Genomic DNA, 53,426 nt, shown 5'->3' on the forward strand with positions numbered 1-53,426 from the left:
ACAGCGAGTTTCCCGACGAGAGTTCCGTGGTGCGTTGGCACGTCCTCGTCGAGCGTGACCTCCAGGTGAGCGTCGGCTGTCAGTTCCTGGCGGAGGAGTGGGAGTCGATCGAGAACGTGTGCGAAGAGGTCGTGCGGTCGCTGGTGATCGTTCGGTGACCCCGTCCTGTTCGCCGGAGAATCTTCCACCGTGGTGGAACCGATTGGGCGGTTGATGCGTCCAATCTTGTGTAGGGGTGATTTCGGGCAGTCCAGAGGGGGCCGCCGCACCGAGAACAGAAGGAGTCACAATGGCGGGAGTTGTTACCGATGTCGGCCAGATGGAGGTCGCGGCCAACCACGTGCAGACGGTGAACAGCCAGCTGCAGGGCACGATCAACAGTCTCAAGGCACGTTGCGAGGAGTCTTCTTCGGCCTGGCAGGGTGGCGCTCAGGCGGCGTTCATGGAGCTGATGGCTCGGTACGGAGATGCTGCGCGCCGTATGCAGGACTCGCTGGACGAGATTGCGGTGAAGATCCGCGAGAACGGCAAGGGATACGACGCCGCCGAGCAGGCCAACCAGGACGCGATTCATGCGGCCGGAGCCTCGGGATCGCTCGACATCTGACGCCGGCGCCGAGAACAATTACCAAGCTCGAGGGGAGCACCGAATGTCTTCATTGAAGTACGGATTTGCCGAGTTGCAGGCGCTGGCGAGCGACATCAAGTCGAACGAAGCGAAGCTGCGCGAGACGCACGACGAGCTCCGGGGCTACGTCAACGGGCTCGTGGCGCAGTGGGAGAGCGGTGCGCGGGAGAACTACCAAGCTGTGCAGGCGAAGTGGGACAGCTCGCACGAGGATTTGCTGCAGGTTCTGCAGACGATCTCGAAGGTCGTCCAGGACGGTGCCGTCGACATGCAAACTGCGGAAGACCGGAACGCCACGGCGTGGCTCTGACCGTCGCGTGACACGTCGAGTGCCCCAGCAATCCACGGTTGCTGGGGCACTGTCGTCTCCGACAGTGAATCGGGTGGATCAGTCGGCGGGCGGTATCAGCCGGCTGAGGACGACACTGCTCTTGGTCTGAAGTACGGCCGGCTCCGACCGCAGGTTCTCCAGCGTGCGTTCGAGGTGTGCCGTGTCGGTGGTGCGGACGCGGAGAAGGGCGTTGGCGTCGCCGGTGACGGTGTACGCCTCCTGAACCTCGGTGTGACGGGACACGATCCGCGCGATCTCGACGGCCGAGGTGCGACCGCTGCAGTACAACTCGACGAAGACCTCGACGCCGTGGCCGAGTGCGCGCGGATCGAGCGCAGCATGGAATCCGGTGATCACTCCGGACTCGACCAGTCGATCGACTCGACGCTTCACCGCGGGTGCGGACAGCCCGACCTCGGCGCCGATGGTGGCGAAGCTGGACCGTGCGTTGCGCTCCAGCCGCGCAACGATCCGTCGATCGAGCCCGTCCAGACGCAACGAATCATCCATGTGATGAAACGCTAGCGCATTGATCAGGCCTTTTTGTGGGTGGATACTGATTTCACCGACACCGATCGAGGGGGAGTGGAGATGGCGCCCACTGCTGGTATCGAGTCCGAGAACCCGTACGAGGAGACGGCCGAGGTGCGGCGCGACACCGCCCGCATGCCCCGGCGTGCCCACTCGCGGAGTTACCTGATGTGCCCGCCCACCTATTTCGACGTCGTCTATGCCATCAACGACTGGATGCGTCCCGAGGAGCCCGTGGACCGGGATCGCGCGATGTCGCAGTGGTCCGCGCTCGCGGACACCTACCGGCGACTCGGACACGATGTCCTCACGATCGACCCTGTCGAGGGACTTCCGGACATGGTGTTCGTCACCGACAGCGGACTCGTCGTCGACGGCGTCGCGCTCGGCGCCCGCTACCGGTCCGCCGAGCGGCGGGCCGAGGCCGAATACGTGTTCCGGTGGTTCCAGGCCAACGGGCTGATCAGACCCACCCTGCCGCGGTACGTCAACGAGGGGGAGGGCGACTTCCTCGTCGTCGGTGACGTGATCCTCGCCGGAACGGGGTTCCGGTCCGATCCGCGGTCGCACGCCGAAGCCTCGGCCCACCTCGGCCGCCCGGTGATCACGTTGAACCTCGTGAATCCCCGCTACTACCACCTCAACACCGCGCTGGGTGTGCTCGACGACGCGACCATCGCCTACCTGCCGGCGGCGTTCTCGCCGGACAGTCGGGCTCTGCTCGGGCGGATGTTTCCCGACGCGGTGATCGCGGCCGAGACGGACACCGACTGGCTCGGACTCAACCTGGTGAGCGACGGCGCCAATGTGGTCCTGCCCGTGCAGGCTTCGCGCCTCGCGGAACAGCTGTCCGAACGCGGGTACGAGCCCGTGCCGGTCGACTATTCGGAGTTCCTCAAATCCGGTGGCGGAATCAAGTGCAGCACAATGGAGCTCCGCGGCTTCCGCGGGCTCCGGGACGCGGAAGATCAGGGGTGACCAGCAATGTCGGACGGTGTCGTTTCCGTGTCGGATGCCACGCGTGAGGAGTTGAGCAGGGCCGACGAGCACAGCGCGCACAACTACTCGCCGCTGCCGGTCGTGATCGAGTCGGGCGCGGGCTCATGGGTGAAGGGAATCGACGGCGTCGACTACCTGGACGTTCTCGCCGGATACTCGGCGCTCAACTTCGGCCACGCACACCCCGCGCTGGTCCGGGTGGCGCGCGAGCAACTCGGCCGCCTCACGCTGACCAGCCGCGCGTTCCAGCACGATCGCTTCGCGTCCTTCTGTGAGGACCTGAGCCGGCTGTGCCGGAAGGAAGCCGTGCTGCCGATGAACACGGGCGCCGAAGCCGTGGAGACCGCGCTGAAACTGGCCCGCAAGTGGGGTTACGACGTCAAGGGTGTGCCACCGGGGCGTGCCGAGGTGATCACGTGCGCCGGGAACTTCCACGGTCGCACCATCTCGATCGTCGGGTTCTCGTCCGATCCGGACGCGTACACCGGATTCGGTCCGTTCCCGGCCGGCTTCGCGTCCGTCGAATACGGAAACGCGGCCGCTGTCGAGGCCGCGATCACCGAGAACACCGTGGCGGTGCTCCTCGAACCGATCCAGGGGGAGGCCGGAGTCCTGGTGCCACCGCCCGGCTACCTCGCGGCGGTCCGCGACATCTGCACTCGTCGCGGGATCCTGATGATCGCCGACGAGATCCAGAGCGGTCTCGGGCGGACCGGAGACACGTTCGCGTGCGACCACGAGAACGTGACCCCCGACGTATACGTCCTGGGCAAGGCGCTCGGGGGTGGTCTGATGCCGGTCTCCGCCGTCGTTGCAGACTGGTCGGTGATGGCAGTGATCGGCCCGGGTCAACACGGAAGCACGTTCGGCGGCAACCCCCTCGCCTGCGCGGTGGGAAGCGCGGTGGTGGACCTGCTCGAGACCGGCGAATATCAGCAGCGAAGCCGGGAGCTGGGCGCCTACCTGCACAGCATGCTGTCGCAACTGCCTCCCGGGCACGTGTCGGAGGTGCGTGGGCGTGGGCTGTGGGCCGGTGTGCAGCTGGCCGACGGTATGCCGTCCGCCCGAACGATCTGTGAAAGACTCCTGGCACGCAGGGTCCTCGCGAAGGATGCGCACGAAGGAACGATCCGCATCGCCCCGCCGCTGGTGATCGAACGGGACGAGCTGACGTGGGCGGTCGAACAGCTCGCCGACGCGCTCGCCGAGTGAGTTTTGACCCTGGGCCTCACCGACCGGTATTGTTCTCCGTTGGCGTGCCGTGCGCCGCTGTGTCCTCGTGTCGCAGTGGCTGGCGGTTCTCGGGTCTCAACTGGCCGCCGGGAATCGCTCGACGATACGCAATGGCCAGCAGCGGATTGAACAAGACGAGGAAGTTCTGTGTCTACGTACACCCCGAAGGCCGGAGATGTGACCCGCACGTGGCACGTCATCGACGCCACTGACGTGGTGCTCGGCCGCCTTGCCGTCCAGGCAGCCAACTTGCTGCGCGGCAAGCACAAGCCCACCTTTGCACCGCACGTTGACGGCGGCGACTTCGTCGTCATCATCAACGCCGAGAAGGTTGCCATCAGCGGCAACAAGCGTGAGGGCAAGTTCCTCTACCACCACTCCGGACACCCCGGTGGTCTGAAGTCCCGCTCCGTCGGTGAGGTTCTCGACAAGAACCCCGACCGCCTCGTGGAGAAGGCCATCGTCGGCATGCTCCCCAAGAACAAGCTGGGTCGCGCCATCAGCAGCAAGCTGAAGGTCTACGCGGGCCCGAACCACCCCCACGCCGCGCAGCAGCCGGTGCCATTCGAGATCAAGCAGGTGGCCCAGTGACGGCGCCGGAGGAGCAGAACGTGTCCAACCCCGAAGAGATCACCGAGGCTGTCGAGGTCGCGGCGGACGAGTACGTGTCCGTCGAGGAGCCCGAGGTCGCCGAGGACATCGAGGCCGCTGCTGCGCCGCAGGCCCCGATCGTGATCGATCGCCCCATCCAGACCGTCGGTCGTCGTAAGGAAGCGGTTGTCCGCGTCCGTCTGACCCCCGGTTCGGGCGACTTCAAGCTCAACGGCCGCACCATCGAGGACTACTTCCCGAACAAGGTGCACCAGCAGCTGATCAAGGCTCCGCTGGTCACGGTCGAGCGTGCCGAGTCCTTCGACATCGTGGCGCTGCTGCACGGTGGCGGACCGTCCGGACAGGCCGGCGCACTGCGTCTCGCCATCGCCCGCGCGCTCATCGAGGTCACCCCCGAGGACCGTCCGGCTCTCAAGAGCGCCGGCTTCCTCACGCGTGACGCCCGCGCCGTCGAGCGCAAGAAGTACGGCCTGAAGAAGGCCCGCAAGGCATCTCAGTACTCGAAGCGCTGATGTGTCGCCGAAGCCGCCCTCCGGGGTCGGCTTCGGCACCTGTTCTTCCCGAGAGCAGGCGTCCATCGTTACCGGACGCCTGCTCTCGTGCTTTATCCGAGATGTAGTGGGTTTCCTAGGTGCGAGGGGTCTGGTCTATGGGTCGATTGTTCGGGACGGATGGGGTTCGTGGTCTCGCGAATACCGAGCTGACCGCCGAGTTGGCGTTGCAGGTGGCCTCCGCCGCCGCGACGGTGCTGGCGTCGCCGGGTTCGGGGGGACGCAAAACGGCTGTGGTCGGCCGCGACCCGAGAGCCAGCGGTGAAATGCTCGAGGCGGCGGTCGTCGCGGGCCTGACGTCTGCCGGCGTCGACGTTCTGAACGTCGGGGTGCTGCCGACACCCGCAGTGGCCTACCTGACCGCGGAGTTGGACGCAGCTCTCGGTGTCATGATCTCGGCCTCGCACAATCCCATGCCCGACAACGGCATCAAGATCTTCGCGGCGGGTGGACACAAACTCGACGACGAGGTGGAAGGCCGGATCGAGGCCGTCGCCGCCGGAACCACGACACGGCGGGCGCCGACCGGTGCAGGGATCGGACGTGTCCGGGCGGTGCCGGACGCAGCGGAACGGTATCTGCAGCACCTGGCCACCGCACTCCCGAACAGCCTCGACGGGCTGACCGTGGTGGTGGACTGTGCGCACGGCGCGGCATCGGGCGTCGCTCCCGCCGCCTACCGGGCCGCCGGCGCCACCGTCGTCGCGATCAACGCGGAACCCGACGGACTCAACATCAACGAGAACTGCGGGTCGACGCACCTCGAGAGCCTGCAGAAGGCGGTCGTCGAGCACAGCGCCGACCTGGGTCTCGCGCACGACGGGGATGCGGATCGATGCCTCGCCGTCGATGCCGCCGGTTCCCTCATCGACGGCGACGCCATCATGACCGTGCTCGCCCTCGGCATGCGCGACGCAGGCGAACTGGTCGACAACACCCTCGTCGCGACGGTCATGAGCAATCTCGGTTTGCACATCGCGATGCGCGAGGCCGGGATCTCGCTGGTCACCACTGCTGTCGGTGATCGCTACGTCCTCGAAGGGCTCCGGTCCGGCGGCTTCAGCCTGGGCGGCGAACAGTCCGGTCACGTCGTGTTCCCCGCCTTCGGCACCACCGGCGACGGAGTGCTGACGGGACTGCGGCTGATGGGCCGCATGGCGGAGACCGGACAGCCGATCGCGGACCTGGCGTCGGCGATGACGACGCTTCCGCAGGTTCTGGTCAACGTGAAGGTCGCCGACAAGCGCGCCGTCGCCGCGTCCCCGGTCGTGCTCGACGCGGTCGTGGCCGCCGAGCGCAGCCTGGGCGACAACGGCCGGGTACTGCTGCGGCCGTCGGGTACCGAACAACTCGTCCGCGTCATGGTCGAGGCTTCGGACATCGAAGTGGCTCGGAAGCTCGCCGACGAGCTGGCGGGCACCGTCGCCTCCGTGTGAGCGGACACAGCGCACCGATCGGCCGGGGGAACCGATCGGTGCGCTGTCGCGTCTAATGCAGTAGGTCGCGAAGAGAGGGTGGGGCAATGAGCGATGGGCTCGAGGTGGACGTCGCGGTGGTGACGGACGCGGGCGCGAGACTGTTGCGGTCGGCGGAGGTCCTGAGACAACAGGCCGCTGCGACCGCCCGGCTGGAATTCGGTGGGGCGCACGCGGGCCGCGACTACGCCGCGAAGGGTGATGCGGTGCGTGACGCCCTCGGCGTCGTCGGGGTCGCGCTCGGGCAGTGGGCCGCGGACGCGGAGTCGTTCGGGCACGCGTTCCGGGCCGCCGCGGCGCGCTACTCCGGAACGGACGCGAACACCACCGCCGTCGTGAGCGGGGTGCAGTGGTGACCACGGATCCGAGAACGCTGATCGACGACCCGACCCTGAGCCGTGAATACAAGGAGCAACTCCTCCAGGCCTGGGCCGCCTCCCGCGAGGAGGACGCGTCGTCCTGGCAGCCGTACCTCGACGAGTACGGGCTCGACAGGCGTGACCGGACTCCGTTCGCCGACCAGCGGTTCGTCGCACTGCTGGAGCACGGCAGCGACGCCCAGGCCGCGAACGCGTCCCGGACCGTTCTGGGGGAGCACCTGCGCCCGAATTCCCTCAACGTTCCCGACGACATGCTCGATCTCGGCGCGCGGGGCCTCGAATTCTTCGAGATGTTCCTCCCTGCTGCGAAAAGACTGGGATACGAATCCCGCGAACTCACCGACTACTACACGAGGTTCGACGCCGAGCGGGGGATGCGCCTGCACGTGCTCGCCCGCGACGTCGACACCCTCGGACGCGGCCTCGAGGCGGCCCGCACCGAACTCGACGAGAACGAGAAGTGCCTCACCGCAGTGCGAACCGGGTGGAGGGGAGTGGCCGCCGCGGCCGCGATCGACGCCGCCGGCCGGCAGAACGTCCAGGCGGACGCCACCATTGGTCGGCTCCACGGACTCGCCGAGGTGCTGTTCGAGGCGAACCTCACGCTGAGCGCCGCGGTGACGACCAAGGCGTACAAGGTGGTGGCTCTGCACCAGCCGACGGTCGGGGGGTACAGCGCGGCCCAGATCGACGTTCTCGCGCAGATCTACGCCGACGGCAAGGACGGCGACAACTCCGCCGCGAAGGACTGCATGGAAGACGCGTCCTACTGGTTCCCCGAACTCGCCGACGACGACTACCGGCACGTCAACGGCCTGTACAAGGACGGTGGCGGCGGCGCGCTCCGCAGACTCGACCGTGACGACGTGGTGCGGCGGGCCGCCGGAATCACCAAGGACTGGCTCGACGCGAACTTCCGGCACGTGTACGAGGAGAAGCAGCAGGAGTTCACCGCTGCGTGTGCGGACTGCGCCGTAGCGGTGCACGCCGCCTACGACGCCGTCGTCGCCGAGGCGCGGTCGATCGAGGTGCAGCCCGGGTTTCGTCCCGAGGACACTCCCGATCCGGCGCCCGCGCCGAGGGTGCCGGAGGTGCGGAACGCGGACACAGTCCCAGCCGCTGCGCCCGCTCCCGTCCCTGCGGCGCCGGCGGCGCCCGCCGCGTCACCTGCGACGGACGTCCCGGCGTACGTCCCGCCTCGATCCGGTGGTGGGGACGCGGCCACCAGTCCGATGGCCGCCGCGCCACCGATGACCGCTGCGCCACCGGCAACGGCACCACCGATGGCCGCCGTGCCACCGATGACCGCCGTGCCACCGATGACCGCCGTGCCACCGATGACTACTGCCCCGGGCCTCGGGAGCATTCCCGGTCCCGGCGATCTGGTGCGTCAGGGGCTCGCCGGAGGTCTGGCGGATCTCGGTTCGATCCTTCGCCCGTTGATCGAGGACACCGTCTCCGCCCTCACCGACAGGGACGACGAGGAACGGAACACCGAGGACCTCGGCGACGAACACACCGATCCGCGGGAGGACGACGGCGAGTCGGCCGACGGCGCGTCACACGACAAGAGCCTCGAACTGAACCTCGACGGAAAGTCGTGGACGCTCGCCGTCGATGCCGACGGTCAGGGAATTCACCTCGAGATGAGCGACGGCCAGGGTGGGACGTCCAGGTTCGGAGTCGAGATCGGCCCGGACGGTCTGCCGCAGATCACGGCGGAAACCGATGCGGGCGAGGGAGACGCCGGCGACGCCGACTGCGCACCTGCCTCGCCGACACCGGAATCGCAGGTCAGCGGTGGTGCCGACGACACCGCGGACGCGACAACCGAAGAAGAGCCGACGCCCGGCCGACCCGCCGCGGACGACGTGCCGGACCACGAGAACGCACCGGCCCTTGCGCCTGCCGGAGACGCCGCAGCCGTCCCGCAACCACAGGTGGTGTCAGTGCAGCAGGAGCCGGTACCCGAGACGCCCGCCGGGCCCCCGCCGCTGGACGAACCGCGGTCCGCACCCGAACTGGCGACAGGTCCCGTGACCGGATTCGACAGCGGCGCCGAGTTGGCCGAGGCCGGGCCGCTGTGAGCCACCGAGCCGCACAGTTGCGTGCACAACGGGCACAGATGCGAGCCGACCTGGACATGTTCCGGGAGCGGATCGACGAGCGCAGGGCCAGAGACGAGGAAGCCACGGCGAACCGGTCCGGCCGCGGCCGGACCGAGTCTGCAACGGCACCACCCGCGGCCGCGCAACCGAGAACACTCGACGACGACGAGTTCTATCGGCCGCGCAGCTGGCTGGTGTGACCCGAGACCTCAGATGTGCGGGAGCACACCCTCGAAGCCGGCGTCGGTGTGCTCCTCGTGCGGGTCGACGAGCGTGGTGTGGGGGAGTTCGGCGTCCGCCTTCGCGAACACCTCGTACTTCTTGTCCTCGGTGAGGTGATAGAGCAGGAAGCCGGTGAGCAACGCGCGCGTGATCTGCTGGGTCTTCCGCTCGGAACCGCCGATACCGAGTGCACCCAGCAGGCGGCGGCCTTCGGTGAGCCCGGACTCCTTGGCCCCGTTGACGGCGCGCAGAACGTGTTCTCCACCCCACGCCTCGGCCAGCGCCTTGGCGTTGCTGTTCATGGTGTCGATGTCGGCACCGGCGACGACGAGACCCGGCGCTGTGATCTTGGACGCATACTTCTCGGCCTTCGGTGCGGTCGGAGCCGGGAACAGGGCGGCGACCGCCGACACGTCCCGTTGCGCGGCGGCGAGCACCGCCACACCCGCACCCATCCCGTGTCCTGCGAACGCGACGCGGTCGGGCTGCACGCTGATCTGGCCGGGACCGAGCCGCACGCCCACACAGATGTCGAGGGTGGCCCGCAGGTCGGTGGCGAGGCCCAGGTGGGAGGGCACGGGACCGCGTTCACTGTTGGGGGCGGCCACGACGATTCCCCACGAAGCCAGATGCTCGAGCGTCTTCCGGTAATGGTCGGCACCTGCCATCCAGCTGTGCGCGAACGCGACGGCCGGCAGGTTGAAGCCTGATTCGGGCGTGTATACGACGCCCGGCTGTCCGGCGAGGGCGAGGTCACCCCGCAGCACGCGGTGCGGTCCACGCTTGGACAGTTCACGGGCCAGGGTCTTCGGTTTCGGCGCCACGGGGAGAACGTTATCCGATTCGCGGCCCGGCGAGAGAGCCGATGCGGCCCACACTCCGACTTCGCCGCGTCGCCCGGTCCAAGTACCCTGATGAACCATGTGCGGAATCGTGGGATACGTCGGCCACCGGCAGGCTCTGACTGTTGTGGTGGAGGCCTTGCGGCGAATGGAATACCGCGGATACGACTCTGCCGGTATCGCCGTGCTCGACGGACACGGCGGCATGGCGGTCGAGCGGAAGGCGGGTCGTCTCGCGAATCTCGAGGCCGAACTCGACGAGATCGGGGCCGAGCACTTCACCGGGAGCACCGGGATCGGTCACACGCGGTGGGCCACGCACGGCAGGCCGACCGACCGCAACGCGCACCCGCACCGTGATGCGGGCAACACGGTTGCCGTCGTGCACAACGGCATCATCGAGAACTTCGCCCCGCTGCGGGCCGAACTCGAGCACGACGGAGTCGACTTCTCCAGCGACACCGACACCGAGGTGGCGGTGCACCTTGTCGCCCGGGCCTACGCCTCGGGTGAGACGGCCGGTGACTTCGTCGCGAGCGCGCTGAGCGTGCTGCGCAGGCTGGAGGGCGCGTTCACGCTCGTCTTCACCCACTCGGATCACCCGGACACCATCGTCGCGGCGCGTCGCTCGACGCCTCTCGTCATCGGTGTCGGCGAGGGAGAGACGTTCCTCGGGTCCGATGTCGCGGCGTTCATCGAGCACACCCGTGACGCGGTCGAGCTGGGGCAGGACCAGGTCGTGGTGATCACCGCGGACGGGTACTCGATTCTGAACTTCGACGGATCCGAGGCGCAGGGCCGCCCGTTCCGCATCGACTGGGACCTCGCCGCCGCCGAGAAGGGCGGCCACGACTACTTCATGCTCAAGGAGATCGAAGAGCAGCCGGCCGCAGTCGCAGACACCCTGCTCGGTCACTTCCAGGACGGGAAGATCGTCCTCGACGAGCAGCGCTTGTCGGATCAGGAGCTGCGCGACGTCGACAAGGTCTTCGTCGTCGCCTGCGGCAGTGCCTACCACTCGGGGCTGCTCGCGAAGTACGCCATCGAGCACTGGACCCGGCTGCCCGTCGAGGTCGAGCTCGCCAGCGAATTCCGCTACCGCGACCCGGTCCTGGACCGGTCGACGCTGGTCGTGGCCATCTCGCAGTCCGGTGAGACGGCCGACACCCTGGAGGCCGTGCGCCACGCCAAGGACCAGAAGGCTCGGGTGCTGGCAGTGTGCAACACGAACGGCGCCCAGATTCCGCGCGAGGCCGACGCCGTCCTCTACACCCGGGCGGGTCCGGAGATCGGTGTCGCGTCGACCAAGGCGTTCCTCGCGCAGGTCACGGCGAACTACCTGGTCGGCCTGGCGCTCGCCCAGGCCCGCGGCACCAAGTACCCGGACGAGGTCGCTCGCGAATACGCCGATCTCGAGGCCATGCCCGACCTGGTGAGCCGGGTACTCGACACGGTCGAGCCGGTGCGGGCGCTGGCGCGGGAGCTGGCGTCCTCGTCGACGGTGCTGTTCCTGGGCCGCCATGTCGGTTACCCCGTGGCGCTCGAGGGTGCACTCAAGCTCAAGGAGCTGGCGTACATGCACGCCGAGGGCTTCGCGGCTGGTGAGCTCAAGCACGGTCCGATCGCGTTGATCGAGGACGGGCTGCCGGTGATCATCGTGATGCCGTCCCCGAAGGGGCGTGCGGTGCTGCACTCGAAGCTGCTGAGCAACATCCGGGAGATCCAGGCCCGCGGTGCGCGGACCGTCGTGATCGCGGAGGAGGGCGACGAGGCCGTGCGCCCGTTCGCCGACCACCTGATCGAGATCCCGGCAGCGCCGACGCTGCTGCAGCCGCTGCTGTCGACGGTGCCGTTGCAGGTGTTCGCTGCGGAGGTCGCGCAGACACGGGGCTACGACGTCGACAAGCCGCGTAACCTCGCGAAGTCCGTCACCGTCGAATAGCAGCGACCGTGGGGGCGTGGCAGGGCCGCGCCCCTACGGAGTGACGACGACGGTGCCGGTCATCTCGGGGTGCAGCGAACACGTGTAGTCGTAGGTCCCCGGTTCGGTGAACGTGTACGTGAACGTGCCGGTCTGCATCAACCGGCTCCGCAGCACACTCTTCGCGGCGCCGACACCCACCACGTCGTGGGTGACACCCTTGTCGTCGAAATTCCAGGTGACGGTGTCTCCCGCCTTGACGGTGAGCGTCGCGGGCGCGTACGCCATGTTCGCGACCTGCACGACAGGTCCGGTCGGGGCCTCGGGCGCCGCGGTGTCCGGCGAACCGCACCCGGACACGACGCCCGCCATCGAAATGCTTGCGGCGAGAGCCACTCCGGCGATCCACGAGCTTCCACGTCCACGCATGACGTCGAGCGTAGTCTGACCCGGTACCGACCCTTCTCGCCGAGGAGTTCCCATGCGGGGCTACTACACCGCTGACGAGGTTCGAGCCGCAGAGGCGCCGTTGCTGGCGTCTCTTCCCGACGGCGCACTGATGAAACGCGCCGCGCATGGGCTCGCCACGGTGATGGCGGCGGAACTGCGAGCGCGGACCGGGGGCGTCGCCGGTCGCACGATCACGGTGCTGATGGGGTCCGGGGACAACGGCGGCGACGCGCTGTGGGCGGCGTCGATGCTGCGCAGGCGCGGTGTCGCGACCACCGCGGTCCTGCTCAAACCGGAGAAGGCGCACGAGGCCGGGCTGGCCGCGTTCACCGCGGCCGGTGGCCGGGTGGCAGTCCCGTCCGACGATCTGGGGCTGCCCGATCTGGTGATCGACGGGATCGTGGGAATCTCCGGCAGGGGGTCGCTGCGACCCGACGCTGCGGACCTGGTCGACCGGATCGAGGCACCGATCGTGTCGGCGGACCTGCCGAGCGGTGTGGACCCGGACACGGGGGCAGTCGACGGGCCCGCCGTGCGCGCCGCCGTCACCGTCGCATTCGGTGCCCTCAAACCGGTTCATGCGCTCGGCGCGGCGCACTGCGGCCGAGTCGAGCTCGTGGACATCGGACTGTTGCTCGGCGAAGCCGGGATCACCGCCCTCGACGCCGCCGACGTGGGTGCCGCGTGGCCGGTGCCGGGGGCGGACGACGACAAGTACTCGCAGGGTGTGGTGGGCGTGGTCGCAGGCAGCGACGGCTACCCGGGCGCCGGTGTGTTGTGTACGGGCGCCGCGGTCACGGCCACGTCGGGGCTCGTCCGCTACGCCGGGCCGTGCACGAACGAGGTGCTCGCGCACTCGCCGGAGGTGATCGCGACCGCCGATCTCGCGAAGGCGGGACGCGTCCAGTCGTGGGTGGTCGGGCCGGGTATGGGAACCGACGACGCCGCCCGACGCACCCTGCGGAGGCTGCTCGACTCCGACGTGCCCGTCTTGGTCGACGCGGACGGTCTGACCCTGCTCGCCGAGGACCCGGACCTGGTGCGGTCGCGGACCGCAGCGACACTGCTGACCCCGCACGCCGGGGAGTTCGCCCGGCTGACCGGGAAGGATCCGGGTCCGGACCGGGTGGCGTCGGCACGTTCTCTCGCTGCCGACTGGAACGTGCACCTGCTGCTCAAGGGGCGGGCCACGGTGATCGCGGAACCCGGGGGCCGGATCTTCGTCAACGAGGCGGGCGGGTCGTGGTCCGCCACCGCGGGGGCGGGGGACGTGCTCGCCGGGATCGTCGGCTCGCTCATGGCCGCGGGTATCGCTCCGGCCCGGGCCGCAGCGGTGGGGGCGCGAGCTCACTCGCTGGCCGCGAACCTGGCGGCCCGAGGCGGTGGCGCGGACCTCTCCGCAGGCCGCGGTACAGCACCGATCTCCGCCGGGACGCTGCTCGCGCACCTCAGGGAGTCGATCAGAGTTCTCCGTGCGGGGGTGTCCCCCGAAGAAATGCCGGCCTCATCGTGAATGGCAGGATCGAACACATGACGCTTGCTGAAGCAGTACCGGCCGACGACCACGGACACAGCGAACCCGCAGCGCCCGCACAGGCGGCGCCGGCACCGCAGGCCGAGGCCGTGGTCGATCTGGATGCGATTGCGCACAACGTCCGTATCCTGCGCGACAGCGCCCGGGACGCGGCGATGATGGCCGTCGTGAAGGCGGACGGCTACAACCACGGCGCGGTACCCGTGGCACGCGCAGCGCTGGCCGCCGGAGCATCGGAACTGGGCGTGACGACAGTGTCCGAGGCACTCACTCTGCGCCGCGCCGGCATCGACGCACCCGTCCTCGCGTGGCTGCACACCGTCGACGCCGATTTCGCCCCCGCGATCGCGGCCGGGGTCGAACTCGGCGTCTCCTCGCCCCGCCACCTCGCCGCGGTGGTCGCTGCGGCCCGGAGCGTCGGCACCACGGCGATTGTGACGATCAAGGTCGACACCGGACTGAATCGCAACGGGGTGGCACCCGACGAGCTGGCGCAGGTCCTCGTCGATCTGGCGCGCGCACAGGCCGAGGGATCGGTGCGGCTGCGCGGCATCTTCTCGCATCTGGCCCACGCCGACGAGCCGCACCACGCCTGGATCGATTCCCAGCGCGATCGCCTGGTCGGCGCGATCGCAGATGCCAAGCGTCAGGGGCTGGTCCCCGAAGTGGTGCACCTGTCCAATTCCGCGGCCACCCTGACCCGTCCCGACCTGCGGTTTGACATGGTTCGCCCGGGAATCGCGATATATGGGTTGTCGCCCGTTCCCGAACTCGGTCAGTTCGGGTTGCGCCCGGCGATGACACTGCGATCGAGGGTGGCTCTGGTGAAGAAGGTAGCGGCAGGTGAAGGCGTGTCCTACGGGCACCAGTGGGTGGCCCCACGGGATACGACGGTGGCGCTGCTGCCGTTCGGGTACGCCGACGGGCTGCCGCGCTCGCTCAGCGGCCGTTTCGAGGTCCAGCTGGGTTCGGAGCGACGTCCGGGGATCGGACGCGTCTGCATGGACCAGGTGGTCGTCGATCTCGGACCGGACGGCGGCGGAGTCCGGGAGGGGGACACCGCGGTGTTCTTCGGCAACGGCGACCTCGGCGAGCCCAACGCGCAGGCGTGGGCCGACGAACTGGACACCATCCATTACGAGGTGGTGACCGGGGTACGCGGACGCACGGTGCGCAGTTACGTCGGCGGGACGGGCACCTAGATGGGGTTGTCGAAGCGGTTGGGGCTCGTCGGCGGCGTGCTGAGCGCACTGGCGCTCGGTTCGGTTGCCGGTGTCAACGCGCTGCGCAGCGCGGCCCGGCCGGGCCGCGAGATCTACGGCGACGAGGACTTCACGCTGATGTCGCGGGACCGGCGCAGCGTCGTGGTCACCGAGGACGGCGTCGCGCTCGCGGTCCGCGAGGTCGGCCCGGAGGATGCGCCGGTGACGGCGGTGTTCGTGCACGGCTACTGCCTGGACATGACGTCGTGGCATTTCCAGCGTCGCCAGCTCGCCGAGCGGTGGGGCGACGACGTGCGGATGGTGTTCTACGACCAACGCGGGCACGGCGATTCGGGCGTGCCGTCCACGGCGAGCTGTACCATCGCTCAGCTGGGCGCCGATCTCGCGACCGTGATCGAGGCGAAGGCCCCCACCGGACCGGTTGTGCTCGTGGGGCATTCGATGGGCGGGATGACGGTGCTGGCCTTTTCCGGCCGGCGTCCCGAACTGGTGGCGTCGCGGGTGGTCGGTGTGGGCCTGGTGGCCACGGCCGCTGCGGGTCTCAGCGAGACCGGATTGACGCGGAACCTGCAGAACCCGGTCATCGACGGCTTCCGGCTGGCCGTCCGGACCTCGCCCGAACTCGTCCAGCACGCGCGCGGCGCGGCCCGCGTGCTGATCACCCCGATTCTGCGGGCGGCGTCGTACGGCACGGACGTGAGTCCGCGGCTGCACAAGTTCTCCGACTCCATGCTGGACCGGACGTCGGTGGTCACCATCGTCAACTTTCTGCGCACACTCGAACTGCACGACGAGTCCGCGTCACTCGCGGCGATCGAGCACACCCCGTCCGTCGTGGTGTGCGGCGACAGCGACATGATCATCCCGTTCGGCAGCTCCCGGAAACTGGCAGCGGACCTTCCGGAGTCCGAACTGGTGCGGGTGCGTGGCGCCGGCCATCTGGTGCAGCTCGAGTTCCCGACCGTCGTGTCGGACGCCGTCGACCGGGTGCTGCATCGTGGCCTGGCCACGTACGAGTCGCGTGAGCAGTCCGATGTCGGCTGAGGAGGGAGTGTTGCCCGTGAGCGGGACCGTGGTGTTACCGACGGCGGAGGACACCGAGCAGTTCGGGCGGGACCTCGCCCGGGGACTCGTCGCCGGTGATCTCGTAGTTCTCGACGGACCCCTCGGTGCGGGGAAGACCGCACTGACGAAGGGGATCGGAGCCGGGCTCGGCGTGCAGGGGCGAGTGACTTCGCCCACATTCGTGATCGCGCGGGAGCACCGGGCGGGCACGCGCCCCGACGGGGGCGCACCGGTCGGAATGGTGCACGTGGACGCGTACCGACTGGGCGGAAGCGGCCCGCACGCACTGGACGAACTCGACGCGCTCGACCTCGACACCGACCTGGCCGCAGCGGTTGTCGTCGTCGAATGGGGCGAGGGCATCGCCGAGCAGCTGGTTGATCGTCACCTGCGGGTACGCCTGCGCCGCGAACCGGAGACGGACGTCCGCACCGCCCACTGGGAGTGGATTTCCTGACGGGGTCGGGTGTCGGGAGCGGTTCTGACGTGCGAGTACCCTCAGTTACCGTGCTTGTTCTCGCCATCGACACGTCCACGCCTGCCGTGACCGCCGGAGTCGTCCGGGTTTCGGCCGATTCCGCATCGGTGGAGGCGGTGGACACCCTCGCGGTGCGCGTGACGGTCAACCCGCGCGCCCACGCGGAAGTGCTCACCCCGCACATCCTCGAGTGCCTCACCGAGTCGGGTCACGTCGCCGCCGACCTCGACGCGGTGGTGGTCGGCGCCGGACCCGGGCCGTTCACCGGACTGCGCGTGGGGATGGCCACCGCCGCCGCGTTCGCCGACGCCCTCGGTATTCCGGCCCACGGCGTGTGCAGCCTCGACGCCATCGCCGCGCAGGTGGACGGTGACCGGAATCTGCTGGTCGTCACGGATGCACGCCGGCGTGAGGTGTACTGGGCGCGCTACTCGGCTGGGGTGCGGGTCGAAGGTCCCGCGGTGGTGAAGCCGCGCGAACTCGAGCCGATGCCGTCCGAGGTGGTGGCGGGATCGCCGTCCCACGTCGACTTCTTCGATCTGCCGGTCGAGCCCGTGGAAACACCGTCGCCCGCAGGGCTGGTCGCGGTGGCCGCGGACGCCCTGTTCAGTGGTGCCGCCCCGGCGGCGCTCGTGCCGCTCTATCTACGGCGCCCGGACGCGGTCGAACTGGCGGACCGGAAGAAATGACATTCCGCATCGAACCGATGGCGGTCGCCGACGCCGAACGGTGCGCGGAGCTCGAGACACTCCTGTTCGCCGGTGACGGACCCTGGAGCGCAGGCGCATTCAGGGCGGAACTCGCCGCCCCGCACGTGCACTACACCGTGGCGCGGGACGACACCGGCCACGTCGTCGGGTACGCCGGAATCGCCCTGCTGGGCAACGGCTCACATCCCGAATCCGAGATACACACGATCGGAACGGATCCGGCGTGTCAGCGCCGGGGGATCGGCGGAGCCCTCCTCGACGAGCTCCTCCGCGTGGCCGACACCCGGGGTGGCCCGGTGTTTCTCGAAGTGCGAACCGACAACGACGCGGCGATCGCCCTCTACCGACGTGAAGGATTCGAGATCGTGGGAACACGTAAGAAGTACTACCAACCGAGCGGTGCGGACGCCTTCACGATGCGTCGCCCCGGATCGGGTGAGGAGCCGGTGCAATGATCGTCATGGGGATCGAAAGCTCTTGTGACGAGACCGGAGTCGGCATCGTCCGGTGGAACGGCGACGGAACCTGCGAACTCCTCGCGGACGAGGTCGCATCCAGCGTCGAGGAGCATGCACGGTACGGCGGGGTGGTGCCGGAGGTCGCGTCCCGCGCGCACCTCGAGGCGATCGTCCCGACGATGCGGCGGGCCCTCGCCGCCGCCGGGATCGCCAAGCCGGACGCTCTCGCCGTCACCATCGGACCCGGTCTGGCCGGCGCCCTGCTCGTCGGTGTCGCGGCGGCGAAAGCGTATGCGGCGGCGTGGGACGTCCCGTTCTACGCGGTGAACCACCTCGGCGGTCACGTGTCGGTGGACACCCTCGAACACGGACCGATGCCGCCGTGCGTGGCGCTGCTCGTGTCCGGTGGGCACACCCATCTCCTGCATGTCGAGGACCTTGCGAAACCCATTGTCGAACTCGGCACCACCGTGGACGACGCGGCCGGCGAAGCCTTCGACAAGGTGGCCCGCCTCCTCGGCCTCGGATTCCCCGGGGGCCCGGCCCTCGACGCCGCGGCGCAGGACGGCGACCGCAACGCCATTCCCTTCCCGCGCGGAATGACCGGTCCCCGGGATGCCCGGCACGACTTCTCGTTCTCCGGGCTGAAGACGGCTGTCGCACGGTACGTGGAATCCAAGGAGCGGGCCGGGGAGGCCTGCTCGGTGCCGGATATCGCCGCGAGCTTCCAGGAAGCCGTGGCGGACGTGCTGACGATGAAAGCGGTGCGCGCAGCCCGCGACGTCGGCGTGGACACACTGGTTCTCGGGGGCGGCGCCACGGCCAACTCACGCATCCGCGCACTCGCCGAGGAACGCTGCGCCGACGCCGGACTGACCCTGCGGGTACCGAAACCGCGCTTGTGCACCGACAACGGCGTGATGATCGCCTCGCTCGGCGCGCATCTGATCGCCGGCGGCGCCGCGCCGTCCCTGCTGACCGTGGCCAGCGACCCCGGACTGTCGGTGGCGACCAGCCAGGTGTTCAGCTGACCGGAATCGTGACGGTCTGCGTGGCCGGGGGAGTGAGCGCCGCACCGGGCTGAGCACCACTCGGTTGCGCCGCATCGGGACTCGGAGCGACTGTGCCCGGCGCCGGGATCATCGGGAAGAGCCCTTCGGGCGTCGCGGGTGCAGTAGGCGCAGCGGGCGCAGTAGGTTCCGCGGGCGCGGGCGGCGTCTCCGCGGCCGGCGGTGCCACCTCGGGAACGTCGGGTGCGGGTGCAACCGGACTCGGTTCGTTCGGCGTGGATTCCCCCGGAACCTGCGGCCACAGCGGCGGAATCGCGGGCCACTCGATGTGCGGCCACGACGGCTGTGACGGGTTCGTTCCGGGCAGTGTCGGACGCGGGGGAGCCGAGGGTGTCGGTACCGGGGTGGTGGTGCGCGGCGTCGTGGGCTCGCTCGTCGCATCGGGCGCCTGCTCGGGCGTCCGGTCCGTCTGCGGTTCGGACGTGGGCGGGACAACCTGATTCGGGTAGTACTCCGACGTCGGCGTCGGATCGTACGACGGAATCCGCGTGGCGGGAGGGTCGTCCGTCGTCGTGGTCGTGACCTGCTCGGTGGTCTGGAACATGTCCGTCCCCGCGGGGGAGACGTTGGGATCGGGCGCGGGCGCGAGTTCCTTGACGCCGTAGCCGAGTACGAGCCCTCCGACCACGAGGGCGCCGACGAGTGCCCCCGACACCTTGGCGGCCGAACCGGGGCGGTTCGACTCGGTGGCCGGGTAGTCGCGGATGGCGGAGGAGACGGCGAGCAACGCCGCACCTTTCGCGGTCGCGGTGTCGGGTTCGGGCATCACGACGACCCGTGCGGTGAACGCGTCGGCGACAGCGGCGGTGATCGCGGGAATGTTCGCGCCACCACCGACGAGGGCCAGGGCGTCCGGTTGCCGCGGGGAGTCGGCGACGGTGGCACGGATGAACTCCACCGCGACCCGGACGGTCGGTGCGACGATCTCGTCGAACCTGGTGCGGCTGATCCCGATCGGGCGGATGCCCGGCAGGTCGATGTCGACGTGCGCGTTCGGCTCCGAGGACAACTGCTCCTTGGCGACGCGGCACCGCGCCGAGAGCAGGTCGCGGTCCAGGTGCCGCAGGGGATGCGGGGTGGAGAGGCCGGCGACGACGTGATGGAAGACGAGATCGTCGATTCCGGTGCCGCTCACGTGGCTCGTGCGGTCGGCGTGCAGGACGGTGCCGTCCACCTGATCGACCACGGCGACGGACAGTCCGGACTCGCCGAAGTCGACGATGGCGACCGTGCCATGCTGAGCGACCTCACCGGTGTGACGCAGGTAGGTGAGAGTGGCGGCGGTCTCGGGCACGAGATGCACGCGGTGCCGCTGCCTGCTGACGGCGCTGCGGATCGAATGCGCCTGTTCCGCCGTGCGGTACGCGACGGCGAAGGCGTCGGGAGTGGTGGGGTCGGCAGGGACCTGGGTGGTCATCAGGGATATCGACGAGCGGACCAGGTCACCGAGGTCGGTGTGCGCCTGATCGGCGGACAGGTACCGAAACTCGACGTTCTGCGAACCGTTGGAGGCCGTGGTGACGAGGGCGGAACCCACACCGGCCGCGCCGGTGGACATCCCCAAGGACATCCCCATCACACACCCCCTCACGTTTTCGACGCGTGACCTGCCATCTCTGTCGGAACGCCCTGCTCAGCGGGGATTCCCTGCCCGTTGAATCGGCGACTGTTATCTGAACGTTACAGAAAACAAACGGATTTCGCTCCCGACTTTCGGCCGCAGAAGACGAGGATGGCCCTCGATATCCGGTCTCACCTGCACAGTTGTCCAAAGGAATCTCATGCGACGCGCCAGCGATTTTCGCGACCTCACGAGACGTGAGCGCCGACGGCTTCTGCTGCGTGCCTTTCTGCGCCCGCTGGTCACCGTCGTCCTGTGCGTCGTGGTCTACTTCGCCCTGCCGTGGACCTCGTTCGGGGACGTGTCGGGCGTGTTCTTCCTGGCCGGCGGTTTGCTCGTCGTCGTGCTGGTCGCGGTCTGGCAGATCCGGCGGATCGTCCAGTCCGACATACCGGCGCTCCAGGCGATCGAAGCTCTGGCCCTGATCCTGCCGATCTACCTCCTCGGATTCGCGGCAGGGTATTGCCTGATGTCCGAAAGTGATCCGGGTTACTTCACCGAACCCCTCACGCGCATGGGTGCGCTGTACTTCTCGCTCACCGTCTTCTCGACCGTCGGGTTCGGCGACATCGCCGCGACGACCGATCCGTCGCGCGCCGTCGTGAGTGTGCAGATCATCGGAAACCTGATCCTGCTCGGCGTCGGCATCCGCGCGGTCGTCGCGGCGGTCGGCTGGGCCCGCAGGCGCCGGGTCTAACGACCCGACGCCAGCACCAGTTCGACGTTCCGGTCGGGCGTCCCGCCGAGCAGATCGGGGTCGGCGTGAATGTCGTTGAACGACAACTCCCGGTACAGCGACGCCAAGCCGAGCGGTGAGAGATCCGTGTGCTCGACGGCGTAAGGGCTGTCGGCCTCGAACAGCGTCGTGAGCAGCGACACGGTTCCGTCGACGTTGTCGACCACCTCGATGATCCGCCCGTGCTGGGGGAAGTCGATGTGCGAGGCCGTGTTGATCTCCCAGAACGACTGTTCCGGAGTCGATCCGGGCCACGGGGTGATCCGGTTCTCATGAGTGTGTCCGTTGACCCAGGCGAGGACGTTCGGGAATCGGTGCAGCAGATCCACCAGTCGCGAGCCCCGGATCCGGGGCTCCGCCGGGGCGGCCGGGTCGGGAACGACGTTGTCCATGCTGCCGCTGGTGTGGTGACTGAACAGGACGAACCAGGTGTCGCTGCGTGCCTGCGTCACCGGGTTGCCCGCCGTGTCGAAGTACCGGCTGCTGCCGGCCGCCAGGGTGTCCTCGATCCACCGGAACTGCGCCGCGCCGAGCGAGCCGTCGACGAACCCCGCCCGGTTGGTGGAATCCATGCTGATGCCGACCACGCCGGGTGCGATCTCGAACGAGTAGTAGCCGATCCCGGTCTCACCGGCGTCCGGTGCGAAACCGTGGCCGACCGGTCCGGGACCGGTGTTGGCGGGGTCCAGGTGTGCGGCGATGAACTGGCGGGGAGTGAACGGGGCGCGTGCGGGGTCGGGTGTGACGACCCGCGGTGGGATCGTGAACGCGGACAGGGCGGCGGGAATGGCGCCGGGGTCGAACCTGGTGGCGATGTCGACGGCCTTCGCCTGCTCCGGCGACCCGGGGACCTCGAACTTCAGCGAACCGGTGTACATGGCTTCGAGCGGTGGGATGCCGCTCGGGACGGTGCCTTGCACGGAGTCGTCGTGATTGCCGAAGACGCAGTACCAGGGGGTGCGCAGTCCGGGGCTCGTGACGGGACTGATCGCCGCCCCGAGCAGGCCGGGTATCTCGGGGAACCCGGCCTTCTTGTACATGTCCTGAATGGAGGACTCCGGGTTCCAGTACAGATCGGCACCCGAGTTCTGCACGCCTTCGTAGCGGTCGGGTGCGCCCGTGTTGGGGACGATGGTGCCGCCGTTGAGTGCGGTGAGGAACCAGCCGAGTTCGGCGAATTCCTTGTTGTCGGTGTTGTCGCCGGTGCTCACGACCGCATCGAACGGGCGCTGGGTGTGCGGGCCGGACGCGAGCGCGTTGACGCGTGCGACCAGGGCGACGAGACCTTGTGCGGTGAGTGTCTCGTGCGGGCGGAACGCGGAACCGGTGAAGGGGTGCACGTATTCGAAACGCATCGGGGACTGGGCGTCGACCAGGTGGACGTCCGTGAGCTGGACGAGGGAGGCGACGGCGGTGCGCCGGTCCTCGCGCCCGCTGCGAGCTTCGGCGAGTTCGGTGCGCACGATCGTCGGCCACCCCGGTCCTGCGCCGAGCCTGCGGTAGCCGGAGTTGCCGAGAGGGACGGCCACCGCTTCGAGGGTGGTACCTGCCCCGGATGTGGGAAGCGGCGCCGCGCCCGCGTACTGCAACCCCCACGGGCGTGCTCCGAATCCCACTGCCCCGATCGCCCCGAGTCCGGCAAATGTCAGGAATTTACGCCGATTGATGTCAGACACCAGAGGAACCTTAGGTGACGACCCGTGAGACAGGCCGACATTCGGCCCGGCGCGGTTTACCACCCCCTTCTCCTTGAGCGTTGGCACTCTCACGTATAGAGTGCCAAGTGGCGCCGATCGAGCTCCGGCACCCGCGACGACGGGGCTGTGTGAAGTGCCGTAAACGAAACACTCAAACAGGAGTCCGGAGAAGTCTCCGGATCCGCATACCCCAAAGTGGAGGGCTCATCGTGGCGAGCGTCAACATCAAGCCGCTCGAGGACAAGATCCTCGTCCAGGCCAACGAGGCTGAGACGACGACTGCCTCCGGCCTGGTCATTCCCGACACGGCCAAGGAGAAGCCCCAGGAGGGCACCGTCGTCGCAGTCGGCGAAGGCCGCGTCAACGAGCAGGGCAACCGCATCCCGGTCGACGTCAAGGAGGGTGACACGGTCATCTACTCCAAGTACGGCGGAACCGAGATCAAGTACGCCGGCCAGGAGTACCTGATCCTGTCGGCACGCGACGTGCTGGCTGTCGTCTCCAAGTAAGCCATACGTGATCCGCCCCGGAGTCCCCACAGGATCCCGGGGCGGAGTGCGTTCACGCGCGTAACCCTGAGATCCAGGAGAAGACAGAACACATGTCCAAGCAGATTGAGTTCAACGAGATCGCACGCCGGTCTCTCGAGCGTGGAGTCGACAAGCTTGCCGACGCGGTCAAGGTGACCTTGGGTCCGCGTGGCCGCCACGTAGTCCTGGCGAAGGCCTTCGGCGGCCCGACCGTCACCAACGACGGCGTCAGCATCGCCCGGGAGATCGACCTCGAGGACCCGTTCGAGAACCTCGGCGCGCAGCTCGTCAAGAGCGTCGCCACCAAGACCAACGACGTCGCAGGCGACGGCACCACCACCGCGACCGTGCTGGCTCAGGCCATCGTGCGGGGCGGTCTGAAGAACATCGCCGCGGGTGCGAACCCGATGGCACTCGGCATCGGCATCAACGCCGCGGCCGACAAGGTCGTCGAGGCGCTGCTCGCAGCGGCCACCCCGGTCGAGGGCAAGAAGTCCATCGCCCAGGTCGCGACCGTGTCCTCGCGCGACGAGGAAATCGGCGAAATGGTCGGCGAGGCGCTCACCCGCGTCGGCACCGACGGCGTCGTCACGGTGGAGGAATCCTCGACACTGGCGACCGAGCTCGTGATCACCGAGGGCGTCCAGTTCGACAAGGGCTACCTGTCGCCGTACTTCGTCACGGACCTCGACGCACAGAAGGCCGTGTACGAGGACGCGCTCGTGCTGCTGTACCGCGAGAAGATCACGTCCCTGCCCGACTTCCTGCCGCTGCTGGAGAAGGTTGCCGAGAGCGGCAAGCCCCTCCTCATCATCGCGGAGGACGTCGAGGGCGAGGTTCTCTCGACGCTCGTGGTCAACTCCATCCGGAAGACCATCAAGGCCGTCGCCGTCAAGGCGCCGTTCTTCGGTGACCGCCGGAAGGCGTTCCTCGACGACCTCGCCGTCGTCACCGGTGGCACGGTCATCAACTCCGACGTCGGCCTCACGCTGAAGGACGCCGGACTGGACCTGCTCGGCAGCGCACGCCGCGTCGTGGTCAGCAAGGACGAGACCACGATCGTCGACGGCGCCGGAACCGACGACGACATCAAGGGTCGCGTCGCGCAGCTGCGCCGCGAGATCGAGAACACCGACTCCGACTGGGATCGTGAGAAGCTCGAAGAGCGTCTGGCGAAGCTGGCCGGTGGCGTCGCCGTCATCAAGGTCGGCGCGGCCACGGAGACGGACCTCAAGGAGCGCAAGTTCCGCGTCGAGGATGCCGTCAACGCCGCGAAGGCCGCTGTCGCCGAGGGCATCGTCCCCGGTGGCGGTTCCGCCCTCGTCCAGGCGAGCACCGAGCTGGCCGACAACCTCGGTCTGACCGGTGACGAGGCCACGGGCGTCAAGGTCGTGCGCGAAGCACTGCAGGCGCCGCTGTTCTGGATCGCCAGCAATGCCGGTCTCGACGGTTCCGTCGTCACCAGCAAGGTTGCCGAGCAGCCCAAGGGCCACGGTTTCAACGCCGCGACCCTGACCTACGGCGACCTGCTCGCCGACGGTGTCGTCGACCCCGTGAAGGTCACCCGCTCCGCAGTCGTCAACGCGGCCTCGGTCGCGCGGATGATCCTCACCACCGAGAGCGCCGTGGTCGAGAAGCCTGCGGAAGAGGTCGAGCAGCAGACCGGTCACGGGCACAGCCACTAGGCTCCGCCGTCGCGACCGATCGGGCTCCGATCGTTCGAGCGAGGAAACCCCCGTGCGGATCACCGCGCGGGGGTTTCTTCTGTCGGGCAGCGCGGGATCAGCTCAGTTGCAGCACCGCAAAAGGTTCCGACGTCGGCTGGGGTGATCCTCCGGGCGGTTCGACCGTGACGGCCAGCATGGACATCGACCCCACGTCGTCGAGGACGATCGTCGTGGTCGGCTGCACGTCTGCGGGAGAGATGGTTCCGGCGGGCACGGGCGCGTCCCCGGATGCCGGCATCAGCCACAGCTGGTACACGGTGTCGGCGCTGGGCGGGGCGACACCGTCCAGCACGAACACCACGGCGTCCTGCGACTTCGAGTAGTTGGCGGTCGCGGACCCGCCTGCCGCGATCGCACTCGTCGACGAGTGCACGTCGGAGGCGTCGAGAACCTGCTCCGCCACGGTCGGCGACGGACCTTCCGTGAGCTGCCGGACGATCACCGTCCCGCCGGCGAGCACCCCGACGGCCGCGGCGGCGGCGACGGCGACCTTCCAGCGGCGCCGGCGGGACCGGCGTTCGGTGAGCGACGTCGGCCCGGACGCGGATTGCCTGACCTCGTCGAGGACTCGCGTCCGCACCCGGGGCGGGGGTTCGACGGCTCCCACCGCACTCACCACCGCGAACGCTTCACGGATGCGCCGGACCTCGTCGGTGAACGTGGAGCGGGTGTCCTCGTCGGTGGTGGCGAGATCGGTGTCGAGTTCGCGACGTTCGCTGTCGTCGAGCGCATCGAGTGCGTACGGGTAGGCCATGCCCACGAGTTCGTCGTTCATGTCACAGACCTCCCAGGCACCCGCGAAGACGCGTCAGTCCGTCGCGGATGCGCGTCTTCACCGTGGACAGGGCGACCCCCAGCTGGGAGGCGACCTCTCGGTAGGTGCGGCCGTCGTAGTACGCCATCGCGACGGACTCACGTTGGGTGTCGGTGAGCGAGTCGAGGCAGGCGAGCACCGATTGATGCTCGAGCCGGCGGGTCACCTCCTCGGTGACGTGGTCGAACGGCCCTGCGATGTTGGTGGTCTCGTAGAGCGCCTCGCGGTCGGTGCCTGCCTGTTCCGATCGCACGCGGTCGACCGCCCGGCGGTGCGCGAGCGTCATCAGCCAGGACAGTACGGAGCCGCGCGCCGGATCGAAGTTCGACGCGGTGCGCCACGCCTGGAGGAAGACTTCCTGCGTCGTCTCCTCCGCGTACCCGGGGTCGCGCAGGACGCGCAGGACCATGCCGTGCACTCGGGCGCTCGTCCGGTCGTAGAGTTCGGCAAACGCGTCGGCGTCTCCGTTCGCGACGCGGGCCATGGTGTCGTGGAGTTCAGCGGATTCGGTGGTTCGGGCCCTGTGTGCCCCGGCTGCGTCCGCCGAGCACACGTCGTCTGCCGGAGTGTTGCCTTCGGGGGTCGTCACCGGCGCTCGTCTCGCTTCATCGAGAACCACGGTAGCGTGCACATCCACTCATCTCCTCCAGCCGGTAGGCATTCGGAGACCGCGTCGCGGTGGATGGGTGTCGAGGGGATCGATGTGACGCGAGGAACCCCCGTACGGCGACGAGGGTTCCCCGGTGAGTGTCGTCGAGCGGTCAGACGGCTATCCGGCCGCGTCTGTGCCGGGCGTGCATCTCGCGTTCGGTCTCGGACATTCCGCCCCAGATTCCGTACGGCTCGGACACGCTCAGGGCGTGATTGCGGCACTGGGCGAGGACCGGGCAGCGTCTGCACATTTCCTTGGCGCGGGTCTCCCGCTGCGCGCGCGCCCGGCCGCGCTCTCCGTCCGGATGGAAGAACATCGAGGAGTCGACCCCGCGGCACAGTCCGTGCATCTGCCAATCCCAGATATCGGCGTTCGGGCCGGGCAGGTGGTTGGGTGCAGGCATGTGGACTCCTTAGCTGCAAGCTCGCCTCGGGCGACGAGCGGACCGTGGGCTCGTAGGTACGTTCAAGCCACTGAATCATTCACGTCGCTAACCGTAGAGTCGGTTGTGAAATCGCGTCAATAGTTGTTCACAGTGGCGATTTACATATCCCACGAACTGAAAGTTAACCTGGAAAATATTTACTTTCCCGCGGTTCCGTGATTCCGTTTCGGGTTGAAAGACCCTCGGTCACGGGTGACGATGTCCGGGTGCCCCAGCCCGCGGAGCCTGAAACCCCACCCCCTTCCGGATACCCGGACGAGGGACCCACGATCTCGGTATCTGCCCTGGCCAGAAAGCTCGGGGTAGCTCCGTCGACGCTCCGCACCTGGGACCGCAGATACGGCATCGGACCCTCCCTTCACGCGCAGGGAAGTCACCGGCGGTACACCCCGCGCGACGTCGCCCGGCTCGAATGTATGCAACACGCTCTGGACGGCGGTGCAAACTCCGCGGAGGCCGCGAGATATGCGATTAACGCAATGGCTACATATTCGTCAGAAAGCGACCACCGACCGGGTCTGAAAAATCTGGATGACAACTCGGTGAACGGGACGAAAACAGACCCGTCGAACCTTTTGTCCTCCTTTTCCGGCCTCGGCGGCGCCGAGGCCTCGATCCGGAATTTATCGGGTGCATTGCTGGCGCGAGACGTCGTGACCATCCGGCGGATCGTCGTGCGAGCCGTCGCGGAGCGGGGATTCAGCTCCATGTGGACGACCCTGGTCGTTCCGGTGCTCGAGTGGGCGGACGAGGGGAGGAATTCGGACGCCGCCGCTGCGAGTGTCCGCGTCTTCGCCGAATGCGTCGCAGGGATTCTGTCCACGATGACGCTGGATGCGCCGATCGGCGGCGGCGGCCGTGTCCTGCTCGTGCACGTGCCCGCGGACCCGCTGGACACCGTTCCCGCCGACCCGTACGGCCTCGAATTCCGGGCCCTGGGCGCCGCACTCGCCACGGCCTCGGTGGACACGCGGATGGCTCTGCCACTGTGCCGGTCGGCGTTGCTCGCGTCCGTGACCAACGCCGAGCCGGACGTGATCGTTCTGTGGTTGCCCGCCGGCGGATGCGAACTGCCGTCTCTCCTGCGTGCGATCCGCCGCAGGCGGACAGGGCTGACGATGCTCGCGGGCGGCCCCGGATGCCGGACGCAGTCGCTTCCCCGGTCGATAGCAGTGCTGGGCACGCTGGACGAGGCCGTGGGCACCGTCACCGCGGTCACCTGACTTCGGAGCGTCCGCGCGATGCGATGATCTCGGCGTGCCCGACTCCACTCTCCGCTCCGACGCCACGAATTCGTTGATCCGCGCGGCTTTCGGCGCCGACCCGGGCGCGTGCCCGCTACCGGCGTCCGACGTTCCCGTCGAACGCTGGATGCGCGCGGTGGCGTGGGGCGCCAGGGGGCACTACAGCCGATCCCGCGCAGAACTGGACGCACTGACACGCGGCGGAGTGGCGGAACCCGCGGTCGCCTCGCTCGCCTGGAGCACGCAGGCGTCGTTGCTGAGGCAGCTCGGCTGGCACGGTGTGGCGTCCGGGTTCGACGGCCGGGCTCTCGCCGTGGTCGGGACGGGCCTCGGCGACGACGGCGTCCTCGTCGACGAGGCGCGGTGCGACGCGCTGACGGGGCTGGCGGCCGACGCCCTGGGGTGCGGCCGGCTGGCACTGGGCAGGCGGCTGCTCGACAGATGCTCCGAGTATCTGGACGAGCGTGCTCCCGACGAGCTGTGGCGACAGCACGTCCGCAGGCACTGGGTGAGCGCGGAGTTGCTTCTCGCGGGCGGAAACTTCGTCTCGGCGCGCCGCCACGCCGAGACCGCAGCGGAAATTTCGGAGGCCGCCGGATCTGCGCGGCACCACGTCAAGTCGGATCTGCTGAGGAGTGCGTCGATGACGGGGGAGCCCGATTCCGGTCCGGCGGCACGCCTTGCCGCGGATGTGCTCGACCGGTGCGATGGGTACGGCCTGATACCTCTGAAGTGGGCCGCTGCGATGTTGCTGGGTGGTGTGACATCCGACTCACGTGCGGAGGCCGTGCGTGAGGAGTGCGAAGCCGTCATCAGGGCGCGAGGTGGGCGCTTCCGAATCTGACTCCGCTGGTCGGGCCCCGGACGGCCGGGTTGCGCGCGAATCGCTGCGAATCCGGGCGAATACCGTTCGGTCCGCACCGTTACTCTTGGAGTGTTCCGCTGAGAGCGGGAGCACACCCATCGGGGGAGGTGCCACTGTAACGCCAGGATATTCAGCAACGATGACTAATACGAGCGAGGAGTTGGACTCCGCAGTCGCCGCTGCAACGCAGGGTGACCGGGCCGCTTTAGCTCTGGTCCTGGAAAACATTCGGCCCTTGGTTGTGCGTTACTGCAGAGCCAGGGTCGGTGCTGCGGAGAGGGGACAACTCTCCGCGGACGACGTGGCACAAGAAGTGTGCCTCGCCGTGATGACGGCCTTGCCTCGTTACGAGGATCAGGGCCGGCCGTTCATGGCATTCGTCTACGGGATCGCCGCACACAAGGTCGCCGACGCGCATCGGAACTCCGCCCGTAACAAGTCGGAGCCCGTCGCCGAAGTACCGGATGTCGTAGCCAACGATGACGGACCCGAACAGAGGGCGCTGGACTCGGAAGCGAGCAGGCAGATGAACGAACTGCTGAGCACGCTGCCGGAGAAGCACCGGGAGATCTTGATCCTCCGCCTCGTGGTCGGTATGTCAGCCGAGGAGACGGCCGCGGCCGTGGGTAGTACCGCGGGAGCTGTCCGCGTGGCTCAACACCGAGCCATAGCGAAACTGAAAAAAGAAGTGACGAGGGCAGGTGAGAGGTTTGGCTAGGGGCATCAAGCGCAACGGCAATCCCGATGCCGATCTCCCAGGAGACGACGCACCGGTGGACGTCGCGGCAGTGCGCCGCGACGACGCTTTGATCGACGCGATCGCCGGTGGCGGTCCCGTCGCGACGGATTCGCCGGAGCAGTACGAGCTCGCGCTTCTGCTGACCAATTGGCGCGCCGACATCGTGGCGACGCCGATGCCGACCGGGCCGCTGCTGGACGACGTGATCGCGGCGATCGACGCCTCGGACGCCCGTTCCGCACGCAGCGCCGCCCGCGGCAAGCTCCGCTTGTTGCGACCGATCGCGGGCGCTGCCGCCGCGATCGCGGTCGTCATGGGTGGCGCCACCATCTTCTCGTACAACGCCGCACCCGGCGATCCGCTGTGGAGCGTCAAGTCGGTCGTGTTCAGCCAGCAGGCCGATTCGACCGTCGCGCAGATCGACACCACGTCGCAGCTGCAGGAGGCCGAGCGGCTGATCGCCGCGGGCGACGCGGTGGCGGCGAAGAACCTGCTCGAGGGCGCCGCCGACCGTGCCGGCGGGGTACGTGACTCCGACCTGCGCACCGAACTCGACGTGTGGCGTGCGAAGCTCGCCGCGGAGGTCGAGAAGATCGCTCCCACCACGCCGCCTGCGACGACGACGCCCGGTACCACCACGACGGACGCGCCGACGCAGGCCACCGAGTTGCCGGCCACCGTGCCGGGGACACCCGGTTCGACGACGCTGCCGGGAGTCGGACAGTTGCCGGGAACCCTGCCGACGGATCTGCAGATTCCGGGACTGCCGCCCATACCGCTGCCACAGCTGCCCACGCTGCCGCCGCCGCCGCCCGAGACGTTGCCGTCCACGAGCCCGGATCCCACGATCATGTTGGTTCCGACGCTGCCCTCGGACATTCCGGCGACGGAGCCGTCCACCCAGCAGCCGCCGCAGGAGCCTTCGACGGTGCCGCTACCCACCACCACGACGCCGGTCCCGGTGCTGCCGCCCACCAGCTAGCGGTTCGGCGGCCCTCCCGCACAGACCACTGTGGCCCGACACTTCGCGTGTCGGGCCACAGTGGTCTGTATCGGGTTGTGCCGGATCAGGCGTCGAAACCGTCTCCGTGCAGAGCGTCGTTCATCGAGGCGTCCGCGTAGCCGCGGCAGTAGTCCCAGGTGACGTACGCCTCGGGTGTCGGGTCGTAGGCGGGCTCGTGCGGGCGCACGGTGCCGTCGACCAGAAGCTGGAGGAGGTTGGCACGGAGCATGTCCCAATCGTGGTAGTGATCTTGCTGGCAGTCTTCGCAGCAGACGACGAGACCGCGGATCCCGCGATGCGCCAGCAGCGCCTCGTACACGGCGAGGTCGGCCAGATCTTCCTCCACGGCGAGTCGCTCGTGGGGGTCGAGTGGCTGGCCCGGTTCGATCGCATCGAGAGCTGCGGACGGGTCGGCGGGGTCGCCGGCGAAGGGGTCCGGGGGCAGACCTGGAGGCAGTTGATCGCGCACAGCACCACGGTACGCAGGTCAGCCCGGTCTGCGCCAGCCGTTCGGCGTACGCCCAGCGTGGGTGGGCTCCGTGGTGATCGCGTCGAGCCGATATCATGGTGTGTGGAGCTGGGAATATCGATCGTCGCTCCGGCCTTTTTCCTGTATCCGTGTTCCCGAAAGTTTCCACCAGATCGAAGATCTGAATGTCCGCAGACGGCGCCACCGGCGCCGCACCTATGTTCCATGGAGGGCCCGAACCGCATGACAAGTTCAGCAGGGCATGTACACACCGGCGGTGACGACCCGAACAAGGTCGCGATGCTGGGTCTCACGTACGACGACGTCCTGCTCTTGCCGGCGGCGTCGAATGTCATCCCCGGCCAGGTCGACACATCCAGCCAGCTGACCAGGGACATCCGGCTGCGAGTGCCGCTCGTCAGCTCCGCGATGGACACCGTCACCGAAGCGCGGATGGCGATCGCCATGGCCCGCGCCGGTGGGATGGGCGTCCTGCACCGCAACCTGTCGGTCGAGGCGCAGGCCGGGCAGGTGGAGACGGTCAAGCGGTCCGAGGCGGGAATGGTCACCGACCCGGTCACCTGCAAGCCGTCGGACACCCTCGCCGAGGTCGACGCCAAGTGCGCCCGCTTCCGTATCTCCGGACTTCCGGTCACCGACGAGGCCGGGCAGCTCGTCGGCATCATCACCAACCGCGACATGCGCTTCGAGGTCGACCAGAACCGCGCCGTGTCCGAGGTCATGACGAAGGCGCCGCTGATCACCGCGCAGGAGGGTGTCACCGCGGAGGTGGCGCTGGGCCTGCTCCGCCGCCACAAGATCGAGAAGCTGCCGATCGTGGACGGTCAGGGCAAGCTCACCGGCCTCATCACGGTCAAGGACTTCGTGAAGACCGAGCAGCACCCGGACGCCACCAAGGACCGTGACGGCCGGCTCCTCGTCGGCGCAGCGGTGGGTGTGGGCGACGAGGCGTGGAGCCGCGCTATGGCTCTCACCGACGCCGGAGTGGACGTGCTCGTCGTCGACAGCGCCCACGGCCACTCGGCCGGCGTGCTGGACATGATCTCGAAGCTCAAGGCCGAGGTCGACGAGCGCGTGCAGATCATCGGCGGCAACGTCGCCACCCGCGGCGGTGCCGCCGCTCTTATCGAGGCCGGGGTGGACGCGGTCAAGGTCGGGGTCGGCCCCGGCTCCATCTGCACCACCCGCGTCATCGCCGGTGTCGGCGCCCCGCAGATCACCGCGATCCTCGAAGCGGTCGCCGCGGCCAAACCGCACGGTGTGCCGGTGATCGCCGACGGTGGACTGCAGTTCTCCGGCGACATCGCGAAGGCCCTGGCGGCAGGCGCGTCGACGGCCATGCTGGGTTCGCTGCTCGCAGGCACCGCCGAGTCGCCGGGTGAGCTGATCCTCGTGAACGGCAAGCAGTACAAGAGCTACCGCGGCATGGGTTCCCTCGGCGCGATGCAGAGCCGTGGCGCCGCGAAGTCGTATTCCAAGGACCGCTACTTCCAGGACGACGTGCTGTCCGAGGACAAGCTGGTTCCGGAGGGCATCGAGGGCCGGGTCGCGTTCCGCGGACCGCTGTCCCAGGTCACCCATCAGCTCACGGGCGGTCTGCGGGCTGCCATGGGCTACACGGGAGCGTCGTCGATCGAGGAACTGCAGAACGCGCAGTTCGTGCAGATCACCGCCGCGGGTCTGAAGGAGAGCCACCCGCACGACATCACGATGACGGTCGAAGCTCCCAACTACACCGCTCGCTAGCAACCAGTCACGATTCACGAGAAAGGGGCGCGCGTGCGCGACCTCGTTGAGATCGGCATGGGCCGAACAGCCCGACGAACCTATGAGCTGGACGACATCGACATCGTCCCCTCCCGCCGGACCCGCTCCTCCAAGGAGGTGTCGACGTCCTGGCAGCTCGACGCATACCGGTTCGACATTCCTGTGCTGGCGCACCCGACCGACGCGCTGGTGTCGCCGTCGTTCGCGATCGAACTCGGCAGGCGTGGTGGCCTCGGGGTCATCAACGGTGAGGGTCTGTGGGGCCGGCACGCGGACGTCGAGGCGAAGCTCGCCGAACTCGTCGCGCTGGCGGAGTCGGATGTCGACGTCGAGGCGCCGATCAAGAAGCTGCAGGAGCTGCACGCGGCACCGTTGCAGCCGGGACTTCTCGCTGCTGCCGTGGCTCAGGTCCGCGACGCGGGTGTCACGACCGCGGTGCGGGTCAGCCCGCAGAACGCCCGGGCGCTCACCCCGCAGCTGCTCGAGGCGGGCATCGACCTGCTGGTCGTGCACGGCACGATCATCTCCGCCGAGCACGTCGCCCACGGCGACAGCGAGCCGCTGAACCTCAAGACGTTCATCTCCGAGCTGGACGTCCCCGTCGTGGCCGGTGGGGTGAGCGATCACCGCACCGCACTGCACCTGATGCGCACGGGCGCGGCCGGTGTGATCGTGGGTTACGGCTCCACCGAGGGTGCCACGACCACCGGTGAGGTGCTGGGCATCGGTCTTCCGATGGCCACGGCCATCGCGGATGCCGCTGCTGCTCGCCGCGACTACCTCGACGAGACGGGCGGCCGCTACGTCCACGTCATCGCGGACGGCGACATCACGTCCTCGGGCGACCTCGCGAAGGCGATCGCCTGTGGCGCGGACGCCGCAGTCCTGGGCGCACCGCTGGCCGTCGCCGCGGAGGCTCCCGGCGGCGGCTGGTACTGGCCGTCGGCCGCCGCGCACCCCTCGGTTCCGCGCGGCACGATGCTGCCGGTCTCGTTCGGTGACCGGCCGTCGCTCGACCGGGTCCTCACGGGGCCGTCCGACGACCCGTTCGGTTCGCTGAACTTCGTCGGCGGGCTGCGCCGCTCGATGGCGAAGTCGGGGTACTCGGATCTGAAGGAATTCCAGAAGGTGGGCCTGACGGTCCGCGCCTGAGGCGTCCGTCCGCCACCGCTTCTCTTGTCGCCCGATGTCACATCGGTGCAGTTCAACTGCACTGGTGAGGCATTGGGCGACGTGCGTTTGCGGGTATCGCGACCGTTCCTGATACCTCTCGTTACAGTTAGGTGACCCTTGTGGCAGCTGTCACAGCCGAGGGGTGCATACTGGCGAGTAATAACTCAGGTTTCGTTGGAGGTCGAGTGATGAGCAAGCAGCGCGCAACGGAGTACGACGTCCTCATCGTCGGTTCCGGATTCGGTGGCAGTGTCACCGCACTCCGATTGGTCGAGAAGGGCTACAAGGTCGGCATCCTCGAGGCGGGCCGTCGCTACGCCGACGCGGACTTCGCGAAGACCAGCTGGGATCTCAAGAAGTTCCTGTGGGCGCCCGCTCTCGGTTTCTTCGGCATCCAGCGCGTCCACCTGCTGCGCGACTGCCTCATCCTCGCCGGCGCCGGGGTCGGTGGCGGTTCGCTCAACTACGCGAACACGCTCTACAAGCCGCCCGCCTCCTTCTTCCAGGACAAGCAGTGGTCGCACATCACCGACTGGCACGACGAGCTCACGCCGTACTACGAGCAGGCCCGCAAGATGCTGGGCGTGGTCCAGAACCCGCACATGACCCCCGCCGACGAAATCATCAAGTCGGTCGCGGAGGACATGGGGGTGGGCGACACGTTCATCCAGACCCCGGTCGGGGTCTTCTTCGGTGAGGCGGGCAAGACCGTGCCGGACCCGTACTTCGGCGGCGTCGGCCCCGACCGCACCGGGTGCATCGAATGCGGCGAATGCATGACCGGATGCCGGCACGGCGCCAAGAACACCCTGCTCAAGAACTACCTGGGTCTCGCGGAGAAGGCCGGCGCCGAGATCATCCCGATGACGACGGTCACCGGTCTGCGCGAGGCGTCCGACGGCACCTGGGACGTCTTCACCCGGCGCAGCGGGCCGCGGAGGAACCGGAACCGCACGACGTACACGGCCGCGAACGTCGTCCTGGCCGCCGGCACGTGGGGCACTCAGCATCTGTTGTTCGACCAGAAGGAGACGGGCGCGCTGCCCAAGATCTCCGACCGCCTGGGTGTGCTCACCCGCACCAATTCGGAGTCGATTCTCGGTGCCGCCAAGAACAAGGTGGACCCCGCGCTCGAGCTCACGAAGGGCGTCGCCATCACGTCGTCCTTCCACCCGACGTCCGACACGCACGTCGAGCCGGTGCGCTACGGCAAGGGGTCGAACTCGATGGCCCTGCTGCAGACGTTGCTGACCGACGGCGGCGGGCGGCGGTGGATGACGTTCCTCAAGGAGCTCGCGAAGGATCCGACGGCGCTGAAGGTCCTCACCCCGTACAAGTGGAGCGAGCGCACCATCATCGCGCTGGTGATGCAGAACCTCGATAACTCCATCACCACATACACGAAGAAGGGCCTGTTCGGTCGGCGCAAGGTCACCAGCAAGCAGGGCCACGGTCAGCCGAACCCCAGCTGGATCCCGGCGGGCAACGAGGCGACCCGCCGGATCGCGGAGAAGATCGACGGTCGCGCGGGCGGCACCTGGGGTGACGTGTTCAACATCCCGCTCACCGCACATTTCCTCGGCGGCTGCACGATCGCGTCGGAACCGTCGAAGGGCGTCATCGACCCGTACCACCGCGTGTGGGGTTACCCGACGCTGAGCGTGGTCGACGGTTCGGCCGTGTCCGCGAACCTGGGCGTCAACCCGTCACTGACGATCTCGGCGCAGGCCGAGCGTGCGGCCTCGCTGTGGCCCAACAAGGGCGAAGAGGACCTGCGTCCGGCGCAGGGGGAGGGATACCAACGCCTGAACCCGGTCGCGCCGATCGCACCGGTCGTCCCGGAAGGAGCGCCCGCCGCGCTCGTGCTGCCGATCGTCGAGATCCGCAACAGCTCTGCGGTGCCCGACCCGCAGAAGCACGGCGTTGCATAGCGCCCGAGAGGGCCGGGTCGTGGGGTCGCGCAGACCACAGAGCTGCGCCGATTAGACTGACCCGGTGGCAGATATCGAGCAACAGAGACCGGTCCTCGTCGTCGACTTCGGCGCGCAGTACGCGCAGCTGATCGCCCGGCGGGTGCGTGAGGCCAAGGTCTACTCCGAGGTGGTCCCGCACACCGCGACCGTCGAGGAGATCGCGGCCAAGAATCCCCTCGCCGTGGTGCTGTCGGGTGGGCCGTCGAGCGTCTACGCCGACGGGGCGCCCCAGCTCGATCCGGCACTGTTCGATCTGGACATTCCGGTGTTCGGCATCTGCTACGGATTCCAGGCCATGGCCGGCGCACTCGGCGGCACGGTGGCACACACCGGCACCCGTGAGTACGGCCGCACCGACCTGAAGGTGCAGGGCGGTCTGCTGCACGAGGGGCTGCCGTCCAGCCAGCCCGTCTGGATGAGCCACGGCGACGCGGTCACCGAGGCCCCGGCCGGCTTCGAGGTGACGGCCACGAGCGAGGGCGCACCCGTCGCCGCGTTCGAGGACCGGGCCCGCAAGCTCGCCGGTGTGCAGTACCACCCGGAGGTGCTGCACTCGCCGCACGGCCAGCAGGTGCTCAGCCGGTTCCTCCACGAGATCGCCGGCATTCCTCCCGCATGGACGGCCGCGAACATCGCCGACGCCCTCGTCGAGCAGGTTCGCGAGCAGGTCGGCGACGGCAGGGCGATCTGCGGACTGTCGGGCGGTGTCGACTCCGCTGTCGCGGCGGCGCTCGTGCAGCGTGCCATCGGCGACAACCTGACGTGTGTGTTCGTCGACCACGGATTGATGCGTGCGGGCGAGCGGGCCCAGGTCGAACAGGATTTCGTTGCCGCCACCGGCGCCAAGTTGATCACGGTCGACGCCGCCGACACCTTCATCGGTGAGCTGGCCGGTGTCTCCGACCCGGAGACCAAGCGCAAGATCATCGGCCGCGAGTTCATCCGCAGCTTCGAGGGCGCGGTGAGTGATGTGCTGGGCGAGAACGCCGCGCACGGCGACACGGTCGAATTCCTCGTGCAGGGCACGCTGTACCCGGACGTCGTGGAATCCGGCGGCGGCACCGGGACGGCCAACATCAAGAGCCACCACAATGTCGGCGGGCTGCCGGAAGACCTGCAGTTCACGCTCGTGGAACCGCTCCGCCTGCTGTTCAAGGACGAGGTCCGGGCGGTGGGGCGCGAGCTGGGTCTGCCCGAGGAAATCGTGGGACGCCAACCGTTCCCCGGTCCCGGGCTGGGCATCCGCATCATCGGCGAGGTCACGCAGGACCGGCTCGACATCCTGCGTCACGCGGATTCCATTGCGCGCGAAGAGCTGACGGCCGCCGGGCTCGACGGTCAGATCTGGCAGTGCCCCGTGGTGCTGCTCGCCGACGTCCGCAGCGTCGGCGTGCAGGGTGACGGACGCACTTACGGCCACCCGATCGTGCTCCGCCCGGTGTCCAGCGAGGACGCGATGACCGCGGACTGGACGCGACTGCCCTACGACGTTCTCGAGCGGATCTCCACCCGGATCACCAACGAGGTGCACGACGTCAACCGTGTCGTGCTGGACATCACGAGCAAGCCGCCGGGCACCATCGAGTGGGAGTGACGCACTGTGCGCGGTGAGCGAGTCCTCGGACTCGCTCACCGCGCACGTGCGCTTGCGCCTCTACTTCCGCCGGTTCGGTGCGAACACGAGCACCACGCCGACCAGCACCGCGACCAGCACGAACAGCCAGCGGAACTCGACGTTCGCGAGCGGTTCCAGCGAGAACGGCCCCGCGAGCGCCCAGCCGCTCACCAGGAGCGCTGCCAATCCTGCGAGGAGCAGGAGAAGCGACGGGCGTTTCCGCGTCCGGGTCTGCTCGCTGTCCTGAGCGTCATCGATGTCATCCACGGCGCACCTCCACACTTCCGAATCGAACATCGGCATTGAGGGTCAGAACGGGACCGTCCGTGCCGTCGACGCCACCGTCGAGACCGTCCCGGAGGCACTGCGCGTCGCCGAACTGGGCGGTGCAGTGGTTCTCGACATTCATGCCGGGCGGCAGGAGCACTACGACCTCACCGAACTGCCCGCTGACGTCGACCGTCTTGTCCTCGGTGAGAGTGACGTTCCGGAGGTCGAGCGTGAAGCTGCCGAATCCACCGGAGTACGCGGGCTCGATGGCGGCCGCTGTCGCCGGGTTCCAGGTCCGATCGCCCATGTTCTCGCTGTTCAGGTCGAGTGAACCGACGAGCGAAGCGAGGATCACGAAACCGGCCAGCGGGCCGGCGACGACGAGTAGACCGTAGCCCTTGCGCAGGAATCCGCCGATCAGCAACCCCACTCCGATGACGGCCAGCGCGACGGCGCCGATGCGACCGGGGTTCAACCAGTCGGATCCGGTGGCGACCGACAACGCCGTCGCTGCCGCGGCCGCGAGGATCGCCAACCCGATCACCATGGTGGTCAGACGGGAGTGGGTCCGCTCCGGTTGCACTGCGGGAGAGGTGGTCCTGGCCGGTTCGGGCAGGTCCCACGCGAACGGGGCGACACCGAGCGGGTCCCACGCCGGCGGTCGCGGTTCGAGCGGCGCGAACGGGGCCGAGGGTGCGTCGACCTGCGGACCGGGCGTCGGGGCCTTCTCGAACGACACCGGATCGGATTGGGCGGCAGCAGTTTCGGGCTTCAGTGCCTCGGTGGGCGCGTCGGCCGGCTTCTCGTCCGAGGTGGGGGGCGTGCTCGGGATGTAGGAGTCGGGGAGCTTCGTGTACGGACCGTACGCACCCGGACCGTAGGCGCTCGGACCGTACGTGCCCGGGCCGAACGGGTTGGCGCCGAACTGACCCGGCGAGAAACTCGTCCCGGGATAGCCGGTCCCGACACCCGGGGCAACGGCTCCGGCGGGCAACGGTGGAGGTATCGGCTGCCGCTGGTACAGCAGCCACAGCCCGCCGAGCATCAGCGCCATGCTTATCAGCCCGGAGCCGCCGAGGCCCACACCGAAGGGGCCGACGGTGCTCAGCGCGATGGCCAGTGCGACGAGAAGGACGATGGTCTTGGTGCCCGAGTCGGAGCTGTGACCGCGTCCCACCAGCGACTCCGCGGGGGAGGCGGGGTCGCCCGACTTCGTGAGGGCGAGCCAGCACGCCAGGTAGAGGAGCACACCGGCGCCACCGAAAATGGTGGACACGACGAAGGCGACTCGTATCAGTACGGGATCGACGCCGTAGCGGTAGCCGATTCCCGCACAGACACCGGCGACGTGACCACGGCCCGGCAACCGCACCGGCCGGGTCCGCCACAGATCCTGTATCTGCTCTTGGAAGCTCCCATTGCTCATACGACCATCGTTCCGGTCGGCGCGGCGCGCGTACATCGGGAACTACCCTGATCTTTCCGGCCGGGGTGGGCCGGAACGCCTACCGAAGTCAGGGTTGGACCCTGATGCCGCGGCCAGGGGATCGTGCCAGTATCGAAGATGTGCAACCTGTGTCGAACACATCCGCGGGCGGCGCCCAGTACGCGGGTGCCGTGACCGCGCCTGTCCCGCCCGGCAGCATCCCCATGCCGCGGCTCGAACGCCGGACCGGTGGTCGCATCGTCGGCGGCGTCGCGGGTGGTATCGCCGATCAGCTGGGCGTCGACGTGATGAAGGTGCGGGTCGCGTTCGCCTGTCTCGCCGCGCTCGCCGGCGCGGGCATCGTCGGCTACGGACTGTTGTGGATCTTCACGGCCGCAGGTTCGGACACCGAGAAGCCCAGTGCGTCCGAGCGGCGGAGAGCGTACGGGCTGATCGCGATCGGCCTGGCCGGTGCGTCCGCGTTGTCGTGGTTGTTCAGTGGCCGCGTCGGTTCGGTGATCGCACCGATCATCGTGGTGGCGGTCGGCGCGGCCCTGGTGTGGCGCGAATTCGATTCGGAGGGGCCGCGCACCGTCATCGGGCTGCCGCAGCGTCCCACCGTCCTCACCTGGGCGCGGGTCCTCGGTGGCGTGACGTTGATCGTGTCGGGTCTCGGTGTGGTGATCCTCGCGCAGGTCGACTTCGCTGCGCTGCGTTCGTCGTTGCTGGCCGTGGTGGTCACCCTGGTCGGCGCCGGGCTGCTGACCGTGCCCCTGTGGCTACGACTGTGGCGCGCGCTGGGCGCGGAGCGTGCGGCCAGGATCCGCAACGACGAGCGTGAGGAGATCGCGTCGCACCTGCACGATTCCGTCCTGCAGACCCTGGCGCTGATCCAGAAGCAGGCCGACCATCCTCAGGAGGTCGCGCGGCTGGCCCGGGGGCAGGAACGGGAACTGCGGAAGTGGTTGTTCGGTGGGGGAGACACCGACCATTCGAGCCTTGCGGAGGCGTTGCGGATCATCGCGGGCGAGGTCGAGGACCATCACGGCGTCACGGTGCGACCGGTGACGGTCGGCGATGTGGCACTCGACGTCGAGGGCACGGGCGAGGGTCTGTCGAAGGAGAGTTTCACGGCGGTGCTCGGCGCGACGCGGGAGGCTCTGGTCAACGCGGCCAAGCATTCCGGGGAGACGGACATCAACCTGTTCGCCGAGGCCGAGCGCGAACAGGTCAGTGTGTTCGTCCGGGACCGCGGCGTCGGGTTCGACGTCGACGAAGTGTCCCCGGACCGTCAGGGGCTGGCGAAGTCGATCCGTGGACGGATCGAGCGGCGAGGCGGGCACGTCGACGTGCGGTCGGCACCCGGCAAGGGCACCGAGGTGCGAATCCACATGCCGCGGAACGGCCGGACGTGGGCGACAGCGGGCGCCGCCGGGGACTCGGACACCGCCGGCGTCGAGGACGTGCCGTTCAGTCAGGGTGCGTGAGCACCACTTTCGACGTGGCGGGCGCCATGGTGCGCGCCGTCTGCTCGCATGCTGTCCCGGTGAGGGGGTAATGTTCGCCGGCGACACGACTGTGGGGGTCGTGTGGTCGCATCGTGCTGCGGCGGGGTGGGACGCCAGATGTCAAGGGGGGATTTCATGTTCGACCGTGAGGGTCTGCGCGTGCGCGAGCACGAGTTGCAGGATCAGATCGATTCGATGCTGGCCACGCTCGACCGGCAGACGCAGGATCTGCATGCCGCTCAGCAGCAGGTGGCGCAGCTGCGGGTGAGTGCGGCGTCGGCCGACGGACTGGTGCAGGTGGTGGTGAACTCGGTGGGCGGCGTGGTGGACGTGCGCCTCGCACCGGACGCGTTCCGGCGGTCCACCCCCGAGTCGCTGGGACGTGCGATGACGGAAGCCGCCCGGCGTGCGGGCGAGGCCGCGCACACGGAGTCGATGCGCATCATGGGATCGATCGTGTCCGCGACCGAGACCCTGCCGGATCTGCCGGACCTCGTGCCCGGCGCTCCGAGCCTGCGGGACTTCCTCCCGCGCCTCGAACCCGGCGTCGATGCCGTGCCGGCCGATCGGGACCCGGACCCGGATGATCCCGACGACGCGCGGTGGAATCGGCCGGTCCTGCGGGACGGGTGGCAGTGAGCGCGCAGCTGTGGGTGGACCCGGCGCATCTGCGCAGCGTCGCGCCCCGATTCGACGCATTGTCGCAGCGGATGGCTGAGGCCGCCGCCACACTGCACTCGACCCTCGAGGCCGAGGGGGAGTGCTGGGGCGGCGACCAGACCGGGACGACGTTCGCGAACGGGTATCTGCCGTCCGCGGAGGTCGCCGAGCATTCGCTGGGGTTCGCCGTCGGGGCGCTGGCCGCGCTCGCGACCGAGCTGAGGAGCACCGCCGACTCGTTCGACGACACCGACCGCGGGACCGCATCCAGCCTCGCCGGGCTGTTCTGATGGGCATCGAGGTTCCGGGCGGTGTCCGGTGGCTGGCAGAGAAGGTGGTCGGGGCGGACTGGCCCGACGCGGACGAAACGGCGATGGAGCGGCTCGGGCAAGGGTGGAAGGACGCCGGCGCCTCGCTCGACGACATCGTCGAGGAGGCCGACGCCGCGATGCGGTCGGCGATGTCCGGAGTCGATGGTGACGTCGACACCGCGATGGCGGAGCACTGGGCGCGGGTCGGTGCGGACGGGGCGCTCCGCGAGTTGTCGGGGTTGCTCCACGAACTCGGCGACACCCTCGACTGGTCGGCCGACGACATCCGGGTCGCGAAACTGTCGATCATCGCGGCCCTGGTGGCGCTGGCGGCCGAACTCGTGGCCGTGGCCGTGGCCAGCGCGATGACGTTCGGTGCGGCGAGTCCCGCCGCGTTCGCGGCGGAAGCGGCCACACAGGTCACCGTCCGGATGATCATCCGGCAGCTGATCACCTCCATCCTCACCCGGGCCGCGTCGGGTGCAGCGGCCGGCGCCGGGATCCAGGCGGGCCTCGAGGCCGCGTTTCAGAAATATGAGGTGCACGTGGGCCGGCGCGACAGTATGGACTGGGGCAACGTCGCCGAGGCCGGCGGCAAAGGTGCGGTTCAGGGAGGCGTGAAGGGGGCGGTCAACGGTGCGTTCGGGCTGACGTTCACCGACCCTCGCTCTCAGTTCGGGGGCATGCTCGGCTCCTACGTGCAGGAGGAGACGGTCGGCACACCGCGGGTCACCGAGGCCGTCGCCGGCGAGGTGCTGGACCGGACCGGACTCGATGACGACGCCCGGCGGGCCCGCGACGAGATCGACGGGTGGCTGCCGTGAACGGAGTCGACAGCCTGTGGCGAGTCCGGCCCGCCGGTCACCTACGGCGCGGTGTCGCCCTGGTGCTGGACCTCGCGTTGCACGCGCTTGTCGCGGCCGTGGTCGGTGTCATCGCCTACGTCGTGCAGACCGCCGGACAGTCGGTGCCGCCGAATGCGGCCGAGGGGACGGCGGGGTTCGCCGTGATACCGGCGTGGCTCGTGTTCTCGTTCGTCCACCGGACCGCGATTCAGGCGCGATTCCATGCGACGTTCGGCAAATGGATGACGGGTCTCTGCGTCGTGCGGCCGGAGGACGGAACGTGGCCGAACTTCGGATATCTGGTGAAGGCCTGGTTCCGAAGTGCCGTCGCCGCCGTCCAATCGGATACCCCCGAGGACGGGGAAGACGGGATGCCGGCGGTGGTGCGGCGACGGAGTGAATCATTCGACACGCTCTAGAGTGGGGTGACACTACCGCCCACGCGAGGAACAGCTGCAGTGACTTTGCCTGAAACACCCCCGTACCGTGTCTTTCTCGTCGATGACCATGCCGTGTTCCGGTCCGGTGTCCGCGCCGAACTCGGCAGGGAAGCGGACATGGAGGTGGTGGGCGAGGCGGGCGGTGTCGCGGAGGCGGTGTCCGGCATCAACGCCACGTCACCGCACGTCGTGCTGCTCGACGTCCACATGCCCGACGGCGGCGGTGTCGCGGTGCTGCGGGGCATCGAGTCGGGTCCGGTGTGCCTGGCGCTGAGTGTGTCCGACGCCGCCGAGGACGTGATCGCCGTGATCCGCGCGGGCGCCCGCGGGTACGTCACCAAGACGATCTCGGGCGCGGAACTGGCCGACGGCGTGCGCCGGGTCGCCGGCGGTGACGCCGTGTTCAGCCCGAGGCTCGCGGGATTCGTGCTGGACTCCTTCACCGGACGTTCCAATGCTCCTGAGCCGCAGTTGGATCCGGAGCTGGATTCGCTGACGCCGCGGGAACTGGAGGTGCTGAGGCTGCTCGCGCGCGGCTACACGTACCGGGAGATCGCCGAGGAACTGGTGATCTCGGTGAAGACCGTCGAAACGCATGCGTCGAACGTGCTGCGGAAGACGCAGCAGTCCAACCGGAATGCGCTCACGAGGTGGGCGCACCGACGGCGGATCGACTGACCTCCCGGGGTGTCAGGGCTGGGCGAGGAGGACGATCACGGCCACGAGCACGGCCAGGATCAGGATCGCGACCATGACACCCATGGCGATCGGCGCCCACGCCACCACCTGATCGCGGACAGTGGGCGCCGGCGATCCGGGGGCGGGCTTCGTCGGGCGCGGAGGCCACTGCAACCGGCCGAGTGGACGGGGCACGTTCTTCAACGGTGTGCTCTGATGCACCGCGGGCAGCCCGGCCTGGGTGGAACTCACCAGTTTGCTGCGCCGGCGTGAGTCGGGCAGCGGCGTCGAGCGCTGTGCCCACGCCGGGATGGTGCCGTCTGCGGAATAGACGGGCGAGCCGACGAGGTGCGCGACGTTCCCGTCCCCGGCCATGGCCACCCGGGCGAGGGCGTCGCGGGCCTCGGCCATCGTCGGACGACGCGCCGGGTCGGGCTCGAGCAGGTGCAGCAGCGTGTCGGTGAGCGGCCCGGCCTTACTGGGACGGTAGATCTCGGCCTTCGCGACCCGGTGCAGGAGTGCGATGGAATCGGAGTCGATCCCGAACGGCGGCTGGCCCTCGACGACGGTGTACAGCGTGGAACCGAGCGAGAAGACGTCGCTGGCCTCGGTGGGGTCCTGGCCGCGGGCGACCTCGGGGGAGAAGTACGCGGGTGTGCCGGTGATGACCCCGTTCGTGGTGTCGGCGGAGTCGCCCTTGGCGCGGGCGATGCCGAAGTCGCTGATCTTGACGGTGCCGAGTTCCCGGCCGCGGTCGGCGACGAGAATGTTGCCCGGCTTGATGTCCCGGTGCACGATCCCGGCGGCGTGCGCGGCGGTGAGTGCGTCGGCCACCTGCGCGCCGATCTGCGCGACCTCGAGTGGGGGCAGTGTGTCGGCGATGTTCATCGCCTGGGCGAGGCTGCGGGACGGCAGGTACTCCATGACCAGCCAGGGCTCGCCGGCCTCGAGTGCCACGTCGTACATCGCGATGGAATGGCTGTGGGCGAGTTTGGCGGCGTTGCGCCCTTCCCGCATGGTGCGTTCGCGGACACGGCGGGCCTCGTCGGGGTCGAGCCCGGCCGTCGTGGTGACCTGTTTGATGGCGACGTCGCGGTGCAGCAGGGTGTCCCGTGCGAGCCAGACCGCGCCCATTCCACCGCCGCCCAGTTTGGACCGCAGGCGGTATCTTCCGGCCACCAGGTATTCGGGTCCGATGCCCCTTTCGCTCTGCTCCTGCTCCATCACGCGTTCAGGTTAGAGGATTGTGCGGACACGGGATGCGCGACGGTCCTGACCTGGCCGTTCGGGGTCCACTTGACGGGCCTCCACCGACCGGCTTTACTTGAAATGAGTTCGAAAATACGTTCGAACAAAGCGTCTGTTCGAGCCGCGTCTTCCCCGTGGTTGCCGACCGCTGTTGGTGCCGAGTGTCAGGGGTGTCGAGTTGGCTGAAGTGGCCGGCGAGCCGGGGTTTCCGGTGCCGGGGTCTCCCGAGTTGTCCGGGCTGTCCCGGCAGGAGCGTCTGGACTACCTCCGGCGACGGATGGCCGCAGTCCCCGCGCGCGGGGAATCGGTGGCGAGCCGCGCCCCGGTGGAGAGTGCGTTCCCCACGACGGGCACTTCCGCAGCACCCGATTCCCGTGCTGCCGGGGTACTCCCGGTTCCGGCTGCGCTGGCCGAACTCCTTCCCCGTGGCGGGCTGGTGCGCGGTTCGGTGGTGTCGGTGTCGGGTGCCACCTCGCTCCTGCTGGGGTTGGTCGCGTCCGTGACCGCGGGCGGCGGACACGTCGCGGTGATCGGGCATCCCCGGCTCGGGGTGCTGGCAGCGGTCGAGATGGGGGCGCAACTGGAACGGCTGGCCCTGATCCCCGACCCGGGTGCCGATCCGGTGGAGATCGCCGCGGTGCTGCTGGACGGAATGGATCTGGTGGTGCTCGGACTGGGAGGGGCGTCGGTGGCGCCGTCCCGGGCGCGTGCGGTGGTGGCCCGGGCCCGGAGCAAGGGGTCGACCCTGGTCGTCACGGACGGGCACTGGGACGGCGCGGAGATGCGGCTGGAAGCCCAGGTGCACGGATACGCCGGACTGGGCAACGGATCTCAGGACCGGGGCTGCGGGCGGTTGCGTTCCCTCAGCCTGGCGGTGTGCGCCCGGGGGCGGTCGTTCCAGCCGCGCACCACCCGGCTGGACGTGCGGTCGGCGCAGGGCCGGGTGGAATGGGTGAGTACTCCGGAATCGGTGGTGCCTCTCGAGAATGCCCCGTTCCCTGCGCCGGTGGAGGTGGTGGGTCTGTGAGCCGGGTGCTGGCGTTGTGGTGCCCCGACTGGCCCGCCGTCGCGGCGGCGGCTGCCGCGGACCTCCCGCCGACTCATCCGGTGGCGGTGACGTCGGGGAATCGGGTGATCGCCTGCTCGGCACCGGCCCGCGCGGACGGGGTGCGCAGAGGTCTGCGCCGCCGCGAGTCCCAGGCCCGGTGCCCTCGGTTGCACGTGGTGACAGCCGATCCCGACCGCGACGCGCGGCTGTTCGAGCCGGTCGCCTCGGCCGTCGACGCGGTGGCCCCCGGTGTCGAGGTGCTGCGGCCCGGTCTCGTGGTGCTGTCCGCTCGCGGCGTCGCCCGGTACTTCGGTTCGGAGGAAGCCGCCGCGGAACGGTTGGTGGATCAGGTGTCGGCGGTGGGGGTGGAGTGTCAGGTCGGCATCGCCGATCAGCTGTCCACGGCCGTGATCGCCGCGCGCAGAGCAACTCTCGTGCCACCCGGTGAGGGGGCGGCCTTCCTGGCGCCGCTCCCGATGCGGGAACTGGCCGCGGAGCCGAGCCTTGCGGCACCCCACCGCGGTGAGCTGGTCGATCTGCTGCATCGGCTGGGGTTGCGCACGATCGGCAGTTTCGCCGGGCTGTCGGCGGGCGATGTGGCCTCGCGGTTCGGAACCGATGCGGTGCTGGCACATCGGGCCGCGCGGGGTGAACCGGAGCGTCCGCCGTCGGGGCGGTCGTTGCCTCCCGACCTGGAGGTCGAGGAACGGTGCGATCCCGTCATCGAACGGGTCGACGCCGCCGCCTTCGCCGGGCGTGCGCTGGCGGAGAAGCTTCATCGCACACTGTCGGACGCCGCGGTGGCCTGCACCCGGCTGTCGATCTCGGCGAGCACCGGTAACGGTGAGCAACTGTCCCGGATCTGGAGGTGTGCGGAACCGTTGACCCCGGAGGCGACGGCGGACCGGGTGCGGTGGCAGCTGGACGGGTGGCTGACCGGGCGCAGCGAGAAGCGGCCCACCGCCGGTATCGCCGTCCTGCGGCTCGAACCGGTGGAAGTGGTGGCGGCAGGCGCCCTGCAGCTGGGGCTGTGGGGTGGGGTCGGCGACCAGGACGAGCGGGCTCGGCGGGCTCTGGTGCGAGTGCAGGGTCTGCTCGGCGGGGAAGCCGTGCAGGTGGGGGTCCTCAGCGGTGGGCGGGGCCCGGCGGAGCGCATCACGTTGCTGCCGTTGGGTGACGAGTTGATTCCGCGCAACGATCCGTCGGAGCCGTGGCCGGGCACGTTGCCGGAACCGGCGCCTGCCGCGGTGCTGACCGCGTATCCGGAGGTGTGGATGTCGGACGAGCGGGGTATGGCTGTGACGGTCACGGAACGTGGTGTGTTCAGCGCACCTCCCGCGCGGTTGCGATGGGGGAGCCGAGAGTGGGCGGTGTGCGGATGGGCCGGACCGTGGCCGGTGGACGAGCGGTGGTGGGACCCTCCGGCCGCCCGGACGGCGGCCCGGGCCCAGGTGCTGCTGGAAGAGTCGCGGGCGCTGCTGGTGATCTGCACGGCAGGCCGCTGGGCGGTGGAGGGAATCTATGAGTGACACAGAGCGGGACGCATCGCATCGCAGGGTCGTCGTCCAGGAATTGACGAGTCTCGACGGGTTCGTCGCCGGGCGGTCCGGCGAGCTGGACTTCTTCGATGCGGTGTCGGATTACGGTGAGGTGGACCGGTACAACCTCCATCTGCTCGCCGACACGGACCTCGTCCTGCTGGGGCGCAGGACGTACCAGATGTTCTCGGACTACTGGCCCACCGAACAGGCTCGGGGTGAGGTCGTGGCCGAGACCGTCAACTCGATCCCGAAACTCGTGTTCTCCTCGACGCTGGACAGTGCCCCGTGGGGGGATCGGGAGCCGGCGCAGCTGTGGCCGGGCGACGCCGTCGAGCGCGTGGAGCAACTCCGGCAGGAGCCGGGTGGCGACATGATCGTCTGGGGGAGCATCACCCTCGCGCGGGCACTGCTCGCCGCCGAACGGGTCGACGAAATCCAGTTGCACGTGGTGCCGATCCTGCTGGGGCACGGGCGCAGGCTGCTCGACGAGGACACCGGGATGCATGCGCTGACATTGCTGGAGTCGAAGGGGTACGACTCCGGGGTCGTCACGCTGCGTTATCGGGTGGGACGGGCGGCGTAACCCGCCCAGACGATCTGCCTTGCAAACCGGCCGTTCGAAATGCTTTGCTGTGCAGAGGGTCGCGTGCCGGTGGCGGACAGCGTCAGGCATGGAGGCCCGCCACAGTCGCACCGTCGGTTCGTGGCATACCTCGAAAGGGTCGACTGTGACCATTTCTTTCAACCACACGATCGTCGCTGCCAAGAACAAGCAGGAGTCGGCGTCCTTCTTCACCACGTTGTTCGGACTGCCGGACGCCGTGCCTGCCGGCCATTTCCTGGCGGTCGCCCTCGAGAACGGGGTCTCTCTCGACTTCGCGGAACCGCCGATCGAATTCCAGCCGCAGCACTACGCGTTCCTCGTCGGAGAGGACGACTTCGACAGGATCTACGGTCTGATCGTCGAGTGGGGTCTCGATCACTGGGCGGATCCGCGGCAGACGCTGCCGGGCACCATCAACACCAACGACGGCGGGCGGGGCGTCTACTTCCTCGACCCGTCCGGTCACTATCTGGAGATCATCACCCGCCCGTACGGGTCGGGCCGGTAGTCCGCGGGCGGGGTGTCCGTACTCGCTAGTCTGGATTCTCGTGGAGACGAGCAGGACTACCCCGACGCGCGCCGGTATCGAGATCGCCTACCGAGACAGTGGCGAGTCCTCGGGGTCGTCGGACGTCCATCCCGTGCCGGTGGTTCTGGTGCACGGGATGGGCGGTGACGGCGGCACCTGGGACCGCTTCGCCCGCGCACTCGTCGCCCGCGGGCGACGCGTCCTCGTCCTGGACCTGCGGGGGCACGGTCGCAGTGCCCGCGCCACGTCGTATCTGTTCGAGGAGTTCGGCGCGGACGTGGTGGAGGTGTGCGACAACCTCGGGCTGACGCGGGTGGATCTCGTCGGGCATTCGCTCGGTGGTCATGCGGCGTCGCTCGCGGCCCAGGCCTCTCCCGGGCTGGTTCGCCGGCTGGTGATCGAGGAGGCACCGCTCCCGTTGCGTCCCGGTGACCCGGAACAGGTCTTCGCGAATCGGCTGCCGTCGCTGCCGGAGCTGTGGCACGCGACGACGAGCCTGATCCGGCATCCGCGGGCGGCGTTCGCCTTCGATCGGTCGATGACGGGTTCGGCGCTCGAGCAGTTCCGCCGCCCGGATCCGTTGTGGTGGGACAGATTGCCGGACATCGAGGCCGACACGCTCATCCTGCGGGGTGGTCCGGGTGGAATGGTGGATCCGCACAGACTCGAGTCCGCGGTGGCGGCGATACAGAACTGCCGGGTGGTGGTGTTCCGCAGCGGGCACAGCATTCACCGCGACCGCTACGACGACTTCGCGGCGGCGGTCCTGCCGTTCCTGATGAAGCCCGAGACGAGCTGACAAAAAGTCCGAAAATGTAAACCGTGACGGCTTCGGCAGGACTAGCGTGGGAACCGAAGCGGGGGCTCGGAACGAGACGGTTGTCACGACGAGCGCCCCGAAGCTGCGGGGCGTCCGACGACGTCTTCCGCACGTCCGGAAGAAGGCCAACGATGTCGACACTCACGCCCGGACGCCCCTACGCGCCCGGCAGGCAAGGGTTCAGCTCGCTCCGCGCGGGGGGCCTCAACTGGGACGCGTTCCCGTTGCGGCTGTTCACGAAGGGTAACGCCAAGTTCTGGAACCCCACGGACCTCGACTTCAGCCGGGACGCGGAGGACTGGGAGGGACTGAATTCGGAGCAGCAGCGCAACTCCACGTATCTGGTCGCACAGTTCATCGCCGGTGAGGAAGCGGTCACCGAGGACATCCAGCCGTTCATGAAGGCGATGGCCGCCGAGGGGCGCTTCGGGGACGAGATGTACCTGACGCAGTTCTGTTTCGAGGAGGCCAAGCACACCCAGGTGTTCCGGTTGTGGATGGACGCGGTGGGCCTCACACGAGACCTGCACCCCTTCGTCGCCGAGAACCCGTACTACCGGCAGTTGTTCTACGAGGAGCTGCCCGGATCGCTGAAGGTGCTCGAGACCGATCCCAGCCCGGCCAATCAGGTGCGGGCCAGCGTCACCTACAACCACGTCATCGAGGGCAGTCTCGCGCTCACCGGGTACTACGCGTGGCAGAAGGTGTGCACGACGCGCGGGATCCTGCCGGGCATGCAGGAACTGGTCCGCAGGATCGGCGACGACGAACGACGCCACATGGCGTGGGGAACGTTCACCTGTCGCCGGCACGTCGCCGCCGACGACAGCAACTGGGGTGTCGTCCAGGAGCGGATGGCGGAGCTGATGCCGATGGCACTGGGCATGATCGACTGGGTCAACAAGCAATTCGAGGTCCAGCCGTACGGGCTCGACGACCAGGAGTTCATCGCGTACGCCGCAGACCGGGCGCAGCGCCGGCTGGGGGCGATCGAGTCGGCGCGCGGACGCCCGGTCGAGGAGATCGATCTGGATTACTCACCCGAGGCCCTCGAGGAGAAGTTCGGCGAGGAGGATGCCAAGGCGATGTCGGAGGCCGCGGGCTGAGGCACGCGGTGCGGTGGGAATGGCAGGATCGGCTCATGGCGCTCACCGCACTCGACCGCAGACTCCTCGGCTGGTCCGCAGCATTCGTGATCTCGCAGGCGAACATCGTCCGGCTCCTCGGCCCGGTGGCACCCCGGCTCGCCGACATCCAGACGGCCCGGTCCGCCCGGTCCTACACGGCGATCCTCGACGGAATGACCGACGCCGAGACGGCGCGCTATCGCAGCCACTACTACCCGGACTTCGTCCATCCCGTGATCTACGCGGTCGCGCTGCGCACGGGCGCACGACGTCTGGCGGAGCTGACACCGCTGTCGCCGAGAACGCAGAAGGTGCTGTCGGCCGCCCCGGTGATCTCCGCGGCGGGCGACTACGCCGAAAATATCGTCGGGCTGTATCTGCTGTCTCATCGCGAGCACATCACCGACGCGACCGTGCGGACCACCAGTGCGGTCAGCGTCACCAAATGGGTGCTGGCGCTCGGGGCGCTCGGATATCTTTCCCAGGGATTCGTCCGGGTCTGGGCGGGAAGACTGTTCTCCCGCTAGATTCGGGCACATGTGTGCTGCCGAGCTGAGCGTCGAGTACTTCGCCGGACAGGCCGAGTTCCGGGAATGGCTCGGCGCTCATCACGACTCCTCACCCGGCATCTGGCTGAAGATGGCCAAGAAAGGGTCGGCGCATTCGTCGATCATCTACGACCAGGCTCTCGAGGTCGCGCTGTGCTACGGCTGGATCGACAGCCAGGTCCGCCGCGTCGACGACGACTTCTTCGTGCAGCGGTTCACCCCACGCTCGTCACGAAGCCCGTGGTCGAAGCGGAACCGGGAGTTCGCGGAGAAACTCGCCGAGGCCGGTCTCCTCGAGCCCGCGGGCGCGGCGGAGGTGGAGCGGGCGAGGGCGGACGGTCGCTGGGACCGCGCGTATGCAGGACAGAAGGCGGCGCAGATACCGCAGGACTTCCTGGACGCCCTCGCGCAGAACCCCGAGGCCGAGGCCTTCTACGCGACACTCGACAGCCACAACCGGTACGCCGTCTACTACCGCCTGCAGGACGCCACCCGCCCGGAGACGCGTGCCCGCCGTATCGAGAAGTTCGTCCAGCAGTTGTCGGAGCGCAGGAAGTTCCATGACTGACCGATTTTCGCGACTGACACAATGACACCGTGCCTGACACGATCACCGCCACCTGCTCCGCTTTGTCCGCGACCGACGAACCCCTCGCGGGCACCGCTGCGCACGTCACGGGCTGGGTGTGCCTGGAGTTCCCCGGTGCGTGGGGCCGGGACGTGCTCGACGGCACCGCCCTCGGACCGGGCCTGGCCCGTGAGCTGGACGCCCGCGCCGACGCCGCCGGGGTGCGGGTCATGTTCATCCGCCGGCCGGGCCGCAGCACCGCGGCCCCGGATCGGCGGACGGTGCTGCTGGCGCAGTCGCATCCCGCGCGGTCGTGGTGCGAGCGGCTCGAGATCGCCTACCCGGAAGACTTGCTCGACCTGGACCTCGGACTGATCGCGGGAACCGCACCCGGTCTCGGCACGCCGGTGACGGACCCGGTCGTCCTCGTCTGCGCGCACGGGAAGAGGGACCAGTGCTGCGCCGTCCTCGGACGGCCGGTCGCGGCGGGCCTGGCCGCGGAGTTCGGCGACGCGGTGTGGGAGTGCTCGCACACGGGTGGGCATCGGTTCGCGCCCTCGCTGATCCTGCTGCCGACGGGGTACACCTACGGCCGGCTGTCGGCGCAGGAGAGTGTCGACGCGGTCCGCGCCGCCGCCCGGGGCGAGGTGTACCCGACCGGGCTGCGCGGCCGCAGTTGCTGGGATGCGCCGGGGCAGGTGGCGGAACTCGCCGTCCGGGATCTAGTGGACGCGGGCGCGGACGAACTCACGGTGGACGCGAACTCGGTTGTCGCGCATCGTGACGGGCGCCGCTGGGTGGTCGACCTGGAGGAGCGGGAACTGCCGCCCCGGCCGGCGAGTTGCGGGGCGGCGCCGAAGCCGGTGCGACCGGTCGTCGCCACCGGAGTTCGCGCCCTCGCCCCCTGAGGCGGTCACCAGTGGGTGCCGGGCACCAGCCTTCCGACCTTCCGGGCGGCGCGGCCGAGCATCGACGAGGTGTGGTGGCGGGGTTCCGGCGTGGGCTGAGGCGCCGGGGCCGCGTCGTCCGTGCTCTGCCCCTTCGCCGCCGGTGAATCGGGGAACATGCGATACATCTGGTGCATCACGCGATCCTTGACGGCGGGTGCGAAGACGCGGCCGAGTTCCCCGAGGGTGCCGGTCGGGACGTCGATGCGCTTGGGCCGTTCGATGAGCGCCCGGACGACCATTGCGGCCGCCTTCTCCGGGGAGGTGATCGGTCCGACGTTGTACCGCCCGGTGGGCGCGATCATCGGCGTCTCGACCAGTGGCATGTGGATGGTGGTGAACGTGATTCCGTCCGAGAGGGTTTCGGACGCCGCGACGTCGGTGAAGCCGTCGAGG

General features: G+C 68.8%; 57 protein-coding genes and 2 pseudogenes (1 of these 59 cut by a window edge). 46 read left to right on the forward strand and 13 right to left on the reverse strand.

Annotated features, from left to right (window positions below):
• The 3 genes from DTA22_RS33160 to DTA22_RS33170 form a co-directional block, all read left to right on the forward strand.
• Positions 1-158, forward strand: partial view of a type VII secretion-associated protein gene (locus DTA22_RS33160; protein ID WP_245973311.1) — the final stretch only. Its footprint begins 1,177 nt before the window's first position; the window shows 158 of its 1,335 coding nt (coding positions 1,178-1,335); the start codon falls outside the window, past its left edge; it ends in the stop codon at positions 156-158.
• 131 nt (positions 159-289) lie between these two features.
• On the forward strand, positions 290-607 hold the full coding sequence (locus DTA22_RS33165) for a WXG100 family type VII secretion target (RefSeq protein WP_037244726.1): 318 nt from the start codon (positions 290-292) through the stop codon (positions 605-607).
• Positions 608-650: 43 nt separating this feature from the next.
• The gene (locus DTA22_RS33170; RefSeq protein WP_005253873.1) at positions 651-938 is read left to right on the forward strand and encodes a WXG100 family type VII secretion target; all 288 of its coding nucleotides are present in this window, start codon (positions 651-653) and stop codon (positions 936-938) included.
• A 78-nt stretch (positions 939-1,016) separates the two neighbouring features.
• On the opposite strand, the gene DTA22_RS33175 is transcribed toward DTA22_RS33170, so the two are convergent.
• Positions 1,017-1,469 (reverse strand): Lrp/AsnC family transcriptional regulator, encoded by a 453-nt coding sequence (locus tag DTA22_RS33175; RefSeq protein ID WP_005239716.1) that lies wholly within the window; start codon positions 1,467-1,469, stop codon positions 1,017-1,019.
• 81 nt (positions 1,470-1,550) lie between these two features.
• On the opposite strand from DTA22_RS33175, the gene ddaH reads away from it, so the two are divergent.
• From ddaH to DTA22_RS33215, 8 genes are all read left to right on the forward strand, one after another.
• Complete coding sequence (gene ddaH / locus DTA22_RS33180; protein ID WP_112302260.1) at positions 1,551-2,468, forward strand: dimethylargininase; 918 nt, start codon at positions 1,551-1,553, stop codon at positions 2,466-2,468.
• A gap of 6 nt (positions 2,469-2,474) precedes the next feature.
• Positions 2,475-3,701: an ornithine--oxo-acid transaminase gene (rocD, locus tag DTA22_RS33185; RefSeq protein WP_112302227.1), complete on the forward strand. Its 1,227-nt coding sequence runs from the start codon at positions 2,475-2,477 to the stop codon at positions 3,699-3,701.
• Positions 3,702-3,869: 168 nt separating this feature from the next.
• Positions 3,870-4,313 carry a 50S ribosomal protein L13 gene (gene rplM / locus DTA22_RS33190; protein ID WP_005239728.1) on the forward strand — a complete coding sequence of 148 codons (444 nt, stop codon included), beginning with the start codon at positions 3,870-3,872 and terminating at the stop codon, positions 4,311-4,313.
• A complete protein-coding gene (gene rpsI, locus DTA22_RS33195; protein ID WP_005239729.1) occupies positions 4,310-4,846 on the forward strand; it encodes a 30S ribosomal protein S9 in 537 nt (178 codons plus the stop codon). The genes rplM and rpsI overlap by 4 nt, the downstream gene beginning before the upstream one ends.
• Before the next feature lie 137 nt (positions 4,847-4,983).
• Positions 4,984-6,321 (forward strand): phosphoglucosamine mutase, encoded by a 1,338-nt coding sequence (gene glmM / locus DTA22_RS33200; RefSeq protein WP_112302228.1) that lies wholly within the window; start codon positions 4,984-4,986, stop codon positions 6,319-6,321.
• An 86-nt stretch (positions 6,322-6,407) separates the two neighbouring features.
• Positions 6,408-6,716 carry a type VII secretion target gene (locus DTA22_RS33205; RefSeq protein ID WP_112302229.1) on the forward strand — a complete coding sequence of 103 codons (309 nt, stop codon included), beginning with the start codon at positions 6,408-6,410 and terminating at the stop codon, positions 6,714-6,716.
• Positions 6,713-8,827: a hypothetical protein gene (locus tag DTA22_RS33210; protein WP_245973310.1), complete on the forward strand. Its 2,115-nt coding sequence runs from the start codon at positions 6,713-6,715 to the stop codon at positions 8,825-8,827. The genes DTA22_RS33205 and DTA22_RS33210 overlap by 4 nt, the downstream gene beginning before the upstream one ends.
• Before the next feature lie 38 nt (positions 8,828-8,865).
• Positions 8,866-9,048, forward strand: coding sequence for a hypothetical protein (locus DTA22_RS33215; RefSeq protein WP_112302231.1), 183 nt, complete (start codon positions 8,866-8,868; stop codon positions 9,046-9,048).
• A 9-nt stretch (positions 9,049-9,057) separates the two neighbouring features.
• On the opposite strand, the gene DTA22_RS33220 is transcribed toward DTA22_RS33215, so the two are convergent.
• On the reverse strand, positions 9,058-9,894 hold the full coding sequence (locus DTA22_RS33220; RefSeq protein ID WP_037245016.1) for a dienelactone hydrolase family protein: 837 nt from the start codon (positions 9,892-9,894) through the stop codon (positions 9,058-9,060).
• 97 nt (positions 9,895-9,991) lie between these two features.
• Here DTA22_RS33220 and glmS point away from each other — a divergent pair, with 97 nt between their 5' ends.
• Complete coding sequence (gene glmS, locus DTA22_RS33225) at positions 9,992-11,854, forward strand: glutamine--fructose-6-phosphate transaminase (isomerizing) (RefSeq protein WP_037244746.1); 1,863 nt, start codon at positions 9,992-9,994, stop codon at positions 11,852-11,854.
• 33 nt (positions 11,855-11,887) lie between these two features.
• Here the strand turns inward: glmS and DTA22_RS33230 are convergent, their stop codons facing one another.
• On the reverse strand, positions 11,888-12,262 hold the full coding sequence (locus DTA22_RS33230) for a cupredoxin domain-containing protein (protein ID WP_063748322.1): 375 nt from the start codon (positions 12,260-12,262) through the stop codon (positions 11,888-11,890).
• Between the two features lie 52 nt (positions 12,263-12,314).
• On the opposite strand from DTA22_RS33230, the gene DTA22_RS33235 reads away from it, so the two are divergent.
• The 7 genes from DTA22_RS33235 to tsaD are packed head-to-tail and all read left to right on the forward strand — an operon-like array spanning position 12,315 to position 18,782.
• Positions 12,315-13,796: an NAD(P)H-hydrate dehydratase gene (locus DTA22_RS33235; protein WP_112302232.1), complete on the forward strand. Its 1,482-nt coding sequence runs from the start codon at positions 12,315-12,317 to the stop codon at positions 13,794-13,796.
• Positions 13,797-13,813: 17 nt separating this feature from the next.
• On the forward strand, positions 13,814-15,019 hold the full coding sequence (gene alr, locus DTA22_RS33240; RefSeq protein WP_037244754.1) for an alanine racemase: 1,206 nt from the start codon (positions 13,814-13,816) through the stop codon (positions 15,017-15,019).
• On the forward strand, positions 15,020-16,084 hold the full coding sequence (locus DTA22_RS33245) for an alpha/beta fold hydrolase (RefSeq protein WP_112302233.1): 1,065 nt from the start codon (positions 15,020-15,022) through the stop codon (positions 16,082-16,084).
• Positions 16,074-16,562 (forward strand): tRNA (adenosine(37)-N6)-threonylcarbamoyltransferase complex ATPase subunit type 1 TsaE, encoded by a 489-nt coding sequence (gene tsaE / locus DTA22_RS33250; protein ID WP_037244760.1) that lies wholly within the window; start codon positions 16,074-16,076, stop codon positions 16,560-16,562. Before DTA22_RS33245 ends, tsaE begins: the two co-directional genes overlap by 11 nt.
• A 50-nt stretch (positions 16,563-16,612) precedes the next feature.
• Entirely contained in the window at positions 16,613-17,272 is a 660-nt protein-coding gene (tsaB, locus tag DTA22_RS33255; RefSeq protein ID WP_037244766.1) for a tRNA (adenosine(37)-N6)-threonylcarbamoyltransferase complex dimerization subunit type 1 TsaB, read from the forward strand.
• Positions 17,269-17,748 (forward strand): ribosomal protein S18-alanine N-acetyltransferase, encoded by a 480-nt coding sequence (rimI, locus tag DTA22_RS33260; RefSeq protein ID WP_037244769.1) that lies wholly within the window; start codon positions 17,269-17,271, stop codon positions 17,746-17,748. The genes tsaB and rimI overlap by 4 nt, the downstream gene beginning before the upstream one ends.
• Positions 17,745-18,782 carry a tRNA (adenosine(37)-N6)-threonylcarbamoyltransferase complex transferase subunit TsaD gene (gene tsaD / locus DTA22_RS33265; protein WP_112302234.1) on the forward strand — a complete coding sequence of 346 codons (1,038 nt, stop codon included), beginning with the start codon at positions 17,745-17,747 and terminating at the stop codon, positions 18,780-18,782. The genes rimI and tsaD overlap by 4 nt, the downstream gene beginning before the upstream one ends.
• Here tsaD and DTA22_RS33270 read toward each other — a convergent pair.
• Positions 18,775-20,397, reverse strand: coding sequence for an Hsp70 family protein (locus tag DTA22_RS33270; protein ID WP_112302235.1), 1,623 nt, complete (start codon positions 20,395-20,397; stop codon positions 18,775-18,777). The two genes, tsaD and DTA22_RS33270, sit on opposite strands and share 8 nt — an antisense overlap.
• Before the next feature lie 205 nt (positions 20,398-20,602).
• Between DTA22_RS33270 and DTA22_RS33275 the strand changes: the two genes are divergently transcribed.
• Positions 20,603-21,139: a potassium channel family protein gene (locus tag DTA22_RS33275; RefSeq protein WP_037244780.1), complete on the forward strand. Its 537-nt coding sequence runs from the start codon at positions 20,603-20,605 to the stop codon at positions 21,137-21,139.
• Here DTA22_RS33275 and DTA22_RS33280 read toward each other — a convergent pair.
• Positions 21,136-22,854, reverse strand: coding sequence for a TIGR03767 family metallophosphoesterase (locus DTA22_RS33280; protein WP_112302236.1), 1,719 nt, complete (start codon positions 22,852-22,854; stop codon positions 21,136-21,138). The genes DTA22_RS33275 and DTA22_RS33280 overlap by 4 nt on opposite strands.
• A 230-nt stretch (positions 22,855-23,084) precedes the next feature.
• Between DTA22_RS33280 and groES the strand changes: the two genes are divergently transcribed.
• Together groES and groL are read left to right on the forward strand one after the other, a co-directional pair.
• Positions 23,085-23,384, forward strand: coding sequence for a co-chaperone GroES (groES, locus tag DTA22_RS33285; protein WP_003940763.1), 300 nt, complete (start codon positions 23,085-23,087; stop codon positions 23,382-23,384).
• A 92-nt stretch (positions 23,385-23,476) separates the two neighbouring features.
• A complete protein-coding gene (gene groL / locus DTA22_RS33290; protein WP_112302237.1) occupies positions 23,477-25,090 on the forward strand; it encodes a chaperonin GroEL in 1,614 nt (537 codons plus the stop codon).
• Positions 25,091-25,187: 97 nt separating this feature from the next.
• Here the strand turns inward: groL and DTA22_RS33295 are convergent, their stop codons facing one another.
• From DTA22_RS33295 to DTA22_RS33305, 3 genes are all read right to left on the reverse strand, one after another.
• Positions 25,188-25,907: an anti-sigma factor gene (locus tag DTA22_RS33295; RefSeq protein WP_112302238.1), complete on the reverse strand. Its 720-nt coding sequence runs from the start codon at positions 25,905-25,907 to the stop codon at positions 25,188-25,190.
• A 1-nt stretch (position 25,908) separates the two neighbouring features.
• Positions 25,909-26,535: a sigma-70 family RNA polymerase sigma factor gene (locus DTA22_RS33300; protein ID WP_112302239.1), complete on the reverse strand. Its 627-nt coding sequence runs from the start codon at positions 26,533-26,535 to the stop codon at positions 25,909-25,911.
• A 172-nt stretch (positions 26,536-26,707) separates the two neighbouring features.
• A complete protein-coding gene (locus DTA22_RS33305) occupies positions 26,708-27,001 on the reverse strand; it encodes a WhiB family transcriptional regulator (RefSeq protein ID WP_005239766.1) in 294 nt (97 codons plus the stop codon).
• A 248-nt stretch (positions 27,002-27,249) separates the two neighbouring features.
• Between DTA22_RS33305 and DTA22_RS36920 the strand changes: the two are divergent.
• The 5 genes and pseudogenes from DTA22_RS36920 to DTA22_RS33325 form a co-directional block, all read left to right on the forward strand.
• Positions 27,250-27,498, forward strand: a pseudogene (locus tag DTA22_RS36920) (MerR family transcriptional regulator); the annotation flags it as partial.
• Between the two features lie 198 nt (positions 27,499-27,696).
• The gene (locus DTA22_RS36925) at positions 27,697-28,266 is read left to right on the forward strand and encodes a transcriptional regulator (protein WP_235214737.1); all 570 of its coding nucleotides are present in this window, start codon (positions 27,697-27,699) and stop codon (positions 28,264-28,266) included.
• Positions 28,267-28,300: 34 nt separating this feature from the next.
• Complete coding sequence (locus DTA22_RS33315; protein ID WP_112302240.1) at positions 28,301-29,131, forward strand: hypothetical protein; 831 nt, start codon at positions 28,301-28,303, stop codon at positions 29,129-29,131.
• Positions 29,132-29,291: 160 nt separating this feature from the next.
• Entirely contained in the window at positions 29,292-29,870 is a 579-nt protein-coding gene (locus DTA22_RS33320; protein WP_005239770.1) for a sigma-70 family RNA polymerase sigma factor, read from the forward strand.
• The gene (locus DTA22_RS33325; RefSeq protein WP_112302241.1) at positions 29,854-30,873 is read left to right on the forward strand and encodes an anti-sigma-D factor RsdA; all 1,020 of its coding nucleotides are present in this window, start codon (positions 29,854-29,856) and stop codon (positions 30,871-30,873) included. Before DTA22_RS33320 ends, DTA22_RS33325 begins: the two co-directional genes overlap by 17 nt.
• Before the next feature lie 85 nt (positions 30,874-30,958).
• Here DTA22_RS33325 and DTA22_RS33330 read toward each other — a convergent pair whose 3' ends face one another.
• On the reverse strand, positions 30,959-31,363 hold the full coding sequence (locus DTA22_RS33330; RefSeq protein WP_005239778.1) for a DUF5319 domain-containing protein: 405 nt from the start codon (positions 31,361-31,363) through the stop codon (positions 30,959-30,961).
• Positions 31,364-31,606: 243 nt separating this feature from the next.
• On the opposite strand from DTA22_RS33330, the gene guaB reads away from it, so the two are divergent.
• From guaB to guaA, 4 genes are all read left to right on the forward strand, one after another.
• Entirely contained in the window at positions 31,607-33,130 is a 1,524-nt protein-coding gene (guaB, locus tag DTA22_RS33335; RefSeq protein WP_037244801.1) for an IMP dehydrogenase, read from the forward strand.
• A 33-nt stretch (positions 33,131-33,163) separates the two neighbouring features.
• Positions 33,164-34,303 carry a GuaB3 family IMP dehydrogenase-related protein gene (locus DTA22_RS33340; protein ID WP_112302242.1) on the forward strand — a complete coding sequence of 380 codons (1,140 nt, stop codon included), beginning with the start codon at positions 33,164-33,166 and terminating at the stop codon, positions 34,301-34,303.
• Between the two features lie 209 nt (positions 34,304-34,512).
• Positions 34,513-36,255: a GMC family oxidoreductase N-terminal domain-containing protein gene (locus DTA22_RS33345; RefSeq protein WP_112302243.1), complete on the forward strand. Its 1,743-nt coding sequence runs from the start codon at positions 34,513-34,515 to the stop codon at positions 36,253-36,255.
• Between the two features lie 64 nt (positions 36,256-36,319).
• A complete protein-coding gene (gene guaA / locus DTA22_RS33350; protein ID WP_037244808.1) occupies positions 36,320-37,891 on the forward strand; it encodes a glutamine-hydrolyzing GMP synthase in 1,572 nt (523 codons plus the stop codon).
• 60 nt (positions 37,892-37,951) lie between these two features.
• Here the strand turns inward: guaA and DTA22_RS33355 are convergent, their stop codons facing one another.
• Together DTA22_RS33355 and DTA22_RS33360 are read right to left on the reverse strand one after the other, a co-directional pair.
• Positions 37,952-38,179: a hypothetical protein gene (locus tag DTA22_RS33355; protein ID WP_037244810.1), complete on the reverse strand. Its 228-nt coding sequence runs from the start codon at positions 38,177-38,179 to the stop codon at positions 37,952-37,954.
• Positions 38,172-39,644, reverse strand: coding sequence for a PspC domain-containing protein (locus tag DTA22_RS33360; RefSeq protein ID WP_037244812.1), 1,473 nt, complete (start codon positions 39,642-39,644; stop codon positions 38,172-38,174). The genes DTA22_RS33355 and DTA22_RS33360 overlap by 8 nt, the downstream gene beginning before the upstream one ends.
• Positions 39,645-39,712: 68 nt before the next feature.
• On the opposite strand from DTA22_RS33360, the gene DTA22_RS33365 reads away from it, so the two are divergent.
• From DTA22_RS33365 to DTA22_RS33390, 6 genes are all read left to right on the forward strand, one after another.
• Entirely contained in the window at positions 39,713-41,095 is a 1,383-nt protein-coding gene (locus tag DTA22_RS33365; RefSeq protein ID WP_409372739.1) for an ATP-binding protein, read from the forward strand.
• Between the two features lie 156 nt (positions 41,096-41,251).
• Complete coding sequence (locus DTA22_RS33370) at positions 41,252-41,755, forward strand: YbaB/EbfC family nucleoid-associated protein (RefSeq protein WP_112302245.1); 504 nt, start codon at positions 41,252-41,254, stop codon at positions 41,753-41,755.
• Positions 41,752-42,066, forward strand: a complete 315-nt coding sequence (locus DTA22_RS33375) for a WXG100 family type VII secretion target (RefSeq protein ID WP_112302246.1) — start codon at positions 41,752-41,754, stop codon at positions 42,064-42,066. Before DTA22_RS33370 ends, DTA22_RS33375 begins: the two co-directional genes overlap by 4 nt.
• A complete protein-coding gene (locus tag DTA22_RS33380) occupies positions 42,066-42,911 on the forward strand; it encodes a WXG100-like domain-containing protein (protein WP_112302247.1) in 846 nt (281 codons plus the stop codon). Before DTA22_RS33375 ends, DTA22_RS33380 begins: the two co-directional genes overlap by 1 nt.
• Positions 42,908-43,351: an RDD family protein gene (locus DTA22_RS33385; protein WP_112302261.1), complete on the forward strand. Its 444-nt coding sequence runs from the start codon at positions 42,908-42,910 to the stop codon at positions 43,349-43,351. The genes DTA22_RS33380 and DTA22_RS33385 overlap by 4 nt, the downstream gene beginning before the upstream one ends.
• Positions 43,352-43,390: 39 nt before the next feature.
• On the forward strand, positions 43,391-44,050 hold the full coding sequence (locus DTA22_RS33390) for a response regulator (protein ID WP_015889975.1): 660 nt from the start codon (positions 43,391-43,393) through the stop codon (positions 44,048-44,050).
• Between the two features lie 12 nt (positions 44,051-44,062).
• Here DTA22_RS33390 and DTA22_RS33395 read toward each other — a convergent pair whose 3' ends face one another.
• On the reverse strand, positions 44,063-45,274 hold the full coding sequence (locus tag DTA22_RS33395; protein ID WP_037244821.1) for a serine/threonine-protein kinase: 1,212 nt from the start codon (positions 45,272-45,274) through the stop codon (positions 44,063-44,065).
• Between the two features lie 211 nt (positions 45,275-45,485).
• On the opposite strand from DTA22_RS33395, the gene DTA22_RS33400 reads away from it, so the two are divergent.
• From DTA22_RS33400 to DTA22_RS33440, 9 genes are all read left to right on the forward strand, one after another.
• Complete coding sequence (locus DTA22_RS33400) at positions 45,486-46,325, forward strand: hypothetical protein (RefSeq protein ID WP_037244824.1); 840 nt, start codon at positions 45,486-45,488, stop codon at positions 46,323-46,325.
• Positions 46,322-47,875, forward strand: a complete 1,554-nt coding sequence (locus DTA22_RS33405) for a DNA polymerase Y family protein (RefSeq protein WP_037244826.1) — start codon at positions 46,322-46,324, stop codon at positions 47,873-47,875. Before DTA22_RS33400 ends, DTA22_RS33405 begins: the two co-directional genes overlap by 4 nt.
• Positions 47,868-48,470, forward strand: a complete 603-nt coding sequence (locus DTA22_RS33410) for a dihydrofolate reductase family protein (RefSeq protein ID WP_112302248.1) — start codon at positions 47,868-47,870, stop codon at positions 48,468-48,470. Before DTA22_RS33405 ends, DTA22_RS33410 begins: the two co-directional genes overlap by 8 nt.
• Before the next feature lie 145 nt (positions 48,471-48,615).
• Entirely contained in the window at positions 48,616-48,999 is a 384-nt protein-coding gene (locus DTA22_RS33415) for a VOC family protein (protein WP_174233898.1), read from the forward strand.
• A gap of 40 nt (positions 49,000-49,039) precedes the next feature.
• A complete protein-coding gene (locus tag DTA22_RS33420) occupies positions 49,040-49,819 on the forward strand; it encodes an alpha/beta fold hydrolase (RefSeq protein ID WP_037244832.1) in 780 nt (259 codons plus the stop codon).
• Positions 49,820-49,971: 152 nt separating this feature from the next.
• Entirely contained in the window at positions 49,972-50,946 is a 975-nt protein-coding gene (locus tag DTA22_RS33425) for a R2-like ligand-binding oxidase (protein ID WP_037244834.1), read from the forward strand.
• Positions 50,947-50,981: 35 nt separating this feature from the next.
• Positions 50,982-51,494: a hypothetical protein gene (locus DTA22_RS33430; RefSeq protein ID WP_112302249.1), complete on the forward strand. Its 513-nt coding sequence runs from the start codon at positions 50,982-50,984 to the stop codon at positions 51,492-51,494.
• Between the two features lie 10 nt (positions 51,495-51,504).
• The gene (locus tag DTA22_RS33435; RefSeq protein WP_112302250.1) at positions 51,505-52,083 is read left to right on the forward strand and encodes a YdeI/OmpD-associated family protein; all 579 of its coding nucleotides are present in this window, start codon (positions 51,505-51,507) and stop codon (positions 52,081-52,083) included.
• Between the two features lie 29 nt (positions 52,084-52,112).
• Positions 52,113-52,991: a sucrase ferredoxin gene (locus tag DTA22_RS33440; protein ID WP_112302251.1), complete on the forward strand. Its 879-nt coding sequence runs from the start codon at positions 52,113-52,115 to the stop codon at positions 52,989-52,991.
• A 5-nt stretch (positions 52,992-52,996) separates the two neighbouring features.
• Here the strand turns inward: DTA22_RS33440 and DTA22_RS33445 are convergent.
• Positions 52,997-53,426, reverse strand: a pseudogene (locus DTA22_RS33445) (SDR family oxidoreductase); the annotation flags it as partial.

The sequence above is a fragment of the Rhodococcus wratislaviensis genome, from assembly GCF_900455735.1.
In the GTDB taxonomy this organism is placed as follows: Bacteria; Actinomycetota; Actinomycetes; order Mycobacteriales; family Mycobacteriaceae; genus Rhodococcus_F; species Rhodococcus_F wratislaviensis.

What these genes read in the sequence shown, in the direction of transcription:
- DTA22_RS33165 (WP_037244726.1), top strand. Translation starts at nt 290, where the DNA reads ATGGCGGGAGTTGTTACCGATGTCGGCCAGATGGAGGTCGCGGCCAAC.
- DTA22_RS33170 (WP_005253873.1), top strand. Translation starts at nt 651, where the DNA reads ATGTCTTCATTGAAGTACGGATTTGCCGAGTTGCAGGCGCTGGCGAGC.
- DTA22_RS33175 (WP_005239716.1), bottom strand. Translation starts at nt 1,469, where the DNA reads ATGGATGATTCGTTGCGTCTGGACGGGCTCGATCGACGGATCGTTGCG.
- ddaH (WP_112302260.1), top strand. Translation starts at nt 1,551, where the DNA reads ATGGCGCCCACTGCTGGTATCGAGTCCGAGAACCCGTACGAGGAGACG.
- rocD (WP_112302227.1), top strand. Translation starts at nt 2,475, where the DNA reads ATGTCGGACGGTGTCGTTTCCGTGTCGGATGCCACGCGTGAGGAGTTG.
- glmM (WP_112302228.1), top strand. Translation starts at nt 4,984, where the DNA reads ATGGGTCGATTGTTCGGGACGGATGGGGTTCGTGGTCTCGCGAATACC.
- DTA22_RS33205 (WP_112302229.1), top strand. Translation starts at nt 6,408, where the DNA reads ATGAGCGATGGGCTCGAGGTGGACGTCGCGGTGGTGACGGACGCGGGC.
- DTA22_RS33215 (WP_112302231.1), top strand. Translation starts at nt 8,866, where the DNA reads ATGCGAGCCGACCTGGACATGTTCCGGGAGCGGATCGACGAGCGCAGG.
- glmS (WP_037244746.1), top strand. Translation starts at nt 9,992, where the DNA reads ATGTGCGGAATCGTGGGATACGTCGGCCACCGGCAGGCTCTGACTGTT.
- DTA22_RS33230 (WP_063748322.1), bottom strand. Translation starts at nt 12,262, where the DNA reads ATGCGTGGACGTGGAAGCTCGTGGATCGCCGGAGTGGCTCTCGCCGCA.
- DTA22_RS33235 (WP_112302232.1), top strand. Translation starts at nt 12,315, where the DNA reads ATGCGGGGCTACTACACCGCTGACGAGGTTCGAGCCGCAGAGGCGCCG.
- alr (WP_037244754.1), top strand. Translation starts at nt 13,814, where the DNA reads ATGACGCTTGCTGAAGCAGTACCGGCCGACGACCACGGACACAGCGAA.
- DTA22_RS33245 (WP_112302233.1), top strand. Translation starts at nt 15,020, where the DNA reads ATGGGGTTGTCGAAGCGGTTGGGGCTCGTCGGCGGCGTGCTGAGCGCA.
- tsaE (WP_037244760.1), top strand. Translation starts at nt 16,074, where the DNA reads ATGTCGGCTGAGGAGGGAGTGTTGCCCGTGAGCGGGACCGTGGTGTTA.
- rimI (WP_037244769.1), top strand. Translation starts at nt 17,269, where the DNA reads ATGACATTCCGCATCGAACCGATGGCGGTCGCCGACGCCGAACGGTGC.
- tsaD (WP_112302234.1), top strand. Translation starts at nt 17,745, where the DNA reads ATGATCGTCATGGGGATCGAAAGCTCTTGTGACGAGACCGGAGTCGGC.
- DTA22_RS33270 (WP_112302235.1), bottom strand. Translation starts at nt 20,397, where the DNA reads ATGGGGATGTCCTTGGGGATGTCCACCGGCGCGGCCGGTGTGGGTTCC.
- DTA22_RS33275 (WP_037244780.1), top strand. Translation starts at nt 20,603, where the DNA reads ATGCGACGCGCCAGCGATTTTCGCGACCTCACGAGACGTGAGCGCCGA.
- groL (WP_112302237.1), top strand. Translation starts at nt 23,477, where the DNA reads ATGTCCAAGCAGATTGAGTTCAACGAGATCGCACGCCGGTCTCTCGAG.
- DTA22_RS33295 (WP_112302238.1), bottom strand. Translation starts at nt 25,907, where the DNA reads ATGAACGACGAACTCGTGGGCATGGCCTACCCGTACGCACTCGATGCG.
- DTA22_RS33305 (WP_005239766.1), bottom strand. Translation starts at nt 27,001, where the DNA reads ATGCCTGCACCCAACCACCTGCCCGGCCCGAACGCCGATATCTGGGAT.
- DTA22_RS33320 (WP_005239770.1), top strand. Translation starts at nt 29,292, where the DNA reads ATGACTAATACGAGCGAGGAGTTGGACTCCGCAGTCGCCGCTGCAACG.
- guaB (WP_037244801.1), top strand. Translation starts at nt 31,607, where the DNA reads ATGACAAGTTCAGCAGGGCATGTACACACCGGCGGTGACGACCCGAAC.
- DTA22_RS33345 (WP_112302243.1), top strand. Translation starts at nt 34,513, where the DNA reads ATGAGCAAGCAGCGCGCAACGGAGTACGACGTCCTCATCGTCGGTTCC.
- DTA22_RS33360 (WP_037244812.1), bottom strand. Translation starts at nt 39,644, where the DNA reads ATGTACGCGCGCCGCGCCGACCGGAACGATGGTCGTATGAGCAATGGG.
- DTA22_RS33365 (WP_409372739.1), top strand. Translation starts at nt 39,713, where the DNA reads ATGCCGCGGCCAGGGGATCGTGCCAGTATCGAAGATGTGCAACCTGTG.
- DTA22_RS33370 (WP_112302245.1), top strand. Translation starts at nt 41,252, where the DNA reads ATGTTCGACCGTGAGGGTCTGCGCGTGCGCGAGCACGAGTTGCAGGAT.
- DTA22_RS33380 (WP_112302247.1), top strand. Translation starts at nt 42,066, where the DNA reads ATGGGCATCGAGGTTCCGGGCGGTGTCCGGTGGCTGGCAGAGAAGGTG.
- DTA22_RS33395 (WP_037244821.1), bottom strand. Translation starts at nt 45,274, where the DNA reads ATGGAGCAGGAGCAGAGCGAAAGGGGCATCGGACCCGAATACCTGGTG.
- DTA22_RS33410 (WP_112302248.1), top strand. Translation starts at nt 47,868, where the DNA reads ATGAGTGACACAGAGCGGGACGCATCGCATCGCAGGGTCGTCGTCCAG.
- DTA22_RS33425 (WP_037244834.1), top strand. Translation starts at nt 49,972, where the DNA reads ATGTCGACACTCACGCCCGGACGCCCCTACGCGCCCGGCAGGCAAGGG.
- DTA22_RS33430 (WP_112302249.1), top strand. Translation starts at nt 50,982, where the DNA reads ATGGCGCTCACCGCACTCGACCGCAGACTCCTCGGCTGGTCCGCAGCA.
- DTA22_RS33435 (WP_112302250.1), top strand. Translation starts at nt 51,505, where the DNA reads ATGTGTGCTGCCGAGCTGAGCGTCGAGTACTTCGCCGGACAGGCCGAG.